This is a genomic window from Brachybacterium sp. AOP42-C2-15 (genome assembly GCF_052377065.1).
Classification (GTDB): Bacteria; Actinomycetota; Actinomycetes; order Actinomycetales; family Dermabacteraceae; genus Brachybacterium.
The window spans coordinates 1-55688 of sequence record NZ_JBQSWK010000017.1 but is presented as its reverse complement, the minus strand read 5'-3'; the positions used below and the strand labels follow the sequence as shown (position 1 = coordinate 55688).

Below are 55688 nucleotides of genomic sequence, written 5' to 3'. Positions count from 1 at the left end.
CGGAGAACACATCCAGCACGATCGCATCGAAGCGCCGATCCTTCATCGCGGCGAGCTGCTCGCGGGCATCCCCGATGACGATCTCGAGGTCGGTGCCCTGCGGGAGTGGAAGGGCCGTGGTGACGAGCGTGGGCAGCTCCCGCTCGATCTCGATCACGAGCTGAGCGGATCCGGGACGGGTGGCCTGGACATAGCGCACCAGCGTCAGCGCTCCACCGCCGAGATGTGCGACCCGCAGGGGCTTTCGGCGCGGCCACGCCTCGTCGAGCACATTGGCCATGCGTCGCAGGTACTCGTGCACGATGTGTGTCGGATCCTCGAGGTCGACATGGGACTGCTCGACTCCGCCGATCTGCAGCGCCCAGCCGCCGGAGACCTCGTCCTTGACGATCCATGCCGGCTGATCGGAGAAGCTCAGCTGGGCACTGCGCTGCGCGCCGGGAAGGAAATCACTGGTGGTCATGGAGCCATTGTCCGCGATGCCGCGGTCCCTCCCTTCCCAGCTCGGCTCTCCCAGCCGCCGCAATCCTCCCAGCCGCCACAATGGAGACATGCACACCCTCGAACTCGGCGACCGCTCCTTCTCCGTCTCCCGTGCGACCGCATCCGAGGTGCCGGAGCTGGTCGCGCTCCTGGCGGACGACGTACTCGGTCAGGAACGGGAAGGTGCAGACCTCGCACCCTATGAGCGGGCTTTTGCGCGTATCGACGGTGACGAGAACCAGCTCCTGGTCGCTGTGAGGGATGACGCCGCTGTTCTGGTCGCGACGATGCAGCTCACGCTGGTGCCCTCCCTGTCTCGCGGTGGAGCCACCCGGCTGCAGATCGAGGCGGTCCGGGTTGCCACTGCGACGCGGGGGAACGGTCTCGGCACCGCACTGTTCGACTGGGCCCACCGTTGGGGTCGTGAGAACGGGGCACGGCTCGCGCAGCTGACTACGGATGCGGCTCGTGCCGACGCGCACCGCTTCTACGACCGGCTCGACTACCTGCCGAGCCACGTGGGATACAAGCTCCCGCTGTGATGCCGTGTCGTCGGTGTCGGATCAGCGCTGCGGCCCCGAGTGCACATGGACGTGCAGGTGCTTCGAATCCTGATAGCTGCCGAGGTTCGTGAGCACTGCCGCGGCGCCATAGTCGCGTTCCACCTGGCGTGCCACCTGCTGGACCACCTCGAGCAGGGCCCGCAGATCGTCCTCATCTGCGGCGCCCGCCGAGGTGAACGAGGCGATGTGCCGCCGTGGCACCACCACCACGTGCACCTGCCAGAAGGGGCGGGTGTGGTGGAAGGCCAGTACGCGCTCATCGAGATGGACCACCTCGAGCGCTGCGGGATCCGGGATTGCGACGTCGCAGTAGAAATCGGTGCCGGTGTACGCGGGTGGCGGGATCGAAGGCTCCATATGCCCAGTATGTTCGGCCGGTTGCGTCGTCAGCACTACCTCCTCTACGCCTGCTTGTGACAGCATGTAGCGCGACTTATGAGTAAGGGTCCGCCCGCACTCTTCGGCGCAGCCAGCATGTGCCGAGAACCGACCGCCACCGGAGGATCATGTCCACCCCAGCCGCCGAGGCTCCCGTCGCCGACGAGACCGCCCCGAAGGACCGCTTCCCGCACGTCTACGTCATCCTCGTCCTGTTCGCGCTGCTCGCAGCGGTGCTGAGCTGGATCGTCCCGGCCGGTATGTACGACCGCGTCCCCGGCCCGAACGGCCGTGAAGTAGTCGACCCCGACAGCTTCTCCTTCATCGAGCAGTCCCCAGTCACGGCGATCGAGCTGCTCACCGCCATCCCGCGCGGGCTCGTCGACGCCGGGGCCATCGTGTTCTTCGTCTTCACCATCGGCGGCATGTTCGAGGTGGTGCGCCGCACAGGACTGATCGACGTCGCCCTCGCCGGCATCGCACGCCTCTTCGCCGGCCGCGGAGTCGTCGTCATCCCCGTGCTGATGGTCATCTTCTCCCTGATCGCGAGCTTCATCGGGGTGCCCGAGCTGTCGCTGGTATATATCCCGGCGATCCTCCCGCTGATCCTGAGCCTGGGCTATGACCGGGTAGTGGCCGCCGCCGTCGCGCTGCTCGGCACCGGCGCCGGCTTCGCCGCCGGGTTCCTCAACCCGATCAACACCGGGCTCGGCCAGCAGATCGCCGGGCTCGAACCCTTCTCCGGCATCGGCCTGCGCATCGCGCTGTACCTCGCCTATCTCGCCACCGCGATCGGATACATCATCTGGTACGCCCGCCGGGTCGCCGCGGATCCGACCCGCTCCGTCCTCCATGGCCACGTCGACACCACCGTGCGCGAACGGGACAAGCTCGACCTCGCCGCGACCCCGACCTTCACCGGTCGGCAGAAGGCCGCGGGCATCGCCCTTCTGCTGCTCGCCGGGCTGCTGGTGTGGGGCATCCTCACCCAGGGCTGGTTCTTCCCTGAGTTCGCGGGCATGTTCATCCTGATCGCGATCGTCGTGGGACTGGTCGCGGGGATGAAGACCAAGGACATGGCCGAAGCCTTCGACCAGGGCCTGCGAGACGTCCTCGCCGGGGCGATCATCGTCGGCATCGCCCGCGGCGTCGCGATCGTCCTCGAGGACGGCAACATCCTGGACACCATTGTGTTCGGGCTGGGGGAGTCCGTCGGCTTCCTGCCGCCGGTGCTCTTCGTGGTCGGGATGTTCCTGGTCCAGGCCGTGTTCAACCTGATCGTCCCCTCCGGCTCCGGCCAGGCGCTGGTGACCCTGCCTGTGCTCGCGCCGCTGTCGGACCTGCTGGGCGTGACTCGGCAGAGCGCCGTGCTCGCCTACCAGACCGGCGACGGCATGACGAACCTGATCTATCCCACCTCCGGGTACTTCATGGCCGCGCTCGCCGTAGGCCGGATCCCGTGGAACCGCTGGGTGCGCTTCTACGCCCCGCTGCTGGGGATCTGGGTGCTGATCTCGATCGGATTCCTGATCTTCGCGCAGCTGACCGGCTGGAGCTGACTCCGCCTCGGGCGGGGCGTCCCCGAGTCGTAGGCTCGTCGGGATCGCACTACTGACGGAGGACGCATCATGACGGGCACCATGCCGGAGAACACCGACCTCACCACCGTCGTCTCCGCGCTGCGCGACGAGCTGGCAGAGCTCGAGGACGAGCGGATCCGCGCGGTCAATGCCCGGCGCGGCGACGACCACGCCGTGAACCTCACCAAGCTCCGTGCGATCGCCAAGCGGCTCAAGGCGCAGCCCGAGCTCGCCCGCGCGCTGTGGGACGCGCCGGCCGAGGACTCCACGCCCAAGCTGCTCGCGCTCCTCATCTCCCGCCCGAAGCAGTACACCCGGGAGGACCTGGACCGGATGCTCCGGGAGGCAGGGACCCCCAAGGTCCACGACTGGCTCGTCAGCTACCTCGTGAAGAAGAGCCCGCATTGCGAAGCGTTGCGGGAGGCATGGTTCGCCGATGCCGACCCCGTGGTGGCGAGCGCTGGCTGGGCGCTGACCAGCGACAGGGTGGTGAAGAAGCCTGAGGGTATCGACCAGTCGGCGCTGCTCGACCAGATCGAGGCCGAGATGGCGGCGGCGCCGGAGCGGCTTCAGTGGGCGATGAACGAATGCCTCGCGCAGATCGGGATCACGAATCCCGAGCTGCGTGCACGGGCACGGGACATCGGGGAGCGTCTGGAAGTGCTCAAGGACTATTCGACCCCGCCGAACTGCACCTCACCGTTCGCGCCGCTCTGGATCGACGAGATGGTCCGCCGGGGCAGCGCCCGCTGAGAAGCTCGTCCTCCACTCGGTGTCCACGTCGACGGACTCCTCGATGTCCTCATCGTCCTCCTCTGTCCATGCGGAGTCCTCGTCGCTCGCAGTGGGGTTCTCCAGGCCCTTGACGACCATCGAGGACGGCAGTGAGACCACCTCGTCACTGGGCACCCGGAACAGCCGGTCTGCGACCAGCACATGGCGGCGCTGGGCGAGGCGGGACCGGGCACCGCAGAACAGATAGGTTGCGAGGACCGGGAGCGCGCACACAACGGGTGCGAGGAAGAGGCCGTAGGACCCGTCGGGCGCCCGGACGAGGTAGAGGAAGACCGTCAGGAAGCCGTCCATCATGAGCACGGCGCCAGCACCGGCCTTCAGCCTTTCCCAGCTGGTCATGATCCCTGCGAACGGGGACTTGGCGGGGATGCCGAGCTGTCTGCTCTCCTGATCGCCCGCCGCCCATCGCAGCACTGCTCGCGTGGTGGTCCGCTCCCTTCACAGCACCGCCAGGTGGGCGGGGATATACACGGCGATCAAGGCGATCGGGGCGAGCAGCAGGATCTCCGCGTCGGGGAGGAAGATGACCTCGGGCGGGAGGAGGTACGGGTCGCGGTTGGGGTCCCCTGTGAAGAAGGAGACGAGTATCCATCCCGCCGCACCGAGGACGCACACGAAGAAGAGGTGCTGCAGCCACGTCGCAGCCTGGACCGACGCCCGGTACCCGGGGACATCCTGATCGGGCAGGGCCTTCGTGCATTCAAGGCCGCGGCGCTTCAGATCCTCATCGTCCTGCGCGCTCGCCGGGACTGCGGAGAAACGCAGCAGGGCCTCAGCGGCTCCCTTCTGATCCGCCGCGCGGAAGAAGGCGACGGCCTCGGGGTCGCCGATCCGCACGAAGGCGAGCGCGTCCCGAGCGACGGGAGTGGAGGTCTGGTCGGGAGAGTCCGTGCTGTGTAGAGATGCCACTCGAGAACCCTATGCGCGTCTCCTCAGGGCGCCGACGTACGGCTGTTCTGACCGTACGCGGCGGTGCTGCTATTCGATCCTGGCAGCGACCTCGACGATCAGTGCTTTGTGATCACTGCCGGCGACCGTCTCGAACTGCGGCACACTGCCGCGCACCCTGCTGGAGACCAGCGCGTGATCGATGCGGGCGAACGACGGGGCCCACGTGCCCGTGGGCCAGGTGGGATGCCAGCCCAGTCCTTCGCCCTGTCCCCTCGCCGCGAGGTCGTACAGGTCGCCGCCTCCGGTCAGCTCCCGCATCGTGTGGTGCTGGTCGATCGCGTTGAAATCGCCGACCAGCAGCAGGTTCTCCTCGAGGTACGGCTCGGCGAGGTCCTTGACCACCGCGCCGTCGCGGGCCCAGGCGTCGGCGCCCATCTGCGGCGGCGCGGTGTGGATCACCCCGAGATGCCAGTCCGTGCCCTCGACGGTGGTGGTCGCGATCAGGTTCTCGAAGGCGGTCCCCTCGGCCCGGGCGACGAGCTCGAGCGGGGTGCGGGACAGGAGCATCGTGCCGCTCGCGTCGGTGTCGGCGGTGCCGACATGATGCGGGAACTCCTCCAGCAGGCCCGCCGCCGCGAGCGCCTCCTCGAACCCAGGGGTGTACTCCTGCAGAGCGAGCACGTCGACGTCACTGGTGATCAGCTCGGAGACCTCCTCGATGTCCGCCTGGCCGAACTGCAGATTCAGCGAGAGCACCGTGAGGGTGTTGCCGACCGCGATAGGGATGTCGGACCGCTCCTCCTCCGGCAGCAGCGGCCAGGCGAAGACCACCATCGCGGCGATCAGGACGGCGGCCCCGAGCGGCCGCCACCGGCCGCGCAGCACCAGCAGCAGCCCCAGGCAGCCCACCAGCACAGGGATCCACAGCAGCGGGATGAAGGACGAGATCGCGATGACGTAGTGATGCCAGGTGTGCAGCTCGGGGACCAGCCGCAGCACCAGGAGCACTGCCGAGGCGAGCACCCCCACCACCAGCAGCGCCCATCCCAGGATCGATACCCCCGCACGCCTCATGCGGCGGAGTCTACGGGGACGGCGTGCTGCCCGGACGCGCACCGAAGGACCCTGGATCCACGGGCCGCTTGGCTCGCGGCAGGCCTTCCACCACGAGCAGGTACGACTCGGTGACCAGCTCCCGGACCAGCTCGGCGTCGAGAGTCCCGCCCGGCTCGAGCGTGATCCAGTGCCGTTTGTTCATGTGATAGCCCGGCGTGATGTCCGAGTGGCTCTGCCGCAGCGCCTCGGAGTCCCGAGGATCCGCTTTGAGGACCACGATCGGCTCCCCGCGCACCTCGGTGAGCAGCAGGAACATCCCGCCCACGACCTTGAAGACTTCGTATTCCGGGCCGAAGGGATGGGTCGCCTCCGCAGCCGGGAGCTCCTCGGCGCGAGCATGGACGATCTCCTGCAGGGCGTCACCGTCCATGGTCCTCCTCCCCCTTCTCGGTCTCAGCAGCACGGTAGCTGCCGCCCTGAACCTGTCGGGTCACCCGGCTGACAGCCCCGACCAGATCGTGCAGTCCTGGGTCCTCAATAGGGAAGTGGCCGCATTCGCGCAGCATGACGAGTTCTGCCGGGGCGGCGATCCGGCTGAGCCAGCGTGTGCTGATCTCCACCGGTGTCCAGGCGTCCTTCGCCGGATGGGCGAGAGTCACCGGGGTGGTCATCCGTTCCGGCGGGGTGTGGCGGTAGGTGAGGTATGAGGTGAGGAATCCGAGCGGGACCTCGGCGGCTCCTCCGCGGGGGTCGGAGGCGCACAACCGCGACAGGTCGGGGCTGCGACTCATCTTCGAGAGAGCGGCGATCCAGGACATCGGGACCCGCCGTCCCGCGAAGCGTTCCGGGAGAAGCCGTGCCAGAGGGCCGCCGAGCATGCCGAGCGGGCTGAAACGCGTGATAACGGCCCGCGCACGCGGGTCGCGCGGGTCGAGCAGGGACGTGGCGACCACGGCCGCAGCGCGACCGGTGCGGGCGGCGACCTCGTAGGCGAGCATGCCGCCGATGCTGGCGCCCAGCAGCACGAGCGGCCGCCCGTCATCCTCCAAGGCCACGACGTCGCAGAGCAGGGAGACCCAATCCTGATAGCGGACCGCGCTCGAATCCGGGGACCGCGTCTCGCCGTAGAGGGGAAGATCAACCGCGGCCAGCTCCACCTCATCTGCTGGCAGGAGTGAGGCGATCGGCCAGAGCGCTGCGCTGTGGGCCCCGGCTCCGTGGATGAGCAGCACCCGCACGGGAGCATCGGGATTCTGGCGACGCGGCACATGGACGTCGTGCCTGCGCCAGCTCCACCACGTGCTCGTGGGCTTCAGCTCGACTCGATCCCGCCAGGAAGCGGGGAGGAAGTCGGCGTAGTCGGAGACGCCGGTTGAAGTCATGCCGCCACGGTACTGGTCGAGGGGGATCCGAGCTGTGCCGTGCTGCGAGCGCGACAGGAGCGCGCAGAAAGTGCCCTGCACCACATCCTTGCCGCATGGGAATGAACCTGGCCAGGACGAAGTTGAGTCTAGTGTGCTCAAGTTCAGTGATCCTTGGATTGACAACGTCGATCCAGAGTTTTCTACTTGAGCGAGTACAGCTCAAGTCTTGCCGCCGGCCCCGACGGTCGGCAGTGCACGAACCCGTTGCGGCGCACCCGTCGCAGAAAGGCAGGCTCCCATGTCCCGTGTCGTCGGAATCGACCTCGGTACCACTAACTCCGCCGTCGCCGTGCTTGAGGGTGGCCAGCCCACCATCATCGCGAACGCCGAGGGCTCCCGCACCACCCCGTCGGTCGTGGCCTTCTCCAAGCAGGGCGACGTCCTCGTCGGCGAGGTCGCCAAGCGCCAGGCCGTCACCAACGTCGATCGCACGATCGCCTCCGTCAAGCGCCACATGGGCACCGACTGGAGCCAGGAGATCGACGAGAAGAAGTACACCGCGCAGGAGATCTCCGCCCGAATCCTCGGCAAGCTGAAGAAGGACGCCGAGTCCTACCTGGGCGAGGCCGTGACCGATGCGGTCATCACCGTCCCCGCGTACTTCTCGGACTCCGAGCGTCAGGCCACCAAGGACGCCGGCACCATCGCGGGCCTGAACGTCCTGCGCATCATCAACGAGCCCACCGCTGCGGCTCTCGCCTATGGCCTGGAGAAGGGCAAGGACGACGAGCAGATCCTGGTCTTCGACCTCGGCGGCGGCACCTTCGACGTGTCCCTGCTCGAGGTGAGCAAGGACGAGGAGGGCTCGACCATCCAGGTCCAGGCCACCGCCGGCGACAACCGCCTCGGCGGCGACGACTGGGACCAGAAGGTCGTGGACTGGCTGGTCTCGCAGGTCAAGAACAAGGACGGGGTGGACCTGTCCAAGGACAAGATCGCCCTGCAGCGCCTGAAGGAAGCCGCTGAGCAGGCCAAGAAGGAGCTCAGCGCCTCGACCTCCACCAGCATCTCGCTGCAGTACCTGTCGATGACCGAGAACGGTCCGCTGCACCTGGACGAGAAGCTCACCCGGGCCCAGTTCGAGGACATGACCTCGGACCTGCTCGAGCGCACCAAGGCACCCTTCCACCAGGTCATCAAGGATGCGGGCGTCTCCGTCTCCGACATCGACCACGTGGTCCTCGTCGGCGGCTCCACCCGCATGCCGGCCGTCACCGAGGTCGTCAAGGCCCTCACCGGTGGCAAGGAGCCCAACAAGTCCGTGAACCCTGACGAGGTCGTCGCCGTCGGCGCCGCGCTCCAGGCCGCGGTCATCAAGGGTGAGCGCAAGGACGTCCTGCTCATGGACGTCACCCCGCTCTCCCTCGGCATCGAGACCAAGGGCGGCGTGATGACCAAGCTCATCGAGCGCAACGCGGCCATCCCCACCAAGACCTCCGAGGTCTTCTCCACCGCCGAGGACAACCAGCCCTCCGTGGCGATCCAGGTGTTCCAGGGCGAGCGTCAGTTCACCCGGGACAACAAGCTGCTCGGCACCTTCGAGCTGACCGGCATCGCCCCCGCGCCGCGCGGCATCCCGCAGGTCGAGGTCAGCTTCGACATCGACTCCAACGGCATCGTGCATGTGACCGCCAAGGATCGCGGCACCGGCAATGAGCAGTCCATCCAGATCACCGGCGGCTCCGCCCTGTCCGATGAGGACATCGACCGCATGGTGAAGGACGCCGAGGAGCACGCCGCCGAGGACGAGGAGCGCCGCAAGAACGCCGACGCCCGCAACACCCTCGAGCAGCTCGTCTACCAGGGCGAGAAGCTGCTCAAGGACAACGCGGACAAGATCCAGGACGGCGACAAGACAAAGGCCGAGGACGCCATCAAGGAGTCCAAGGACGTGCTGGCCAAGGAGGACTCCTCGACCGAGGACCTCGAGGCCAAGCGCGACTCCCTCAACGAGGCGCTGCAGGCCGTCGGCACCGCGATCTACTCGCAGGCCGAGGGTGCGGAAGGTGCCGAGGGCGCTTCCGAGGACGCTGCCGGTGCTGACGATGACGACGTGGTCGACGCCGAGATCGTGGACGAGGACGAGGAGAAGAAGTGATGACCGAGGGCCAGAGCACTCCTGAGGACCGCGAGCGGCCTGAGGGCGAGCCGAGGTTCTCCTTCACCGACAAGCGCAAGGTGAACCCCGAGGACGGCTCCGTCCGTCCCTCGGGGTCCACCCCCGCGGCGGAGGCGCAGGGCGGCACCGACCCGGTCGACCCCTTCGACGCCGAGGCTGCGGCGCTCTTCGAGCAGGCCGCCCAGGGCGGAGAGGACTCCTCACTCCCGGCCGACGCCGGCCGAGTCGCCGAGCTCGAGGGCCGGGTCACCGAGCTCTCCGAGCAGCTCAAGCGTGAGCAGGCGGAATACGTCAACTCGCGCCGGCGCATCGAGGGCGCGGCGGAGGTGAGCAAGGACGCGGCAGTGGCTCGCGTCCTCGGCTCGCTGATCGGCGTGCTGGACGACGTGGAGCTGGGCCGCCAGCACGGCGACATCGTCGAAGGCACCCCGTTCCACTCGATCGCCCAGAAGCTCGAGGAGGTCCTCGGTTCGCATGGCCTGAAGCGCTTCGGCGCCGTGGGGGAGCAGTTCGATCCGAACCTCCACGAGGCCCTCATGCACGAGGACGCCGATGACGTCGAGACCAACACCATCTCGATGGTCATGCAGCCCGGCTACTCGATGCACGAGAGGATCCTGCGACCGGCCCGGGTCGGCACCCGGGGCCCCGCCTGACCCTCCCCACCCCTGAGGCGGTGCGGCGCCCGCCGGTCATCACGACCGGCGGGCCCCGCACCTCCCTCTCCGTATCGCACACAGCACCAACCCCCTCACCATCCCCGCTCTCGGAAGGAGACGCACATGTCCCAACAGGACTGGCTCGACAAGGACTTCTACGCGGTCCTCGGCGTCTCCAAGGACGCGAGCGCCCAGGACATCAAGAAGGCCTACCGCACCCAGGCCCGCAAGTACCACCCCGACCACCACCCCGACGACGCCAAAGCTGAAGAGAAGTTCAAGAGCATCGGCGAGGCCTACTCGGTCCTCAACGATGAGGAGCAGCGCCAGCAGTACGACGCGATCCGAGCCATGGGCGCCGGTGGCGCACGCTTCTCCGCCGGCCAGGGCGGTCCCGGCGGGGCCGGATTCGAGGACATCTTCTCCTCGATGTTCGGCGGCGGCGGCCACCCCGGCGCTCGCCCCGCCCCCGGCGGCGGCGCCGGCAACCCCGACATCGATGATCTGCTGAAGATGTTCGGCGGCCAGGGCGGCGGCTTCGGCAACGGCGGTTTCGGCGGCGCCGGTCCCGCCGGCTTCTCGCCGAATCGCGCCCCGGCGAAGGGCTCCGACACCTCCGCCCGCACCCGGGTCAGCTTCCGCGATGCGGCGCTGGGCACCGATCTGCGCCTGACCGTCGACGGCAGGACCATCACCACGCGCATTCCCGCCGGCGTGCACGACGGGCAGAAGATCCGCCTGCGCGGCAAGGGCCGACCCGGCCCCGGCGGCGCGCCCGCCGGCGACCTGCTCCTGACCCTCGACGTCGAAGAGCACCCCGTCTGGAGCGCCGACGGCGTGAACCTGCGCATCACGGTGCCGATCTCCTTCGACGAGGCGGTGCTCGGCACCACCGTGGCGGTCCCGCTGCTCGACGGCGACACCGTCTCCGTGAAGGTCCCGCCCGGCACGCCCTCCGGTCGTACCCTGAGAGTGCGGGGCAAGGGACTGGTCACCAAGAAGAAGACCGGCGACCTCCACGTCACCGTGCAGGTCGCGGTCCCCACCCACGTCGACGGCGCGGCGAAGCAGGCCATCGAGGACCTGCGGGCAGCACTGGCCGACGAGGACCCCCGCGCCGGCCTCACCGAGGCCGCGGCCCGCTGAGCATCCACGTGCTGAGCACGCGCCTGCTGAGCACCCACCCTCTGAGCACCCGTCTGCTGAGCACGATGAGCTGAGAACGCACCCGCACGCTGCAGAGCTTCGGAAGGAGCATCCCGATGGCCTTCTCGCACCGCCTCGATGACCGCGCCCCGGTCTTCGTCATCTCGGTCGCGGCGGAGCTGTCCGAGATGCACCCGCAGACCCTGCGCCAGTACGACCGTCTCGGACTGGTCGTCCCGCAGCGTACCCGGGGACGCGGCCGCCGTTACAGCCCCCGCGATGTGGTCCGCCTCCAGGAGGTCCAGGCACTCTCCCAGGACCAGGGCATCAACCTCGCCGGCATCAAGCGGATTCTCGAGCTGCAGGACGAGGTCAGCGAGCTCGAGGGCAAGCTCGAGAGCGTTCGCGAGAAGCTCGGCGCGTTGACCCCCGCTCAGCGGCGCGTGTTCTCCGCCGATCGGGACGGTGAGATCAGCGCTCTGCGCCGCGGTGAACGTCCCCGGCGGCGCAGCAGCGGCAGCGCGCTGGTGGTGTGGCGGCCTACTCGCCGGTCCTGATCTCGCCACTTCTGATCGCGGAGGCGCTCCCGACTGCGGGAGTGCTCCCGACGGCGGGGGAGCTGGTGACTGCGGCGGTGCTGGGAGGAGTCAGCACCCCGGCGAGGTGGTAGATCTCCTCGAGCTGCAGCGCCACCTGGGCGAGGTCGACCCCCTCGGCGGCCTGGCGACCGGCAGCGGTGAGGTCCTCGAGCTCTCCGGCGAGCAGCGCGGAGAGCTTCCGGGCGACCTGACCCGCGAACTCGGGCCCGTCCCCGCAGACCTGGTGCGTGAGCACCCCGTCGGGCATCGCGTCGCGGTACAGCGGGATGCCGCGCACCAGGGTCGGGATCTCGGTGGCCAGCGCCTCCCAGAGCACGATCCCCTCGGTCTCCTCCTTGGTGAGGAAGGCGAAGACATCCGCCCCGGCGTAGGCCTCCCGCAGCCGGTCCGCGTTCACATAGCCGGGGAACAGCGCATTGGGCGGGGCACTCGCCAGTGCCCGCTGGACCTCGGCGGTGAGCAGGCGCGGGTCCGTGCGCCCGAACCAGACGAAGCTCACCTCAGGCAGCTGCCGGGCGACCTCCACCCAGTCCAGGATCCCCTTGCGCACCAGATGCATGCCGACGCTGATCACCACGGGGGCGTCGGGGGCGAGTCCGAGCCGGTCCCGCAGCTGCGCCCGGGCCGTCGGATCCGCCCGGAAGAAGCTGGTGTCCACACCGTTGGAGAGCACCCGGATCGGTGCCGAGATCCCGTACTTCGGGGCGGAGACGAGATCTCGCGAGTAGCCGCTGGGGGTGATCACCACGTCGCCGCGCCGGTACAGGTGCGCGATCCAGCGCCGGAACAGCGGGGCGAGCTGATTCGACCCGGTGAAGGAATCCCGGAAGTCATCCTCGGTGGAGTGGGCCCATACCAGCACCGGACGTCGCCACAGCCGTGCCCACCGCGCCAGCACCGGAGTGTCCGGGAAGGGGGTGTTCAGGTGCACCGCGTCGAAGGGGCGCAGGGGAGAGGTGACCACCTGATGGCCGAGCGTGCGCACCGCCGACTCCTGATGACGCATCGCCGCGCCGATGCCCGATTCCCGGGCCAGGCCCGTCAGCCCGCGCGGCATCAGCACCCGCAGCGGCTCGTCCGGATGCCGGACGCCGCGCGGCCCGCCACCGGGGAGCACGCCGTGCGCGAGCCGATCCAGCCGGCGCAGGGCGCGCTCCCGGAGAGGGGCGGGGCGCCGCAGGGCGCGAGATCTCATGAACATGTCGTGGCTCCGTTCACCAGGGCAGGAAGTGTCACCAGGGCAGGAAGCGTCACCAGGGCAGGAAGCGCATCACCAATGCGCTGACGCCGAGCCCATAGGCGATCAGAGCCCACGGCTTGCACAGCAGGATGATCCAGACATAGGTGCGCCACCGCATCTTGGTGGTCCCGGCGATGTAGCAGAGCAGATCGTCGGGGGCGATGGGCAGCGCGATCGCGGTGGCGAAGGCGCGCGTGAAATGGGGGCTGCGGGTCCAGCCGAGGAACTTCTCGACTGTGCGCGGGCGGAACAGCCGCTCGATCAGCGACAGTCCGACGTGCCGGGCGATGAGGAAGTTCAGCATCGAGCCGGCAGTGACCGCGGCGTAGTTGTAGAGCGTGCCCTCGACTGCACCGAACAGGACCGGGCCGGCGAGCACCAGCAGCCCGCCGGGCACGATCGGGAACACGACTGAGGCGACGGAGACCACCATGAAGACGATCGGTCCCCAGGCCCCCAGCGTGTCGATGAACGCCTGCAGATTCTCGAGCGACTGCAGCACTCCTGTCTGCAGCCCCCACCAGATCAGCCCGACGCTGAGGCCCAGCCCCAGCAGCGGGGAGAGCTGGGCGGCGATCCGCAGCGGATCCCGGCGCGGGCGAACCTGTGACGGGCGAACCTGCGACGGGCGCACCGGCAGCGGGCGAACCCGGGGCGGGGCCGTCCGCTCACGCACCGGCGCAGGCAGCGGGCGAACGGTCTGGACGATGGGGAGGCTGTCGGTGCTGGTGCTCATGCTGCGACCGACTCTCGGTGGTCGATCAGCGGGGGACGCTGCGCATTGACCTGCTCGTACACATTGAGCACGCTGCGCGCGAAATCCTGATCACCGAAGGTGGCATGGGCGTGCTCGAGCGCGGCCACGGACATCTGCTCGCGTCGCAGCGGATCATCGAGCAGGGCGCTCAGCTGGTCCGAGAACTGAGCGGCATCCTGGTACTGCCAGCCCGTGCGGCCATCGATGATCACGTTCGTGAGCGAGGGATCACGACGGGCGAGCAGTGGCAGCCCGACGGCCATCGCCTCGATGAAGGTCAGTCCCTGGGTCTCGCTGAGGGAGGCGCTGACGAACACGTCCCCCACGCGGTACCAGCGCTGGACCTCGGCCGGATCCACCACCCCGGTGAAACGGACCCGGTCCGAGATGCCGAGCGAGACGGCATGAGCCTCGAGCTCGGCCCGGTGGGGTCCATCGCCCACCATCACCAGCACGACGTCGGGGCGGTCCGCTGCAGCGACCATCTCGAGCACCTCGTCGAGGTTCTTCTCCTTGGCCAGGCGGGAGATCGAGATCAGGACCTTCTGCCCCTCCGCGATCCTCAGCTCCGCGCGCAGCGCGCGGATGTCCTCACGCTCCTGCTGGCTCTGTGCCGGGCGGAACTTGCGCAGGTCCAGGCCGGTCGGGATCACGTGCAGCGGGCGGTGCACGCCGTAGCCGCGGAGCAGCCCGGAGACCTTCTCGGTCGGCACGATCACGGCGTCGGTCCCTGCGAGCACCCGGCGGGAGAAGGTCTCGACGACCTTGCGGCCCATGGTGCGGCTGGGGGAGTAGTAGTGGGTGTAGTCCTCGTAGATGGTGTGGTATGTGTGCACCAGCGGCACCGAGAGGGTGCGGGCGATGCGACGGGCCCACACATACGTGGAGAACTCCGCCTGTGAATGGACGACATCAGGTCGCCACTGCAGGATGTCGCGCAGCACGCGGCGGCTCGAGGGCATGCCGATCCGCGCCCGGTCGTAGACCAGCGCCGCGGAGACCGAGCCGATGCGGTAGACGCCGGGCTCGTGATGGGGACGGATTCCCTGGGAGAGTGTCAGCACCCGCACGTCGAGGCCGAGCGCGACGAGCCCGCGCCGCAGCGTCTGGACGGAGGCGACCACGCCGTTGACCACGGGCTCCCACCAGTCGGTGGTGATCAGTACGCGCAGGGGGCGGCGCGGCTCGCTCATCGCTCGGGGACCGGGGCGCTTCGTCAGCATGTTCACGTCTTCAGCTTCCCACCCCGGCGTCGAGCGCGCGTCCGCCGTGCGGGGGAGACGTATCAGACCGAGGTCTGATACTTGACCTCCGTGGATGCTCTGCGATGTCGGCCCGTTCATGTTTTGAGCCTACGACCGGTCCCGATGCGGTGATACGGGGCGCGCCCGACCCGTCGCGGAGAGTTTCCCCCTAGTGTTTCCACTCGTTACCTGATAACGGGCTGTAAACGACGCAGAGCCGAGCTGCTGGGAGAAGATCGCGAAACGGGCACCCACATGCGGGTCCTGCGGAGCGATGTCCAGAGTCTCCACGGGCAGGGCGTGGACGGAGAACTGGTAGCGGTGCGGGGCCCCGGGCGGCGGCTCCGGGCCGTCATAGCCGTGGTTGCCGAAATCGTTCCGTGCCTGCTTCAGCGAGGAGTCCTCACGGGACACCCCGAGCGGCAGCGAGCTCTCCGACGCCGGAAGGTCCCACGCCACCCAGTGCCAGAAGCCGGAGCCCGTCGGGGCATCGGGGTCATAGCAGGTGATGGCGAAGGAACGGGTCCCCTCGGGAGCATCGCTCCAGCGGAGTTCGGGAGAGAGGTTCTCACCGCCGAGGCTCGCGACCAGTTGCTGCGGAGCCACCACCGAGCCGCTGGGGGTGGCGTTCGAGGTCAGAAGGAAAGTGGTCTCGGTCATACCCGCCAGACTAGGCAGGTCCGGTGGGGATGTCGACCACCTGCCCGTCCCCGCGAGCTGAAGGCTCAGATGCCGCCGGCCGACGGGTCAGAAACTGGAAGCCGCCGGCCGACGGGTCAGAAACTGGAAGCCGCCGGCCGACGGGTCAGAAACTGGAAGCCGCTGGCCGGAGGGTCAGGAAACCTGGGCCGCCGGCCGACGGATCAGAAACCGTGAGCCGAGGGACGGGGATAGTGCTGCAGGAACTTCTTGACCTGGTTCGCCATCGCGGTGAGGACGTAGAGGCGCCGCCTGCTGCCCTCGACCCCGTAGGCCAGGGGATGGACGGTGCCCTGCGTGCGGATCTGCTGGACCCGGTCCCGCAGGTCCGGGTCCACGATGTAGCGCCGCAGCAGCGGCCAGGGGACGATCGAGTAGAGGATCTCCTTGCGCGGCACCAGGCGCGTCAGTTCCCGCTCCTCGATGAGGTCTGCGACCACCGGCTCGGCGACATTCGCGCCGGCAGCGGTCATGTAGTAGTTGTTGCGGCCGATGCGGGGATTCACCTCGAAGAACTTGGCGACGCCATCGCGCGGGTCGATCTTCACATCGAAGTTCGCGTACCCGCGGTAGCCGCTGTGCTCGAGGAAGCGCACCGACTGCTCGAACACCTCGGGCAGGTCGGTGGTGAACATCGCCGCGGGGTTCCCGAGCGCACCCGGGGTGTGCTCCTCGAGCAGCACCTGAGCGCCTCCCAGCAGGGTGACCGCGCCCTGGGTATCGACATAGGCGGTGACCGAGAGCATCGCGGTGTCATCCCCCGGGATCATCTCCTGGAGCACGAAGCGGTCCCGGTACCCGGCGGCGGTGAGTCGGGAGATCAGGTCCTTCAGCTGGTGGACATCCTCGATCTCGAACACCTTCCGCTTCCCGGGGAAGGAGACCGCGTTGTACGCCGAGGATCGCGACGCCTTGGCCACCAGCGGCCAGCCCAGGTCCAGCTCGGGCAGCTCAGGAGCGGTCCCGGAGGCGAAGTCCAGCACCACCGTCCGGGGTGTGGGCACGTCGATCTCGGTGCACATCTTGGAGAATGTCGCCTTGTCCGCGACCGCATGCAGCACCTCATCGGCCAGCAGCGGCAGATGGAAGAGCTTGCCGAGCTCCTCGCGGTGGGCGGCGATCAGCGCCACCAGGAAGTCGGCATTGGCCAGCAGCACCGGGCGGGTGCCGGAGGGGCGCGAGGCCTTGTCCGCACCGACCTTGAGCAGCGCCTGGACCATGTCCTCCTCCGAAGCGGACATCCCCAGCTCGACCGTGCGCAGGATCGAGGAGTCCGCGACCGGCCCGGCGACCTTGCGGGTCACCACCGTGGAGACGGTGCCGTACTTCTCGTGGAAGGCGCGCGCGAGCGCATAGATGCCGATGTCACCACCGAGCAGCACCAGATCGACCTCAGCGCTCGGCAGAGCGGCATACGGGCGGGGCGGGGTGTCGGGCATCGGGGGAGGACCTTCCAGGGGGCTCGGACCGGAGCTCAGAATCCGGTGTCGGTGGGACGCGGGTAGACGGCGCGGTACTTGCGCACGAAGTTCAGTCCGGAGACGACCGAATAGGCACGCATCCACAGACCTTCCGGACCGTACCGGAAGGGGTTGCGCAGGTGGGTGCGCGCCACGCGGCGGACCCGCTCGGCCAGAGCGGGATCGCGCACATAACGCAGCACCAGGCGCAGCGGCAGGATCGTGTAGAGGACCGGAGCGGTCACCACCACCTGCTCGAGATCCCGGCCGTGCACACGGTCCTCGACCACGTGACGGGCCACGGACTCCCCGGCGGCGGTCACGTAGTAGTTGTTGCGGCCGATGCGCGGGTTGATCTCGAAGAAGCACTCCCGGCCGGTGCGCGGGTCGATCTTCACGTCGAAGTTCGCGAAGCCGACGTAGTCCACCGCGTCGAGGAAACGCTCGGCGGCGGTGGTCAGCGACGGGAAGTCCCCGGTGATCATCGCCGCGGGCCGGCCCAGCGCGTCGGGGGTGTGCTCACCCAGGAGCACCTGCGCGGCGCACAGCAGGGTGACCTCTCCGCGACTGCTGCGATATGCGGTGATCGAGCGCTGGGCGGTGTCATCGCCCTCGATCAGCTCCTGGAACAGGAAGCGCCCGGTGAAGCCCGACTCCCGCAGCCGACGCACCAGGTCCTGCTGCTCGGCGGCGGATTCCAGGAAGAACACCTTCTTCTTCCCCGGGAACTGCACGTGGTGATACTCGGCGGTGTTCGCTGCCTTGCCCACCACTGGGTAGGACCAGGGGAGCTCCTCCCCGCCGTTCCAGCCGGGCTCCGAGGTGCGGGAGAAGTCGACGATCACCGTCGGCACGGTGCCGATGCCGAGCTCCTCGCAGATCTCCGCGAACTCCGCCTTGTCAGCGAGGCGGGAGAGCAGCTGCGCATCGACCTGGGCGAGCAGGTAATGCTGCTCGAGATCCTCCCGGAAGCGATCGATGACATCGATCAGGGAGTCCGCATTGGTCAGCAGGAGCGCCGGCCTGCCGGCCGGCCGCTGCGAGGCGAGATCGATGAGCGCATCGCGCATGTCCTCATCGCTCGCGTCGGCGCCGAGGACCAGCAGGTCCGAGGTCACGGTGCGCTCGTTCATCGCCACGGGGACGCGCACCACCGTGGTGCAGCGCATCGCGTACTGCTGGTGGAACGCGATGGTGAGGTTCAGGGAGTTCAGCCCGGCCCCGAGCACGACGACGTCGAATCCGGGGTCGACCGAGGGGGAAGGACGCATGGAGGCGATCCTAGCGGCGCGATCACGCCCGACCGCGGAGGACGGCGTCCTCCGGCGGCCGGGCGTGATCCGTGCGACGTTCAGGAGGTGCGCAGCCACACCGCCGTATCCGCCGGGACCGTGCCCGGGGAGGTGGGGGCGGAGGCGACCAGGACCTCGGCCGAGGCGAGATCGCCTGCGACCGAGGAGGCCGGCAGCTCGACCTGAGCGTCGGTGGTGTTCACGAGGATCGTGACGTCACCGCGGATCACGCCGAGCACTCCGGCGGGGAGGTCCTCGGCGAAGACCACCGCGGCATCGGGACGGCCCAAGCCCAGCTCGCGACGCAGGTGCACCGCCGTGCGGTACATCTCGAGCGTCGAGCCCTCCACCCCGTCCTGGGCGTCGGCGGCCAGGGGACCGAAGGCCTCCGGCTGCGGCAGCCAGCTCTTCCCGGTGGGGGAGAAGCCGTAGCCCGGTGCGTCCTGCGTCCACGGCAGCGGCACGCGGCAGCCGTCGCGGCCGGGCACGCCGGCCCGCAGATGGGAGGGGTCCTCGCGCAGCTCGTCGGGGATGTCGCTGACCTCGGGCAGGCCCAGCTCCTCGCCCTGGTAGAGGTAGGCGGAGCCGGGCAGGGAGAGCATCAGCAGGGTCGCGGCGCGGGCGCGGCGCAGGCCGAGCTCCGCATCGGGGATTTCGTCGCGGCGCAGCCCCTCGCCGAACTCGTAGTCCGGGGCGAAGCCGTAGCGGCTCGCATGCCGGATCACGTCGTGGTTCGAGAGCACCCAGGTGGTGGGGGAGCCCACCGCATCGGCCAGCGCGAGCGGCTTCTCGATCGCCGCGCGCATCGTCTCCACCCCCCAGCGGGCCTGGAGGAAGCCGAAGTTGAAGGACTGGTGCGCCTTCTCGTCGCCGATGTACAGCGGCAGGCGGTGCTCGGGGATCCAGGCCTCGAGCACCATCATGCGGTCGCCCTCGTAGGAGTCGAGGATCGGGCGCCACTCGCGATAGATGTCCAGCACGCCGTCGTTGTCGAAGTAGATCGGCACCTCGCCTTCGGGGATGTCGATCAGCCCGGTGGAGTTGACCGTCGCATCCGGCAGTCCCTCGGGCTTGATCATGCCGTGGGCGACGTCCACGCGGAAGCCGTCGGCGCCGCGATCCAGCCAGAAGCGCAGCACGTCCTGGAACAGCTCGTGCACCCGCGGGTTCTCCCAGTTCCAGTCCGGCTGGCTGGTGTCGAAGATGTGCAGGTACCACTGGCCGGGCGTGCCGTCGGCCTCGGTGACGCGGGTCCAGGCGCGGCCGTGGAAGATCGAGGTCCAGTTGTTCGGCGGCAGCTCCCCGTCCTCGCCCTTGCCGTCGGCGAAGACGTACATGTCTCGCTCGGGCGAGCCGGGCCCGGCCGCGAGCGCCTGCTGGAACAGCACGTGCTGATCCGAGGAGTGGTTGGGGACGATGTCCACGATGACCTTCAGACCCAGCTCGTGGGCGCGAGCGATCATCTCGTCGGCGTCGGAGAGCGACCCGAAGCGGGGGTCGACGTCCTGGTAGTCCAAGACGTCGTAGCCGCCGTCCTTCTGCGGGGAGGTGTAGAAGGGCGAGAGCCAGATCGCGTCGACCCCGAGATCGCGCAGATAGGGCAGGCGGGCGGTCACGCCGGGCAGGTCGCCCATGCCGTCGCCGTCGGAATCGGCGAAGGAGCGGGGGTAGACCTGGTAGACGACGGCATCACGCCACCACTGCAGGTCCGGGGAGGTCTGCTGCTCGGCGGTGCGCGCAGCGAGGGAGGTCTGGGGGGTCATGGCGGTCCTTCCGGTGGAACAGGGGGTGATGCGACGCGCCGCACCGACTGGCCCGTGCCGACGGGCCAGGTGGGTGCGGCGAGGTTCGGTGGGCGGGCGGGTCAGCCCTTGACGGCGCCGGCGGTCGAGCCGCCGACGATGTATCGCTGCAGGAACTGGTACAGGATGATCACCGGGACCATGACCATGACCGAGCCGGCGGCGAAGACGCCCAGATTGTTGGAGCGATCCGAGGAGAACATGCCGTACATGCCCACGGCGAGGGTCTTCTTGGAGTCGTCGGTGAGGAAGATCGAGCCGATCAGGAACTCGCTCATCGAGCCGACCAGGGCCAACAGCAGCGTGGTCGCCAGGATCGGGGTCATCGAGGGGACCAGGATCTTGCGGAAGGCCTGCCAGTGGGTGGCGCCGTCGATGATCGCGGCCTCGTCCAGGGACTTCGGGATGGTGTCGAAGAAGCCCTTGATCAGCCAGACCTGGCCGAAGGCGCCCCCCATCAGCACCGCGATGTAGCCAGCGAGGGTGTTCAGGCCCAGCATCGGCACCGCGTCGCCGAGGTCCGAGATCATCGTGTACACCGCGATCATCGACAGGATCGCGGGGAACATCATGATCAGCAGGACTGCGAGCATGCCGCCGCGGCGGCCGCGGAAGCGGAAGCGGCTGAAGGCGTAGGCGGCCAGCAGCGAGAGGAACACCTGACCGGTGGCGACGACGCCGCACACGATGATGGTGTTCAGGTACCAGCGCAGGAAGTTCGCGCGCTCGCCGCTGAGCATCGCCGCGTAGTGATCGAAGGTGACGCCCTGGGTGGGGACCAGGCCGGCGGAGGTCAGCGAACCGCTCGGGTTCAGCGATGCGGAGATCACGAACAGGATCGGGAAGACGGCGAAGATGACCGCGAACACGCCGACGACGTGCCGCCAGCCGATCTCGGTGAACCAGCGACCGAAGGGCATGCGGTGCTTCGCGCCGACCTGCGGAGCAGAAGTGCTGACGGGCGGAACAGTGGTGGAGCTCATGATGGACCTCTCCCGCGGGCTCAGTTGACGTCTTCGAGGACGTTGGTGAATCGGAACTGGATGGCGGCCAGGACACCGGTGAGGATGAACAGGCACACGGAGACCGCGGAGGCGAAGCCGAAATCAGCTCCGGAGCCGCCGAAGGCGATGCGGTAGACCATCGAGATGAGGATGTCCGTGGAACCGCGACCAGAGCCGTCGGGGAACGGACCGCCGCCGGTGAGCAGCTCGATCGCGTTGAAGTTGTTGAAGTTGAAGGCGAAGGAGGAGACCAGCAGCGGGGCCACGGCCACCAGCAGCAGCGGAAGCACGATCTTCGAGGTGGCCTGCAGCGGAGACGCGCCATCCATCCGGGCGGCCTCTGTCAGCTCATCGGGGATCGCCTGCAGAGCGCCGGTGGAGACGATGAACATGTAGGGGAAGCCCATCCACAGGTTCGTCAGCAGCACCGCCGTCTGCGCGAGCGTCGGATCGCCGAACCAGTTCAGGTTCAGCCCGAGCGTCTGGTTGATCAGACCGAACTCCTGGTTGTAGAAGTTCGACCAGACCAGCAGGGAGATGAAGCCGGGGATCGCGTACGGCATGATCAGGATCGAGCGGTAGACGCGGCGGCCCTTGAGGCGCTGATCGTTGAGGATCAGAGCGAGGGCGAAACCGAGCGCGAAGGTCAGCAGCACCGAGCCGGCGGCGAACACCAGCGTCCACACGAAGGCGGAGACGAACTGGTTGGCCACGGTCGGGTTGGTGAACAGCCGCTCGTAGTTGGAGATGCCCACGCTCTGCAGCCAGCTCTGGGAGAAGGCCCGCTGGCCCTCGGAATCCACGAAGTACTCCTCGTCGCCTATCACGCCGACGGTGTACACCTCACCGGTCGCGGTGTCCGTGATGGCGTCCGCAGCCTCGTCGTACTGCAGCACCGTGGTTCCCACGAAGGCCTGGTTCACGCCCAGCGGGCGCACGGCGGTGGACTCGTCCACCGGTACGGCCAGCTCCATCAGCTCGTTGTAGATGGCGTTGACCTCGCCCGCGTTCAGCACGGTCATCCCGTCGACCTCGGTGACGCGGCCGTCGACGACGGTGACGTCCCCGGCGGGGACCTCCTCGAGCGCGTTCTCGGCGTCGCCGCTGAGCACGGTGCCGGCATCGGGGTCGACCAGGAAGAGCTCGTAGGGGCCCTCGGCCGCGGTGCCCGAGGTCGCCACCGTCATGGCGTAGCGCGGGGCGTCGGGGCTCTGCTGCACCGAGCTCGCGATGATCGAGCCGACCGCCTGCTCCTTGGTGCCGCGGGTGCCGTCGCCGTAGTTGGTGAAGGAGTAGCCGACCGTCAGGGCGATCGGCAGGATCAGGAAGACGGCGAGGAAGACCGAGCCCGGGAACAGGTACTTGCCCGGCACGAAGCGCTTGGTGGAGTAGAGGACGAATATCCCTGCTGCGGCGAGCAGGAGCACCGTCAGCCACATCCATGACTGCTGGGAGATCAGCACCGGGGCGATGAACACCGTCAGCGCGAGGGTGATGCCGAGCACCAGGACTCGGGTGACCACGGCCGGGACCGACGTGGACCGCGTCCGGTGCGCAGGGGCGTGCGTCGAGGTCATGAGGCGACTGTGCCTTTCAGGGGATCAGGGCGGAGTGCAGGGTGGCGGGAGGCGAGGACGCCGATCGATCGTGCCCGCCACGAGGGCGGCGGGCACGATCGATCGGCTCGGGGACGTCAGCCGATCGCGGTGGCGATCTCCTCGCCCGCCCCCTCCATGGTCGAGTGCGGGTCAGCGCCGCCGACGATGTTGGCCTGGGCGATGCCCAGCGGGCCCCAGATCGCGGCCATCGCGGGGATGGCCGGCATCGGATCGGCGGCCTCGGCGGCCTCGGCGAAGATCACCACGTGTTCGTCCGAGGCGGCGATCTCCTCGCGCAGCTCGAGGTTCACCGGGGGCAGAGGGTTCCCCTCGTACATGGCCTTGGCGACATCCGGGGAGGAGGCCACATCGGTCATGAACTGCTGGGCGAAGCCGGCATTGGCCGCGTTGGAGGCGACGTAGAAGGAGTTCACGCCGGCGAACGGCGCGGCATCCTCCATGCCCTCGAAGCCGGGGATGGGGGAGATGGTGAACTCGAAGCCCGCATCGCGCACGTCGGCCAGGGCCCACGGACCCGAGATCAGGTACGCGGACTTGCCCTCGGTGAACAGCGAGATGGAGTTGTCGCCGTTGATCGAGTTCTTCAGCACGCCCTGCTCGCCGAGCTCGGCGATCTTGTCCGCCGCGGCGAGGGAGCCCTCCTCGCCCACACCGAGGTCGGAGGGGTCGAGGCTTCCCTCGGAGTCCTTGCCGAACAGGTAGCCGCCGGCCGAGGTGTAGATGGGCTGCATGTGGTACGGGTCGCCCTCCTCGCCGATCGGCAGAGAGAGGATGTTCTCGGCGCCGCCGGCCTCCGCCGCGGAGATCAGCTCCTCGAAGGTGGAGGGGGCGGGGGTGTCGGTGAGGTCGTGGTTCGCGTAGAGCGCGAGGGTCTCGACCGCGTAGGGCACGCCGTAGGTCTGGCCGTCGTAGGTGACGGCCTCGATGCCGATCGGCGCGATGGTGTCGCCGACGTCCGAGGGCAGCTGCACCGGGGCGATGGAGCCGTTCTGGACCAGGTTCCCGATCCAGTCGTGGGCGCCCATGGTGACGTCCGGGCCGTTTCCGGCCTGGTTGGCGGTGATGAAGTTGTTCTGGAGCTCGTCACCGGGGACAACCTCGACGACGACCTCGATGCCGTTCTCCTCGCCCCACGCCGTGGCGGAGGGCTCGAGTGCGGGGGCCTTCTCCTCGTCGGCCCAGATCACCAGGCGGCCGGAGGAGTCGCCGCCGGCCTCGACGCTGCCACCGTCGGAGGCGCCGCCTCCGGTGGTGCCACCGGAGGACGAGTCGTCGCCGCATGCGGCGAGGACGGTCATGGAAGCTGCGAGGCCACCCAGTGCGAGGAAGCTCTTACGACGGATCTGCACGTCTTCTCCTTTGAATCGTGGTCGTTCTCGACCGTTGTCAGGTCTGTGCCTGATGGGAGCACCGTAGACCCTTAGGCCATCTGTGTGCAAGAATGTGCAAGATCTTGCAGATTACGATTGGGCCACGGTGAGGATGCCGGGGGTCCGGAGGGAGAGCGTGATGGCGCGGCTCATCGATATCGCGAAGGCTGCCGGCGTGAGCGAGGCGACCGTCTCCCGCGTGCTCAACGGGCGCTCCGGCGTGAACGAGGCGACCCGCAGGTCAGTGACGGAAGTGGCGCGCCGGATGGGGCGCGTTGTCGACGCTGGCCAGGTGGAGGACGGGCCGCTGGTCGGCGTGCTCGTCCCCGACCTCGACAACCAGGTCTTCACCTCCTGGGCCGAGCGGATCGAGGCGGAGCTGTTCGAGCGTGGCGCCTCCACACTGGTGGCGATGCGGGCGCGGACCGCCGAGCGTGAGCGAGAGATCTTGCAACGCTTTCTGCGCTGCGGCGTGGTCGGCATCATCGTGGTCTCCGGGCACCACGCCCAGGAGAGCGGCCCCCTGGACCACTACCGCGAGGTGACCGCCGCCGGGATCCCGCTGGTGCTCGTCAACGGCGTGCAGGAGGAGCTCGACGCGGCCTTCCTCTCGACGGACGACGGCCACGCGGTGCGCGCGGTGCTGAGCCACCTCCAGGAGCTCGGCCACGAGCGCGTGGGTCTGGCCGTGGGCGATGAGCACACCTGGCCGGTGCGCGAGAAGCTCCGCGCCTTCGAGGCGGTCACCGCTGACTGGGCGGAGCACCCCCAGCCGGTCTCCTTCACCGACTTCTCCTACGCGGGCGGCTATGAGGCGGCCCGAGATCTGGTCGAGCGTGGGGTCACGGCGATCGTCTGCGGCTCCGACGTGATGGCCGCCGGTGCCCTCGAAGGGGTGCGCTCCCAGGGCCTGAGCGTGCCCCGCGACGTCTCTGTGGTCGGCTACGACGACGTCTTTTGGGCCTCGCTGACCAACCCCCCGCTGACCACTGTGCGCCAGGCCGTCGGATCGCTCGCCCGGGCCGCCGTGCGCACCGCCCTCAGCGGCGGCGAGGACTCACGCCGCCCCACGCGCACCGAGGTGGTGGTGCGCCCGCAGCTGATCGTGCGCGGCTCCACGGCGGCCGCACCCGGCGGGGCCGCTAGAATGGAGCGGTGACCGCACCGAACACCACCCGCACCAGCTACGACACCGCCCAGAAGCGCAGCGACGAGATCTGGTCCACGATCGTCTCGGACCCCTCCGGCCTGCGCATGCTCACCGGCGACCGCCCCACAGGCGCGCTGCACATCGGCCATTACTTCGGCTCGCTGCGCAACCGCGTGCGACTGCAGGACGCAGGGGTGGAGACGTGGCTGATCGTCGCGGACTACCAGGTGATCACCGACCGTGAGGTCATCGGGGACATCAAGGGATCGGTCCGCGAGCTGCTGACCGACTACCTCGCGGCGGGCATCGACCCGGAGCGCTCCACGATCTTCACCCACTCCGCGGTGCCCGCGCTGAACCAGCTGATGCTGCCGTTCCTGTCGCTGGTGACCCAGCCCGAGCTCGAGCGGAACCCCACCGTCAAGACCGAGCTCGGCGCCGCCGGGAAGTCCGCCATGGGCGGGCTGCTGCTGACCTACCCGGTCCACCAGGCCGCCGACATCCTGTTCTGCCACGGCAACCTGGTCCCCGTGGGCCGGGACCAGCTGCCCCACATCGAGCAGACCAGGGTGATCGCCCGCCGCTTCAACGAGCGCTACGCCGGGGGCGAGGAGTTCTTCCCCGAGCCCGATGCGCTGCTCTCCGAGGCCCCGACCATTCTGGGCCTGGACGGCGAGCACAAGATGAGCAAGTCCCGCGGCAACACCGTGATGCTGCGCATGAGCGCCGACGAGACCCTCAAGAAGATCAAGAAGGCCAAGACCGACTCCGACCGGCAGATCACCTTCGACCCCGAGGGCCGCCCGGAGGTCGCGAACCTGCTGACCATCGCCGCGCAGTCCACCGGCCGCACCCCAGAGGACATCGCCGCGGAGATCGGTGACGCAGGCTCCGGCACCTTGAAGATCTTCACCGCAGAGGCGCTCAACGAACACCTCGCCCCGCTGCGCGCCCGCCGCGCCGAGCTCGAGCAGGATCCGGGCTACCTCTTCCAGGTGCTCCGCGCAGGCAACGAGAAGGCGAACGCCGCAGCGGAGGACACTTTGGCGAAGGTGCGGGAGTACATGGGGATGGTCTACTGAGCTGCATCTGAGCAACGCAGCGGGCGGGGCTCACCGCCCCGGCCGCTGCGGTCTCCTGGTCAGAAGCGGCTCGAGCTGCCTGCGCCGGAGAAGCCTCCCGAGGAGTAGCCCGAGGTGCTGCCTCCGCTCGAGGACGGCGGATTGCGGTGCGTCTCCAGAGCCGAGGTCGACTCGTGGTGCCAGCTTGAGTACCACAGCACGGGGCTGAGGCTCCAGAACTGATCACTTGCGGATCCGCCTGCGCTCCCGTGTTCTCGTCGATGGCGCCGCGCCCGCAGTGACGAGTACTCGTCATCTTCGGAGAAGTCGACGTCGTCGGCGGCCTCCCGCAGCACCTCGGCCTCCCCGTCGTCCTCGGCGATCTCGGCGATGTGCACGGTCTGGAGCCGCATCACCGCCGCCGAGAGCTCCCGGGTCAGGGTGTCCAGGCGCTCGAGCGCAGAGTCGGGATCGATCTGATCGGCCTCGAGCTGGGCGGTGAGGGTGTCGATCTCGCGGGCGACGTCCCCGCCGAGCTCCGTCAGCTCCGCGGCAGCCTGCCACTCCGCCTCCGACATCTCCTCCCGCTTCGCGAGAACCTCCTCGAGCCCTGAGAGGGAATCCTGCAGAGGGTCCAGCTCGCGCTGCCAGGCCGTACGCCAGTCACCTATCCGATGCAGCAGATCGGCTGCGGAGACGATGGCGTCATCGGTGTCATCCAGCCGGCTGACGGTGTTCTTGAAGTCCTTCGCGAGTCTGCGATGAGCCGAGGTGAATCCCCAGCTCCAACGGCGATGCTCCGGTGCGGGCAGCTCGGCGTGGAGCCTCCCCGCCTCCGTGAGCCCCCGCCCGTACTCCTCATGCTCCTCCAGCATGGCCTGTGCGTAGGGAGAGGCGGTGGGCATGGTGCGCGCCGCGGCATCGGTGAGCGCGCGCTTGGCCAGCACGCCCTGGTAGCGGGGGAGGGACTGATCGACGCGACGACGGGCCGCACGCCGCAGACCGACAAGGCTCACGACGGTCAGGACCGCGACGCCCAGCGCGATCGCGCCAGCGATGAGGGCGCCGGGCTTCTGCCACCAGGGCCGCTGCAGCAGGTCCGCGTACTCCTCGGCCCCGGCGAGCAGTGCTGCATTCCACTGGCCGTCCCGGGCATCCTCGGTCATCGACTCCTGCACCGCGTTGAACTCGTCCTCGCTGAGCTTCACGTCCTCACCGGCGTAGGTGCCCAGGAAGCGGCCCACCGGATCCACGGCGAGGATCACGGTCCCGTCGGCGAAGTGCTGACCGTCCGGGGAGAGCAGCTCCGGGGCCGAGGTCTGGGCATGGTCGCGCACGGTGTCGTTCAGCGCGGTGTCCTCGGAGGCGCTGTAGCCGTGCTCCGTGACGTCCAGGACCAGCACCACCAGGTCCACCTCGGTGCGGAAGTCGACCTCCGCCAGTTCGTCTTCGAGCGCAGCCTTCTGGACGGAGCCGGTGGTGTCCAGCACGGACACCGTGCTCGGTGGTACAGCGTGGGCCGGTGCCGGGACCAGGACGGAGAGCGCGAGCAGGAGCAGCGCGCACAGGGCGAGCACTCGTGGAATCGAGCGGACCCCAGCGGCCCCGGCGGCCGGGGTGCTCGCGTGCGGGACGGCGGGTACGGGCAAGAAGTCCATGGGGGCGAGCGTACGGAACGTAGGTGCTCGACCTCGTCCGACGTTGGTCGGCAGAAGCGGGGGACCTCGGTCCAGAACCTGAATGTGATCCGTGGATCTGATCCGGCGCCCGCCCGGCCACGGTCAGAACCTGCTCGAGCTCCCTGAACGGGACCGCCCGCCTGAGGACCGGCCCGCTCTGCGACCGGGGCGGGAGAATCCGGTGCGCACGCCCCTGCCGCGACCCGAGCGGAGCGAACCGGACCCTCCACGGTCCGCCTCCCGGGCACGCTGATCCGCAAGCGCGGCGTAGGACCCGCCATGCCAGAGCACGTACCACCGAACGGGGCTGATGCTCCAGAAGGTGTCCTGCTCGCCGCGGCCCGCAGCCTCTCGGGTATGGCGTCGCTCGCGCACTGAACGGTAGGGCACTGCCCCCAGCGCATCGGCACTGTCCCACAGCACGCCCTCCTCGTCGTGGTCATCGGCCAGACGGCTGATGCGCCTTGATCGGAGTTCGGCCACCTCGGCGCTCAGCTGCCGCGTGATCTCGTCGAGGCGATGCAGAGCGGCATCTGCCGTGATCTCCTCGGCGTCGAGGCGGGCGGTGAGATCGTCGAGCTCCTGCGCGATTCGCGGTCCGCGGTCCACCAGCGCCGCAGCTGCCTCGGCCTCAGCCCGCGGCATGCTCCGGGAGTGGAAGCAGTTGTCCTGCAGGGCCGCGAGCGAATCGTGCAGCGGCTCGAGCTCGTTCTCCCACTGCTCGCGCCATCCGCCTCGCAGGGTCAGCAGATCACTGGAGATCCTGACCTCGTCACCGAGTGCGTCGACCTGGGTGAGGGTCTGTGCATACTCCCTGCCGAGCTTCTGCTGCGCAGGCACCAGCCCCCAGAGCGCGCCTCGCTGCCCCGTGTCCGGGAGCTGATCGCGCAGCTGCTGGAGAGTCGTGATCCCGGCGGTGTACTCCTGATGCGCCCGGTGTGCGGAATACGCGTAGGCGGAGTCCTCGGGAAGCTCGCGTGCCGCACGGTCGGTGAGGGTGCGGGCGCTCAGCACCTGGGCATGGCGGTTATCGGCCTCATCCACGTCCTCCAGAATTCCGCGACGGAGGCGGAGCAGGTGCGTCAAGCCAGCGCCTCCGGCAAGGATCAGGACCGCGGCCAGGAGCATTCCGCCGGCCCCGCGCCACCAGGGGCGGCTCAGACGGTCGGCATAGGTCTCCGCTCCCGCGAGCAGCGCCTGCTCCCACTTCCCGGCTCGGGCGTCCTTGCGCATGGCCTGCTGCACGTCGGCAGGGCCTCCGCCGCGCAGTTCCACGTCCTGTCCGGCATAGACGCCGACAAAGCGATTCGTCGTGTCGAGGGCGAGGATCACGGTGCCCTCGGCATAGCCGACCCCATTGGAATGGAGCAGCTCCGGGGCCGTGTCCCCAGCGTAGGCCCGTACCGCGCTGTCAAGTGACCCGTCAGAGGACGGCGAGAAGCCGAGCTCCGCAACGTCCAGCACCAGCACCACCAGATGCACTTCGGTGCGGAAGTCCACCGTTGCGAGCTCAGCCTCGAGCGCGTCGGGATCCACCTCTCCGCTGAGATCTGTGACCGTCACGGTGCGGGGAGGCGCGGCCTGCGCGATGGCGGCGCCCCCGGTCATGAGGAGCGCCAGTGACAGCACGAGGGCGATGGAGAACGCCATGAGGACAGTTCGCCACTGCGCGATCCAGTGACCGGCAGCAGGCGCAAGAACAGCGACAGCGGTGGGCTGTAAGGGAGGCGCGGAAGGCATGGCCCGAGCGTAGATGACGGTCGCTCTACCCGCTCTACCCGCTCTACCCGCTCTACCCGCTCTACTTGCTCCACCTGGCCGCTCCGCCTGCTCGTTCCGCACGGCGTCGGGCACCAGAACCCCGATGTCGTGCACCAGAACCGCCTACACCGTTATGATCGGGGCAAGATCACCTTAGGGCTCGCCCGTGCGGGCCACGCAACGTCAAGGAGCAGCATGCCCATCTATGAGAACGTCTCCGAACTCGTCGGCCGCACTCCGCTGGTGAAGCTGAACCGTCTGGGAGACGAGGTCAAAGCAGTCATTGTCGCCAAGCTCGAGTTCTACAACCCCGCCAGCTCGGTCAAGGACCGCATCGGTGTCGCCATGATCGACGCCGCGGAGAAGTCTGGCCAGCTGCAGCCCGGCGGCACCATCGTCGAGGCCACCAGCGGCAACACCGGCATCGCCCTGGCCATGATCGGCAGCTCGCGCGGCTACAAGGTCATCCTCACGATGCCCGAGTCGATGTCCAAGGAGCGGCGCATGCTGCTGCGCGCCTACGGAGCCGAGCTGATCCTCACCGAGGCGCCCAAGGGCATGAAGGGCGCGGTCGAGAAGGCCGAGGAGATCGCTGCCGAGACCGGCGCGGTCCAGGTCCGCCAGTTCGACAACCCCGCCAACGTCGAGGTCCACCGCCGCACCACCGCGGAGGAGATCTGGAACGACACCGACGGCACCGTCGACGCCGTGGTCGCCGGCATCGGCACCGGCGGCACCATCAGCGGCGTCGGCCAGGTGCTCAAGGAGCGCAAGCCCGAGGTGAAGATCTTCGCCGTCGAGCCCGAGGAGTCCGCTATCCTCAACGGCGGCCAGCCCGGCCCCCACAAGATCCAGGGCCTCGGCGCGAACTTCGTGCCCAGCATCCTGGACCGTGAGATCTACGACGAGGTTATCGACATCGACGCGGAGACCTCCATGGCCCGCGCCCGCTCCGTGGCCCGCACCGAGGGCCTGCTGGTGGGTATCTCCTCCGGTGCCGCCATCGAAGCGGCCGTCCGCGTCGGCTCCCGCGAGGAGTTCGCCGGGAAGACCATCGTCGTGGTGGTGCCCTCCTTCGGCGAGCGCTACCTCTCCACTCCGCTGTACGCCGAGCTCGCGGACTGAACGCGGACACGATCATGGCGAAGAGCCCGCTGGATCGGGTGATGAACGTCGTCGCGAGCGTCCGAGAGGACCTCGCGGCGGCGCATCGCCGTGACCCCGCCGCGACCGATGACCTGTCGATCATGCTGACCTCACCGGGGCTGCACGCGATCTGGACCCATCGGCTCGCGCATCGCCTCTGGGCCCGTGGTGCGAAACTGCCCGCGCTGGTCCTCTCCCAGGGGGCTCGCTCGCTGACCGGGGTGGAGATCCATCCCGGCGCGACGATCGGGCGCCGTTTCTTCATCGACCACGGGATGGGCGTGGTGGTGGGGGAGACCGCCGAAGTGGGTGACGACGTCATGCTCTACCACGGGGTCACCCTCGGAGGCCGGTCGATGGAGCGCGTCAAGCGCCACCCCACGGTCGGCAACGGTGTGACCATCGGTGCCGGCGCCCGGGTGCTCGGTCCGGTGGTCATCGGCGAGGCCGCCCAGATCGGGGCCAACGCGGTGGTCGTCAAGGACGTCCCCGCCCAGGCCACCGCCATCGGCATCCCGGCGACAGTACGCACCGGGGCCGCCCACCCCGAGGAGCAGATGGACCCCGCGATCTGGATCTGAGGCCCGATCTGCTCGGGCTCGGAACCTGTCAGCTCAGGTGCCTCGGATCAGATCCGGGTGCCTCAGATCAGATGCGGCGCGCCTCAGATCGGACCCGAGTTCCTCAGACGGAGAACGGGTCCAGGAAGGACGTCCCGCCCACCTGATGCCGGCGACGCTCCCAGTCCGGCAGCACCTCATGGGCGTCCTCGGCGAGGACATGGTCGAAGAGCGTGCTGGAGCCGACCGGCGGGTCGATGTCGATCAGCACCGTCGTCGCGCCGTGCGCCGCTGCCAGCGGTGCCAGCTGCGCGGAGGGGAACACGACCCCGCTGGTCCCGACGACGACGAACAGATCGGCGCGCTTCGCCAGCCGCATCGCGAGCTCGAGAGCGCCCTGCGGGAGCTGCTCGTCGAAGAGCACGACATCGGGCCGCGGCGGAGCCCCGCACTGAGGGCAGGTCGCGGGCACGCCGTGGTCCGTGGGTCGGGAGCCGTCCCCGGGCTTCAGCAGCGTCCTCCAGGTGCAGTGCTCGTTCAGGCACACTGCGCGCAGGGCGCTGCCGTGCAGCTCGGCGACCACCTCGCTGCCCGCAGCTTGATGCAGGCCGTCGATGTTCTGTGTGATCACCGGGGCACCCAGGCGGGCGATCGCTCGATGCCCGGGCGTGGGGCCGTGCTCGAGCGCGATCCGCGCCATCCGCCCCCACACCCGCCACAGCTGGGGCAGCGAGCCCGGGAGCAGCTCGGCGTGCATCGCCTGCTCAGTCTCGGGTTCGAGCGCCCAGAGGCCGTTCGGCCCCCGGAACGTGCCGAGCCCCGTGCGGGCGCTGATCCCGGAGCCGGTGAGGAAGACGATCTCCTGATGCTCAGGCCCGGGCGCGAAGCGGCCGGCTGCGCTCACCACTCCTCGTGCTCGCGGGAGTCCCAGGCGGCGTCCTCTCCCAGATCGAGGGTGGCCAGCAGGGTGCGGTCCTCGTCATCGAGCCGGATCGCGTCGAGGGTCGCGTTGGCCTGCTGACGCTCGGGATTCTGCGACTTGGGGATCACCACGATGTCCTGATCGATCGCCCAGCGCAGCGAGACCTGTGAGGGCTCGACACCATGCTTGGTCGCGACCTTCTGCAGCGCGAACTGCGCGGAGAGCCCGTCGCGGCCGCCCAGCGGCCCCCAGGCCTGTGTGACGATGCCGTGCTCGCGGTGGAAGGCGACCGCTTCCGTGCGGGCCAGGGCGGGGGAGAGCTGGATCTGATTCACCTCGGGAGTCACCCCGGTGGCGTCGATCAGCTCCTGCAGCTGCTCCGGGCGGAAGTTCGAGACCCCGATGTGCAGGGCCTTCCCCTCCTCCTTCAGGTCGATCAGGGTGCGCCAGGTGTCCAGGGCCAGCCCGCGGGAGGGGTTCGGCCAATGGATGAGCACCAGCGCGGCACGCTCGAGACCCAGTCGGCGCAGCGAGCCGAGGTATCCCTCGCGGGCTGCCTCGCGGCCCTGGTCCCCGCCGGCGATCTTGGTGGTCACCAGCGCTTCGTCGGGGTCGACGCCGCTGTCCCGCAGCCCCTGCCCGACGGCGGCCTCGTTGCCGTACTGGGCCGCCGAATCGATGAGGCGGTATCCCGAGCGCAGCGCCGAGCCGATCGCGCGGGCACCCTCGACACCCTTCATGCTGGAGGTGCCGAACCCGATCAGCGGGAACGCGGTGCCGTCGGCGAGAGTCGTGGTGGGGATGGACAGCGCGGAAGCGGTCACAGGTTCCTCCTGAGGCAAGAGCAGATGCGGACCCCGCCAGCGTAGCCATCGCCAGGCGGGATGTGCACACCGGGTCGCCGGGAGAGGGTGGTGCGCACACCGCGGCAACCGGCCGGTGTGCCGTGCTCTGCTAACGTGCTCGCACCGCCGACAGGACGTGCGCTCACTGCAGAGGGCACTCAGGTGACGAACCGAGGAGTTCATATGGCAGTGTCAGCAGAGCTCCCGATCGGGGTGCACGACGAGATCTCGCCGCTGCGCCGCGTGATCGTGCACGAGCCGGGCGCCGAGCTCGAACGACTGACCCCCGACTCCCGCGAAGGGCTGCTGTTCGACGAGGTGCTCTGGCTCGACCGGGCCCGGGCCCAGCATCGGCAGTTCAGTGACCTGCTGCGCGGGGAGGGCGTCGAGGTGCTCGAGCTGACCCGACTGCTCACCGACCTGCTGGACGATCCCGCCCTGCGCCGGGAGCTGCTGCATCGCGCCCTGGACCCGGCGGTGCTCGGGGACATCGCCGTGCAGGACCTCCACGAAGCCCTCGCCGACCTCGCGCCCGGGCCGCTGATCGAGGTGCTCATCGGGGGCATCACCGTCGGCGAGCTCGACGCCCTCGGGGTGAGCCCCCGTTCGATCGCCCTGCACCGAGCGGGGAAGGAGCACCTGGTCCTGGACCCGCTGCCCAACCACATGTTCACCCGAGATTCCTCTGCCTGGATCGGGGACGTCGTCTCCGTCAGCCCGATGCGCCATCCCGCCAGGCGCCGCGAGAGCCTGCACCTGGAGCTGATCTACCGCCATCATCCGCAGTTCGCAGGCGCCGCCGCACCCCGGCGCATCGTCGGCCGGGACGGCGCCGGCGCAGCGACGGCCGAGGGAGGCGACGTGATGATGCTGTCGCCGCAGGTAGTCGCCGTCGGCATGTCCGAGCGCACCAGCGCGGTCGGCGTTGAACGGCTCGCGGCGGATCTGCTGGCCGACGGGTCGGTGGAACGGGTGGTCGCGGTCGCCCTGCCGCACCGCCGTTCGATGATGCATCTGGACACCGTCACGACCGTCGTGGACGAGGAGTCAATGCTGCGCTTCGGTTCGCTCGAGCCGCTGGAGACCTTCGAGATCGAGCGCCCGGGGGAGCGGCTGGTCTCGAGGGCCAGGCCGGCCGACGAGATGGACCAGGTGCTCGCGCGCGGACTCGGCGTCCCCTCGCTGCGGGTGCTCACCCCGCCGCTGGACGCCTACGCCGCCGCGCGTGAGCAATGGGACGACGGCTGCAACGTGCTTGCCCTCGCTCCGGGAAAGGTGGTCGCCTACGAGCGTGCCGCGGCCACCAACGAGTACCTTCGCGGCCAGGGGGTCGAGGTGCTCGAGTTCGCCGGGGACGAGCTGGGACGCGGGCGTGGCGGTCCGCGCTGCATGAGCTGCCCGGTCGCCCGCGACTGAGCCCGCAGCGCCGAGCCGGGAACCTCAGCGCCGAGCCGGGAACCGCAGCGCCGAGCCGGGAACCTCAGCGCCGAGCCGGGAACCTCAGCAGCGAGCCGGGAAGCTCAGCGGCGCGTTGGGGGCGGCGGGTCGGCCGCGGTCTGCAAGGGCTGGGCGTACTCCGGCAGCGGCACGCTCAGCGCACGCTCGAGAAGCAGCTGCTGGGCACCGAACTCCTCGAGCCCCTTGCGCACGGTGAAGCCGAGCTTGCGCAGCAGCTCCACGCTGCGCTTGTTGCGGGTCTGGCTGATGGCGATGACGTGTTCGTCCTCGAGCTCCTGGCGGGCCCAGTCCAGCAGGGCGATGCAGGACTCCGCCGCGAAGCCCTGACCCGTCCACTCCGGCAGCAGCGCATAGGAGATCTCGAGCTCGCCGCGGTCGTAACCGAGCGAGATCGATCCGATCATGGTGTCGTCCTCGGCGAGCGCGAGCGCCCAGCGTCCCCAGGTCAGCCCCAGTGGTGACAGCTCCAATGCCTGTCGCGAGGCGTAGTCGACCGCTCCGCCGAGGTACTCCCGGGTGACGGGATCGGTCATCAGGCGGATCAGCGCTGCGCGATCAGCGTCGCCTGGTGGCCGGATCACCAGCCGTGGGCTGTGGATCCGTACCGGCCACTCTGTCGTGCCTTCCGTTGTCACGCACCCCACGGTACTAGGTACTCGGGACAGGTCGAGGGTCGTTGGGCCCCTGGCCCGAACTCGTGCCGGACCCATGGACCGATCCACGAACCGATCCACGAATCGATCTACGGACCGATCCACGGCCCGCTCTCAGGCTGAATCTCGCGCCGGATCCGCGGCCCGATGCCCGGCGACCGAAGTGCCTGCACCTGCGTCGCGGTGGCCGCGCGGGCGGTATGGTGAGCCTGCGACACAGCGACGTGGCGCACTGGTCGGTGCGGCATGTGCTGTGCCCGGCAGATTCGGTGCCGCCCGTGCCGCGAGAGTGCCGCGTGAGGCAGATCAGGACGCAGACGGTGGGAGCGCAAGCCTCCCCGGGACGAGTAAGGAGCACCATGGCTGAGCAGGACCTGCGCAGCACCGCCCTCGAGGCGGTCCACGAGTCGCTCGGTGCGACGTTCACGGATTTCGCGGGCTGGCGCATGCCGGTCCGGTACAACTCGGACCTTGCCGAGCACAAGGCCGTGCGGGAGAGCGCCGGTCTCTTCGACCTCAGCCATATGGGCGAGATCCATCTGCGCGGGCCCCAGGCCGCTGAGGCCCTGGACCATGCGCTCGCCGGGAAGATGTCGGCGATGTCGGTGGGGCGCGCGAAGTATTCGCTGCTGCTGACCGAAGACGGCGGTGTGATCGACGACGTCATCACCTACCGTTTCTCCGACGAGCACTTCCTGGTGGTCGCCAACGCCTCCAACGCCGAGGTCGACGCCGCCGAGCTGCTCGCCCGGGCGGAGGGCTTCGACGTCGAGGTCGACGACGACTCCTCCCGGACCTCGCTGATCGCCGTCCAGGGCCCCCAGAGCGAGCAGATCCTGCTGGATGCGCTGCTCGGCGCGGACAGCGGGGTTGAAGGACTCTCGGCCGAGGACCTCACCGAGATGAAGAACTATCGCTTCGCCGAAGCCACCTATCGCGGGGAGTCGATGCTGATCGCCCGCACCGGATACACCGGCGAGGACGGCTTCGAGCTCTACATCCCGAACGACCAGGCCGCGGAGCTGTGGAAGCTGCTCACCGCCGTCGGCGGGGACCGCCTCACCCCCTGTGGCCTCGCCTGCCGCGACACCCTGCGCCTCGAGGCCGGGATGCCGCTGTACGGCAACGAGCTCGGCCGGGACCTGTACCCCGCGCAGTCGGGCATGGCGCGCGTCGTCGCCCTGAAGTCGAAGGAGGACTTCGTCGGCCGCGCGGGGATCGAGGCGGCGGATCTGACCGACCGTCCGGTCCTGGTGGGCCTGGTCGCGGAGGGCCGCCGTGCCGCACGCGCCGGCGCGCAGGTGCGCGACGCGGAGGGACGAGACGTCGGGGCGATCACCTCCGGTGCGCTGTCCCCGACCCTCGGCCACCCCATCGCGATGGGCTTCGTGCGCACCAGCGTCGCCGAGGCTGGCACCGAGCTGATCGTCGATGTCCGCGGCAAGGACCTTCCGGTCCGTGTCGTCGAGATGCCCTTCTACCGTCGCGACTGAGCTGCGACTGAACAGCGACTGGTCTTCCGCCGGGACCGACCTTCCGCCGGGACCGATCTCATGCCGGGCCGACCTCCCGCCGGCCCTGCTGCTCTTGAACCCACCCGAGTTTCCCCCCAACCCCTCTCCGGAAGGACTGATCCCATGTCCGCAGAACTCCTCTACAGCAAGGACCACGAGTGGGTCCGCGTCGAGTCCGATGGCGTGGCCGTCATCGGCGTGACCGACTACGCCGCCGAGCAGCTCGGCGACGTGGTCTACGTCGACCTGCCCGAGGTGGACGGCGAGATCACCGCCGGCACCGAGATGGGCGAGATCGAATCGACCAAATCCGTCTCTGACCTGTTCTCCCCGATCAGCGGCACGGTCACCGAGATCAACGACGCCGTCGTGGACACGCCCGAGCTGGTCAACTCCTCGCCCTTCGACGAGGGCTGGCTGATCAAGGCCAGCTACGAGGCGCTGCCCGACGATCTGCTGAGCGCCGAGGACTACAAGGCATTCACCGAGGCCTGAGCGTCGCGGAGGCGGCGGCCGCTGGGCAGCCGCCTCCTGCCGGTGCCGCGCACCGCTGCGCGGACGGCTCCATCCATCCAGAACCGCACGCAACATCCAGGGGCACTCCTTCATGACCGCATCGCCTGCGCATGCTCACGACTCCTTCGTCCGCCGCCACGTCGGCACCGATCCCGACGCGCAGCGTCACATGCTCGAGGTCCTGGGCTATGAGTCCCTCGACGAGATGCTGACCGCTGCGGTGCCGAGCACGATCCTGCTGGACCAGTCCGAGGGCCCCCGGAGCGTCAGCTCCGTGGTCCCCGCCGGCGTCACCGAGCCCGCCGCACTGGTCGAGCTGCAGGCTCTCGCCGACCGCAACACGGTCCACCGCTCGCTGATCGGGCTGGGCTACTACGACACCCACACCCCCGCCGTGATCCAGCGCAACGTGCTGGAGAACCCTGCCTGGTACACCGCCTACACCCCGTACCAGCCCGAGATCTCACAGGGCCGCCTCGAGGCGCTGCTGACCTTCCAGACCATGATCTGCGATCTGACCGGGATGGACCTCTCCAACGCCTCCACCCTCGATGAGGCGACCTCCGCCGCCGAGGCGATGCTGCTCGCCCGCCGCCACGTCAAGCGCAACGGCAACGTCTTCCTGGTCGACGCCGACACCCTCCCCGCCACCAAGGCGGTGCTCCAGGGCCGTGCCGACGGGCTCGGCATCGAGCTGCGCGAGGTCGACTTCGCCCGCGAAGGAGCCCCCGAGGGCGAGTACTTCGGCGCCTTCCTCCAGTACCCGGGCGCCTCCGGCCGGGTATGGGACCCCCGCGACGTCATCGCCGAGGTGAAGTCCACCAAGGCGATCGCGATCGTCTCCGCCGATCTGCTGGCCCTGACCATGCTCGCCTCCCCGGGCTCGCTCGGGGCGGACGTCACCGTCGGCACCTCCCAGCGCTTCGGCATCCCGCTCGGCTTCGGCGGCCCGCACGCCGGTTTCGTCGCCGTGCGCAAGGGCCTCGAGCGCCAGCTGCCGGGACGCCTCGTGGGCGTCTCGAAGGACGCCGACGGCAACCCCGCCTACCGGCTCTCCCTGCAGACCCGCGAGCAGCACATCCGCCGCGAGAAGGCCACCAGCGCGATCACCACCGCGCAGGTGCTGCTGGCCGTGATGGCCGCAATGTATGCCGTCTATCACGGCCCCGAGGGACTGACCCGCATCGGCCGCACCGTCGCCGACCGCACCGCAGTCCTCGCGGACCTGCTGCGCCGCAGCGGCTTCGAGCTCGTCGGAGACAGCTTCTTCGACACCCTCGAGGTGCGGGCCACCGGTATCGCGGGCGCTGTGGCGGAGTCCCTGAAGGACGCCGGCTTCCTCGTGCACACCGTGGGCGATGACCTCGTGCACCTCTCGCTCGACGAGACCACCACCGTCGCGGACCTCGAGGCGATCGCCGCCGCCTTCGCCCCCCATGCGCCGACCCCCGGTCAGGAGCTCGCCGAGGTCGACTCCGGCAACGGCTGGGACGGCCTGGTGCGCGAGGACCCCTTCCTCCAGCACCCGGTGTTCTCCTCCTTCCGCTCCGAGACCGCGATGATGCGCTACCTGCGCCGCCTCGCGGACCGTGACTTCGCCCTGGACCGGGGGATGATTCCGCTGGGCTCGTGCACCATGAAGCTCAACGCCGCCACCGAGATGGCCGGCATCACCTGGGCGGGCTTCAACGCCCTGCACCCCTTCGCTCCCCGCGAGGACGTGACCGGCTACCTCGAGCTGATCACCCAGCTCGAGACCTGGCTCGCGGACCTCACCGGCTACGACACCGTCTCCCTGCAGCCCAACGCCGGCTCGCAGGGCGAGTTCGCGGGCCTGCTCGCGATCCGTGCCTACCACGCCTCGCGCGGCGAGAGCAGCCGTGAGGTGTGCCTGGTGCCGAGCTCCGCGCACGGCACCAACGCCGCCTCCGCCGTCATCGCCGGCCTGCGCGTGGTGGTCGTCGCCTCCGATGCCCGCGGCAACATCGATCTCGATGACCTCAAGCAGAAGATCAAGGATCACGGCGACGAGCTCGCCGCGATCATGATCACCTACCCCTCCACCCACGGTGTCTACGAGGAGGAGGTGCGCACCGTCTGCGAGCTGGTCCACGACGCCGGCGGTCAGGTCTACGTCGACGGCGCGAACCTCAACGCCCTGCTGCAGGTGGCGCGCCCCGGCGAGTTCGGCGGGGACGTCTCCCACCTGAACCTGCACAAGACCTTCTGCATCCCTCACGGCGGCGGCGGCCCCGGGGTCGGGCCGGTCGCGGCGAAGGCGCACCTGGCGCCCTTCCTGCCCGGCCATCCCGCCATGCAGCAGATCGAGCACCCGGTGGTCGGTCAGGGCGAGCAGCCCCATGGCGGTGCCCCGGTCTCCCAGGCGCCCTACGGGTCCCCCTCGATCCTGCCGATCACCTGGACCTATATCCGGCTGATGGGCCCGGACGGGCTGCGCCACGCGACGGCCTCGGCGGTGCTTGCGGCGAACTACATGGCGCGCCGCCTCTCCGAGTCCTACGAGATCCTCTACACCGGGGAGAACGGTCTGGTGGCCCACGAGTGCATCGTGGACCTGCGCCCGTTCACCGCTCGCACCGGGATCTCCGTGGACGACGTCGCCAAGCGGCTCATCGACTACGGCTTCCATGCTCCGACCATGTCCTTCCCCGTGGCGGGCACGCTGATGGTGGAGCCGACGGAGTCCGAGGACCTCGCCGAGATCGACCGCTTCGTCGACGCGATGCTGATGATCGCGAAGGAGGCCGAGGAGGTCCTGGCCGGTACCTGGCCCGCCGAGGACAACCCGTTGGTCAACGCCCCGCACACCGCGGCGTCGGTCGTCACGGGGGAGTGGACCCACCCGTACTCCCGCGAGGTCGCCGTCTACCCCGGCAGCTGGACCGCGCTCGAGGACGACTCCGTCCACGACAGCGCCCAGATGCGGATCCAGTCGAAGTACTGGCCGCCGGTGCGCCGCGTCGAGCAGGCCTACGGCGACCGCAACCTGGTCCCGACCTGGCCGCGTGACTGAGCCGGGCCCGACTTGGCCGCGTGACTGAGCCGGGCCTGGCCTGGCTGCGTGACTGAGCCCGGGCCGGACCGCCCGGTGGGCCCCGCCGATATGAACAGCTGTGACGCCCCGGTTTCCGACCGGGGCGTCATTGCTCCTAGGCTCTGTGCATGACCGAGATCCTCACCACCCATGCCGGCTCCCTCCCTCGCAGCCCCGAGCTGATCGCGGCCAATGCGCAACGCCCCGTCGGCGCCGACGGACTGACCCCCGAACCCACCGCCGAGTTCCGCGAGGTGCTGCGCCAGGCTGTGGTGGACGTGGTGGCGAAGCAGCGCGAGATCGGCATCGCGATCCCCAACGACGGCGAGTACGGGCACCTGATGGGCTCGGCCGTGAACTACGGCTCCTGGTGGTCGTACATCTTCGACCGCGTCAGCGGTCTGGAGCTGACCGGCAGCGACCACTTCTCCGCCGAACCGGTCCGCTCGAGCCCGGGCGACGTGCGCCTGACCACCTTCCCCGATCGTCGCGACTGGACCACCTTCGCCGAGGCATACCAGGATCCGAGCTCCGGCATCACCGTCGGCGCGCAGACCACGTTCCCCGCGGCCACCGGCCCGGTCTCGTTCTCCGACGTCGGCCGCGAGCTCGTCGACCAGGACGCCAGGAACATCCGGGCGGCGCTCAAGGCCGCTGGGTACGAGCACGGCTTCCTCAACTCCCTCTCGCCGGGCTCCGGCAGCCGCATCGTCGATGATCACTACGGCGACGAGGACGCCTTCCTCGACGCCTGGGTCGACGTGATGCGCCCCGAATACGAGGCGATCGCCGCCGCCGGACTCACCGTGCAGGTCGACGACCCGTCGATCGCCGAGAACTGGGACCAGATCAACCCCGAGCCGAGCGTCGAGGACTACCTCACCTTCACCCGCAAGCGAGTCGACGCGGTGAACCGCGCCCTGGTGAACGTGCCCACCGAGCAGACCCGTTTCCATCTCTGCTGGGGCTCCTGGCACGGCCCGCACACCACCGACATCGAGTTCCGCCACATCGCCCCGCTGCTGCTGGAGATCGACGCGAAGTACTACAGTTTCGAGGCGGCGAACGTGCGCCATGAGCACGAGTGGACCGTGTGGCAGGACCTCGAGCTGCCCGCCGACAAGGTGCTCGTGCCCGGCATCGTCTCGCACGCCACCAACGTGGTCGAGCACCCCGAACTGGTCGCGCAGCGTCTCGAGCGCTTCGCGAAGATCGTCGGCCCCGAGCGCGTGATCGGCTCGACCGACTGCGGTCTCGGCGGGCGCATCCATCCGCAGATCGCCTGGGCGAAGCTCGAGTCGCTGGTGGAGGGCGCGAAGCTCGCCTCGCAGCGTCTCTGACCCGGATCGCGCCAGCGGTCGCACCCGGCCCCATCTGGCGGCCGCCCCCTGCCCCCGTCGGGCGGCTGCCCTCTGCACGATCGGGCGGCGGCCGCCCGCATGATCAGGCCGCGGCCGCTGCTCCACCGGGCGGCGGCCACTGTTCCACCGGGCTTTCGGCCGCAGACGTGGACCAAGTGTTCATGCGGACCAAGTGTTCATCCAGATGTCACGCGTCCATCGCGCGGAGGACCAGCACCAGGAGCATCATCGATGGCGTGAGGATTCTCTTCGTCTCCGAATCATTCCTTCCGCACATGAACGGGGTCACGGGCTCCGTGCTCCGCGTCGTGGACCACTTCGCCGCCACGGGTGACGATCTCGGGATCATCGCCCCTCAGTGGCCGGGAGCGGACAAGCACCTGCGCACCGCCTGCGGTCGACGGGTGAGGGTGCGCCGCGTCGCCTCGGCCCCGATGCCCGGCTATTCGGAGGTGCGGATCGCCGCCACCAGTGCCGCTGCGCTGCGGCGGCGGATCGACGAGTTCCAGCCCGATGTCATCCACCTCGCTTCACCGATGATCCTCGGCGGCCGGGCCGTGGTCGCCGCCCAGAAGGCAGGCGTGCCCACCGTCGCCGTCTATCAGACCGACATCCCCGGATACACCGCCCGGTACGGGATGCCGTTCCTGGAGAACGCCACCTGGCAGCTGCTGCGCGACGTCCACAACCGCGCGACCGTGAACCTCGCCCCCTCGACCGCGACCCGGGACCAGCTCCTCCAGCACGGCATCGAACGGGTGGACCTCTGGCGGCGCGGCGTGGACACCACCCTGTTCTCGCCGGAGCTGAGCAGCCCGTCGCTGCGGGCGAGATATGCACGGCCGGACGAGAAGCTCGTGATCTACGTGGGCCGGCTCGCGGCCGAGAAGCAGGTCCAGGATCTCAAGGTCATCCATGACATGCCCGGCGTGCGACTGCTGATCGTGGGGGAGGGGCCCGAGGGGGAGTCGCTGCGCCGGCTCATGCCCCGGGCGCGCTTCGCCGGATTCCGCACCGGCACCGACCTCGCCGCCCACCTCGCCAGCGCCGACCTGTTCATCCACCCCGGTGAGCTCGAGACCTTCGGCCAGACCCTCCAGGAGGCCATGGCCTCCGGCCTGCCGGTGATCGCCCCGCGGCGCGGAGGGCCGGTGGACCTCGTCGCCCCCAGCCGCACCGGCTGGCTCTATTCCCCGGGCATGCTCGACGAGCTGAGAGAGCACGCGAGCGATCTGCTCTTCGACGATGCGAAACGCCAGGCCTTCGGCCGAGCGGCCGAGGAGTCCGTGCGCAAGCGGACCTGGCCGGTGCTCGCCGAGCAGCTGCGCGGCTACTACCTGCAGGCGATCGAGCAGCACCGACAGGTCGACGCCCTGCTCTGATCCCGGCTTCCCTCGGCTCCGTCCCGTCCCCCGTCACAAACCTGCTGTCACATTCCGCCACATAGTTCGCCCGCGATGCCGCCGGCGCGATGAACTGGGTCCAGTCGTCGACCGACGGCCCGGAACATCGCTCCTCTGCGGAAGGGACAACATCATGGCGCAGCGCACTCGTCGCCCGCTCATCGGCGTGACCGCGGGGACCCGCACGATGATGTCCGGCGCCTGGGCGGGCCATGATGCCGTGGCGGTCAACGAGCAGTACGTGCGTGCCCTGCGGGAAGCCGGTGCGCGACCCGTGATCATCGCCCCGCAGGACGAATGGAGCGACGAAGAGATCGCCGAGCTGGACGGCCTCGTTCTCACCGGCGGCACCGATCTCGATCCCACCGCCTGGGGCGAGGAGTCGCTCGCCACCGACATGACCCCAGACCCGGAGCGGGACGCCTTCGAGACGGCGCTGTACCGTGCCGCCCGACGCAATGACGTGCCGGTGCTCGGGATCTGCCGTGGCCTGCAGGTCATCGTCATCGCCGAGGGCGGGGAGCTCCACCGTCACCTGCCGACGGACCTGCCCGCCCATCCCACGACAGGTCTCGAGCCCAACCGCGTCGAGGCGCAGCTCGATGCGGCCAGCGACCTCGCCCTCGCGCTCGGCACCCGCGCCGAGGTCACTGCCTTCCACCACCAGGGGATCCGCACCGTCCGCGGCGATCTGCGGATCGTGGCCCGCCACGACAGCGGCCTGGCCCTCGCGGTCGAGGCGGAGCACGGATCGAGCGTGCTCGGCGTGCAGTGGCACCCCGAGATCGACGGCGAGGCGGGGCGCAGCATCTTCGAGAGCCTGCTCACGGCGATCCGCCACCGCGACACGGCCACGGTCACACCCTCCCTGGTCTAAGATGGGCAACGGTCGTCCGAGCCCCGTGTCGGACGCAGAGATCGGTGACACAGAGGAAGAGGCAGCATGAGCAACCAGCATGTCGCGGACGCGACCGATGCGCAGACGCATCAGGACGAGAACGTGACCTCGAAGGGCAACAACATCGTCCTATCGGTGGTGCTCTTCATCGTGCTCTTCGGGCTGTTCGCCGCCGGGCTCTACATGATGTCGATGATGCCGATGACCGAGCCCTCGGTCGGCCTCTTCGTCGGCGGCCTCGCGCTGTGCATGGTCGCGCTGTACGGCACCTTCGATCTGGTGCCGCGCTTCCTCTCCTGAGCTCCCCTGAAATTCCTCGTGCCCGGCGCCTCACGGCGGCCGGGCACGAGTCATTTCTGGCGGGAATCGCCGGCAGGGATGCTGTTCGAGGCGCGCCGCTCAGGCTATGGGGTGCGTCGTCTCCAGTCGCACGATCGATTCCAACGCCACCACGATCATGTCCTCGAAGGTCTCCTGACGTTCCTGCGCGCTCGTCTCCTCCCCGGTGAGGAGGTGATCCGAGACGGTGCAGAGAGCGAGCGCGCGGCGAGAGAACTGCGCGGCGAGGGTGTACAGAGCAGCAGCCTCCATCTCCACCCCGAGCACCCCGTATCCCGCCAGGATGCGGGTGGTCTCCGGATCAGGTGAGTAGAACTGGTCGGCGGAGTAGAGTCCGCCGGCGACCAGCGGCAGCATGCGGTCCTCGGCGATCTCGGCCGCAATCCGGGCCAGCGTGAAATCCGCGGCCGGAGCGAAGGAGACATAGCGGAAGCGCGGCACGTTCATCGCGGAATCCGTCGAGGCGGCCACGCCCAGGATCACGTCCCTCACGTTCACCGCCCCCGAGAGCGCGCCGCAGGTGCCGACTCGGATGATGGTCTGCACGTCGTAGTCGTCGAAGAGCTCCTGGGCATAGATCGCCATCGACGGCTGGCCCATGCCGGAACCCTGCGCGGAGACCCGGATCCCGCGGTAGGTGCCGGTGAAGCCCAGCATCCCCCGCACGTCGTTGTACTGGACGGGATCCTCGAGGAAGGTCTCGGCGATCCAGCGGGCGCGATAAGGATCCCCGGGCATCAGGACGTACGGGGCGATCTGGCCGGGGGAGGCACCGATGTGTGTCGACATGTTGCCAGCGTACGGCGCGGGTACGGCCCGGTGACGGAACGCAGAGCGGAACGCAGAGAAGGGCACGGTATGCCGGAAGCGGTGACCTGATCGCCACCCGTGGTGTGTTCCGGCGCGGTATGGCGCAGAATAGATGACCGTGAACGCTCACGATCCTCTGCTCGCCGCCTCTGCGCGCCCCGCCGTGCCGGCGTCGGTGCGACGAGCCCGCTGGGCCGTCTCCCTGATCTTCTTCCTCAACGGCGCTTCCTTCTGCGCGATCCTGCCCCGGTACCCGGAACTGGTGGAATCGATCGGGCTGAGCAACACCGCCTTCGGCCTCGCCATCGGCATCGGCCCTCTCGGTGGATTGCTGGCTGGCCTGTTCGCCGCCCGCCTGATGTCCCGCTTCGGCTCCGCCCGGGTGAGCGTGGTGCTGCAGGTGCTCGCATCTGTCTCGCATCTGGCGGTCTACGTCTCCGGGTCCTGGCTCTGGCTGACCTGCTCGCTGCTGCTGGCGACAGCAGCCGATGCGATCACGGACATCGCGATGAACGCCCATGGCATGCGGGTCGAGCGGCGCTATCGCCGCTCGATCATGAACAGCTACCACGGCTGGTGGTCGCTCGGAGCGGTGGTCGGCGGCCTGCTCGGCGCCGCCTGCGCACAGCTCGGCCTGCCGCTGTGGATCCAGGGAATCATCGGCATGATCGTGTTCGGCCTCCTCGCTGCCGCCTCGCTGCGCTTCATGCTGCCGGGCCCGGACAGCACCGAGCGCACGCCGGTCGCCTCCCCGTCGGCGTCCTCCGCCACAGAGGTTCCCGATGCGGCACCGACCGGCTTCCGCCTGGCCGGGATGAGCTTGCGAGCGCTCGGCCTGGTGACTGCACTGGGCATGGTCCTGGTGTTCGCGGGCTCCACCGAAGACGCCGGCAGCACCTGGGGTGCTCTGTTCATGCAGGACACGTTCGCGGCCACGCCCTTCCTGGCAGGTATGGCGTTCGTGGCCCTGCAGGGGGCGCAGACGATCGGCCGCTTCACCGGCGATGCCGTGGTGGACCGCCTGGGGGACCGGACGACCGCGCGGCTCGGTGGTGTGATCGCCATGGTGGGGATGAGCTTCGCCCTGCTGCTGCCCTCGCCGGTGACCGCGGTGATCGGCTTCGCCGCAGCAGGGTGGGGCGTGGCGACCCTCTTCCCCGCTGCCTATCGCGCTGCGGATGACCTTCCCGGGGTGCCCCATGGAGTCGGGATCACCGTGGTCGGCTGGTTCGCCCGCCTGGGATTCTTCCTCACCCCGCCATTGATCGGGGTGCTCGCCGACGCGATGACCCTGCGCTATGCCCTGTGGATGGTCCCGCTCTACGCCGTCGGGATCCTGCTGTTCTCCAGGGTGCTCAGCACTCGGAGCGTGAAGGCGGGTCACTGACGCTGATCGGCAGGGCAGGGCAGGGCGGGGCAGGGCAGACTAGAGCGCCGAGCCGGGCCCTCGGGACGCACGCGCACCCGGGACGCCCACATCGGGGCACGCGCGCCGGGCCGCACCCGCAGCCCCGCCGCGCCCGCCCTCGGTCAGAAGCGGCTGCTGTCCCCGGCACCTTCGCGGGCGATCACCAGGTCTCCGCCCGAGAGATCCACGACCGTGGTCGGCTCGATCCCGACCTCCCCGGAGTCGATGATCGCGTCCACCTGCTCGCCGAGAAGATCCTGGACCACCCAGGCCTCAGAGGGCGGATCCTCCTGCCCAGGCAGCAGCAGCGTCGAGGAGGCGATCGGCTCGCCGAGCGCCTCCACCAGCGCATGGGCCACGCGATGGTCCGGGATCCGCACCCCGACCGTGTGCTTCTTCGGATGGGCGAGCCTGCGCGGCACTTCTTTCGTGGCGGGGAGGATGAAGGTGTAGGCCCCCGGGGTCGCGTTCTTGACCAGCCGGAAGACCGGGTTCGAGACCAGCACGAACTGACCCAGCTGCGCGAAGTCTGCGCAGACCAGCGTGAAGTGATGATCCTTCCCCACCTGTCGGATCCGTCGGATCCGATCGAGCGCCTCGACATTGCCGAGGGTGCAGCCCAGGGCGTAGCAGGAATCGGTGGGATAGGCGATCAAGCCGCCTTCCTGCAGCACCGAGACCGCCTGCTCTATGAGCCGGGGCTGAGGATCCTCGGGATGGATGTCGAGATACTTCGCGGAGCGACGTGACCTGGCCATGCCCGATGGTACGCCGGGGCCTGACCGCACGTCGATCACGCTCGCAACCTTGTCGATCTGCCTCGCAGCGTTGTCGACCAGGCTCGCAGTCCTGTCGATCCGCTTCGCAGCCCGTCGAACAGGGCCGGGCACCGGCTGGGGCCGGTCGGCGCCGTGATTCAGGCGACGACGACGAACTCACGGCCGATCCATTTGGTGCGCCGCAGCCGCACCACGGCGTTCACGGGCAACGGTCCCTTGATATGGGGGTAACCGCGACCTTTGCCGTCCACATCCGCTTCGATGTCCACCGCGATGCCGGCGGCCTCCACTCGAGCCACGTCGATCTCCAGGATCACGAGATCCGAGGGACGATCCGGATAGACCCGCTTGGCGACCTTCGAGACCTGCTCCGGCCAGGACGCGTGCAGGAACCCTTCCTCGGCCAGGTCGCGGCCGCGGGTCGCGCGGGTGTAGGAGCCTGACCGAACGGCTGCCTCCCAGGTGGGCAGTTCGGTGATGTGCCAGATCAGGGGCGGAGGCATGACCGGCAGTGTACCGTGACCGGCATGGATGAGACCTCCGCCGGACCTGGCGCGGTGCGCCTGGTCCACGATGATGACCGTGACCGTTATGAGGCACTCGACGGCGATGAGCTGGTCGCTGTCCTCGCCTATGGCGACGAGGATCTGCCACCGGGTGCCGGAGACGGCCTCGGGGTACAGGTGCGGGATCTCCGCTCGACCGTCGTCGCTCCCGAGCGCTCGGGTCAGGGCATCGGCTCCGCGATCGTGCGCTACGCCCTGGACGATATCCGCGGCCAAGGGCTGAATATCCGCCCCACGTGCTGGTTCGTCAAGGGATGGATCGACCGCCACCCCGACTATGCCGACCTGCTGGAGAACCCGGCCCCCGTTCGCGACCAGGAGGGCCGATGACATACCGGATCCTGACCGTTTGCACGGGCAACATCTGTCGCTCGCCGATGGCCGAGTACGCCCTGCGCGAGGCCCTGGACCAGGCCGGCCTCGGCGACCGCGCCGAGGTCGCCTCCGTGGGCACCACCGGGTGGGAGGTGGGAAATCCGATCGATCCGCGGGCCGGCGACCTGCTGCGCCGTCATGGCATCGATGCGGTCAGCCATCGCGCACGCCAGCTTGATGAGCAGGAGCTGCACCGCGCCGACCTCGTGCTCGCTCTCGACCATGACCATGTCGGGCCGCTCCAGCGCGTGCTCGGTCGCGAGCAGGCCGACAGGACGGTCCGGATGGTGCGGGACTTCGCGCCGGCTCCGGTCGAGGACACGGGCATCCGTGACCCCTGGTACGGCGACGAGAGCGACTTCGAGATCACCTGGGAGCAGATCGACGAGGCGCTGGGCGGCATCATCGACCATGTCAGCGCCCAGCTCGATGCCGGCGCGCGCTCGGTCGACTCTCGGGAGCAGCGATGAATGCCGCGGAGCCGCGCGGCGCGCTCGAGACGGCCGCCGCCCTGCGCAGCGGAGAGCTCGACGTCCTCGAGCTCGCCGAACGGACTCTCGAGGCGGCCCGCGGCGTCGGTGCCGAGACCGGCGCGTTCGCCCACCTGCTCGAGGACCTCACCCGGGAACAGGCTCGGACCGTCTCCGAGCGGCTCGCCGACGCGCGTCGCAGCGGTCGAGAAGCGGACCTCGCCGCTCAGCTGCCGCTGCTCGGGGTGCCGCTGCCGATCAAGGACCTGACCCAGGTCGCCGGCGCCCCCTTCGAGGCCGGCAGCGCCGCCCTCGCGGGCAACATCGCGACCGTGACCGACGGCGTGGCACAGAAGATCCTCGATGCCGGCACCCTCACCATCGGCAAGACCACGACGCCGGAGTTCGGCATGCCCTGCTACACCGAGCCGGCGACCGGCGCGCCCGCCCGGACCCCCTGGGATCTGCGCCGCACCGCCGGCGGTTCGAGCGGGGGAGCGGCCGCTGCGGTCGCCTCCGGCGTGGTGCCCCTCGCGCATGGCTCCGACGGCGGGGGATCCGTCCGGATCCCTGCGGCGTGCTGCGGCATCGTGGGCGTGAAGCCCTCCCGCGGCGTGGTCTCACCCGGGCCGTACGGCAGCGAAGGGATGGGCCTGGGCACCGACGGTGTGCTCGCGCGCAGCGTGCGGGATGCGGCCGCCGGGCTGGACCTCATCGCCGGGCCGCGCACGGGAGACTTCACCCCCTCGCGCGCCTCAGAACGCTCCTACCTCGCCCGCCTCGAGGAGGACTCCCAGGCTCTGGCCCCGCTGCGGATCGCCGTGCTGCGGGAGCCGCTGGCCGCGGAGACCGAGGTGCATCCGGCCGCTCTGCGGGGACTCGAGCGTGCCCTCGAGGTCCTGCACGGGCTCGGCCATGAGACCGTCGAGATCCGAGCCCCATTCACCCCTGAGGACTGGAAGTCCTTCATGCCGCTGTGGTCCGTCGGGGCGGCGTCGATTCCCTTGACCTCTGCGCAGGAGGGGAAGCTGCTCGAGCTGACCCGCTGGCTGCGCGAACGCGGCCGCAGCTACAGCGGCGTGGATCTGGCGCTGGCGTTCTCCGGGGTCCAGTCGCTCTCCCGGCGCACTCTGGAGGAGTTCGCTCCGTTCGATCTGGTCATCACCCCCACTCTGGCCGCACCCCCCGCCTTCCCTGCAGAGCTCCAGCTCTCCGACGGCGAGGCGGACTTCTTCGCCCAGTGCGCGTTCACCCCGTGGACCAGCACCTGGAACATGCTCGGCACCGCCGCCGTCTCGGTCCCGATCCATCGGGAGATGATCGACGGCGGAGAGCTGCCCTTCGGCGTGCAGCTGGCAGCCACTCGGCCGGGCGACGAGCCGCTCCTGCTCGCGGTCGCCGCGCAGCTCGAGGCTCACGACCCGTGGCCGCTGGTGCGCGTGCCGCAGCACGCATGAGCACTCCCACGGAAGGGGCTGGGTCGCTGGAAGGAGCCGGGCCGCAGACCGTCCGACTCGACGTCTGGCTGTGGAGCGCCCGCCTGATGCCCACCCGTTCGGCGGCGACCGCGGCGTGCCGCGGCGGTCATGTGCGGCGCAACGGTGAACCGGCCAAGGCGGCCCAGAAGATCGTGGTCGGGGATGAGCTGAGGGTGCGCTCCCCGGGGCGTGAGCGGGTCGTAGTCATCACCCGGATCCTCACCAAGCGGGTGGGTGCCCCGATCGCTCGCACCGTCTATGAGGACCACAGCCCGGAGCCGCCGCCGCAGCTCGCTGCCGCCCCGCCCCGGAGGGAGCGCGGTACCGGCAGGCCCACCAAACGGGAGCGTCGACAGTTCGACCGGTTGCGAGGACGTGACTCCACAGGCGGCGACGACGAGCACGACCCCCGGCACTGAAAGCTCCGGACCTGAGATCCGGTCGTGAGGCCCGGTCCTGAGCCCCAGTGAGCACGCGGCTTGAGCACAGGGCTTCCGCATGACGAGGGCCCCGCGTCGATGACGCGGGGCCCTGGTGGCTCCCGTCCGGTGCGCGAGCGCCCGGTTCAGATCAGCGTGCGGAGGAGAGCAGCTCGTGGCGGTTGGAGGTCAGCCGGCTGAGCAGGTTCCGCTCGATCTCGACGACCTTGGGATTCGCGCCGTCGGCGAGCAGCCGCTGACGGATCGAAGCGAGGTCGGCGCTCTCCCGGATGAACCGCTTCATCACCGGTTTGGCACCGATCTGCTCCGCCCAGCGCTTGCCCTCGCGCCGTCCCTTCCAGGTCGCGAGCATGTCGACTTCCTCGTGGGTGAGCCAGCCCTGGTTGGCGTAGTCACCCAGACGGACTCGGGTCAGCCTGGATTCATCCCAGATCAACGCCACGATCGTGATCAGCCATATCAGTGAGAGCAGCGCCTTGGCGCCGTACATCAGCAGCAGGATCGGGATCCCGCCGCCGAGACCGGCGAAGAAGTTCCATGCCGCATGGATCAGCATCCCGGGGATCAGCGCGGGGATGAACACCAGGAAGCCCATGATGGTGCCCCACTTGCGCGCCACGAAGCCGACGATGATGCCCGTGAGCGAGGTGTAGATCGCGTGGCCGAAGATGTTCATCACCCCGCGCAGGATGAACATGAACAGCACGCCCCCGGCGCCCATGCTCTCCAGCCCGCGGGTGTAGTAGATGATGTTCTCGGTGAAGGCGAAGCCGCCGCCGATCAGGGCGCCGTAGATCAGGCCGTCCAGCGGCCCGTTGAAGTAGCGGCGTGCGAGCACCATCAGCAGCAGCAGTCCGAGGCCCTTGGTGGTCTCCTCGACCAGCGGCGCGCTGATCACCGGGCCAGCAAAGGCCACCGCTGCTTCGCTGCCGGTGACCAGGAAGACCAGCAGCGAGTTCAGCGTGTTCAGGATGTAGCTGAGACCGGCGGCGATCGCTGCTCCCCAGAACACCGCGATGATCAGCAGGGGCAGCGGCTGGGGATCCCAGCGGTCCGCCAGGAACATGATCCCCGCGATGACGAGCAGGGAGATCCCTGCGAGGAAGGCCGTGACCGGCCACCAGATCGGGCTCGAGCTCGCAGTCATCACGAACTCGAGGAAGAACCAGCCCAGGACCACCAGCACGAAGAAGCCGAGCACCACCAGCGCGAGCCACACCATGATGCTCACAGCCGGCAGCCGGGTGGCGTTCTGCGCGACCTCCTGCACCCGACGGGTCTGGGTGGACCAGGCCGACTGCGGCTGGGCCTGGTCGGGTCGTTGGATCTGCGCAGGAGCGAAACGGGCAGCGGTGAGGCCCGACGCCGGCCGCACCGAAGTGTCATAGGCGCGCGGGTTGCCGTAGTCGATATAGCGCGGCTGCGACTGGAACGACGGAGATCCGGGCGCGGAGTTCGTGGCACCGGGGCGCGGGCGCCCGTTGGGCATGTACTGGCCGCCAGGCTGCTGGTAGGGGGGCTGGGACATGAGGGCCTCTGTTTTCGCGGCAGGGGTGTCAGGTATCGCTGTGCGGCTCGTGGTCGACGTCGGTTCCCCTGGACGGACGAGTCACGGTGCCAGTGCGATGCTACAGGTGTGTGATCCCATTCTCGCGGAGAGGCCCGGGCTGTGGAAGGCCGTTGTGGATGACGACTGGCGGATGCCCGGAGGGTCCTCCGTCCGAAGTTCCTTGAGTGACGAAAGTTCTTAGAGTTGAGCGGAATAGACTCAACTTGGTTGACGTTGATCTGATCGAACGCCTCATACGACCGAAGCGCCCAGGAGAGGAGCATCGTGGAATTCCAGTTCACCACCCGCTCGCAGGAAGCTGTCACCGCGGCTGCGGAGAAGGCTGTCGAGCTCGGCAACCCGCAGATCAGCTCGATGCACCTGTTGTGGGCCCTGGCCGACCAGGACAACGGCATCGGCCGTGCCGCCCTGGACGCAGCCGGCGCCGATCCGCTCGAGGTGGTCCGGCGCGCCGCGCAGGCGATCGACTCGCTGCCGCGAACCAGCGGAGGCTCTTCGCCCACCTTCGTCGGCACCGGATTCGATGCGCTCGAGGCGGCCCGGCGCGAGGCGGACACCGCCCGCCGCACCTACCTGTCCACCGAGCATCTGATGATCGGCATCGCTCTCGGCAAGGACGCCGCCGCGCGGCTGCTCGCCGCCGCCGGAGCGACCCCTCAAGCACTTCGCGATGCCGTCACCCAGCTGACCCCAGGAGATGATCGAATGAACCAGATGGATTCGCAGAACCCCGAGGGCACCTTCAAGAGCCTCGAGAAGTTCGGGGTGGACCTCACCGAGCTCGCCCGCGAGGGTCGGCTGGATCCGGTGATCGGCCGAGACACCGAGATCCGCCGCGTCGTGCAGGTGCTCTCGCGCCGCACCAAGAACAACCCGGTGCTGATCGGCGAGCCCGGCGTCGGCAAAACCGCCGTGGTCGAGGGTCTGGCCCAGCGCATCGTCGCGGGCGATGTCCCTGACTCCCTGCGCGGGAAGCGGCTGGTCTCGCTGGACCTCTCCTCGATGGTCGCGGGGTCGAAGTACCGCGGTGAGTTCGAGGAGCGCATGAAGGCGGTCCTGGACGAGATCCGCACCAGCAACGGTCAGATCGTCACCTTCATCGACGAGCTCCATACGGTGGTCGGCGCGGGCGGCTCCGGCGACGGCTCGATGGATGCCGGCAACATGCTCAAGCCGATGCTGGCCCGCGGCGAGCTGCGGATGGTCGGGGCGACCACCCTGGACGAGTACCGCGAGAACATCGAGAAGGACCCCGCGCTCGAGCGGCGCTTCCAGCAGGTGTTCGTGGGGGAGCCGAGCGTCGAGGACACCGTGACGATCCTGCGCGGGCTCAAGGACAAGTACGAGGCGCACCACAAGGTCACCATCACCGACTCTGCCCTGGTGGCCGCAGCGACCCTCTCCTCGCGCTACATCTCGGGCCGGCAGCTGCCGGACAAGGCCATCGACCTGGTCGACGAGGCCGCCTCCCGCCAGCGGATGGAGCTGGACTCCTCCCCGGAGGAGCTGGACATCCTGCGCCGTCAGGTGGACCGGCTGAAGATGGAGGAGCTCGCGCTCTCCGGCAGCGAGGATCCCGGAAGCATCGCCAGGCTCGAATCCGTGCGCTCCCAGCTCGCCGACCGCACCGAGCAGATGGAGGAGCTCTCGGCACGCTGGGAGCGGGAGAAGGCCGGTCTGAACCTGGTCGGCGACCTCAAGGCACAGCTCGAGCAGCTGCGCATGCAGGCCGATCGGGCTCAGCGCGAAGGCGACCTCACCGCTGCCTCGAAGATCCTCTACGGCGACATCCCGGCGCTCAAGGATCAGCTGCGTGAGGCAGAGGAGCAGGAGGCAGGCATCGCCGGCGAGCAGGAACGGCCGATGGTCGCCGACCACGTGAGCCCCGATGACATCGCCGATGTCGTCTCCGCCTGGACCGGAATCCCTGCCGGTCGCCTGTTGCAGGGCGAGACCGAGAAGCTCCTGCAGATGGAGGAGATCATCGGTCAGCGGCTGATCGGACAGGCCCGTGCCGTCGGCGAGGTCTCGGATGCGGTGCGCCGAGCGCGCGCCGGCATCTCCGACCCTGACCGTCCCACCGGCTCCTTCCTCTTCCTGGGGCCCACGGGGGTGGGCAAGACCGAGCTCGCCAAGGCGCTCGCGGAGTTCCTCTTCGATGATGAGCGGGCGATGATCCGCATCGACATGTCGGAGTACTCCGAGAAGCACACCGTGGCGCGGCTGATGGGTGCCCCTCCGGGCTATGTCGGCTACGACGAGGGCGGCCAGCTCACCGAGGCCGTTCGCCGCAGGCCGTACTCGGTGGTGCTGCTCGATGAGATCGAGAAGGCCCACCCCGATGTGTTCGACGTGCTGCTGCAGGTTCTCGACGACGGCCGGCTCACCGACGGCCAGGGACGGACCGTGGACTTCCGCTCCACGATCATGATCCTCACCTCGAACCTGGGCGCCCATGCGCTCCAGGACCAGCTGCTCGACGAGAAGGAGAAGCACGAACGGGTGATGCAGGTGGTGCGGGCCTCCTTCAAGCCGGAGTTCCTCAACCGCCTGGACGACATCGTCATGTTCGACGCCCTGGATCGCGAGCAGCTCACCAGCATCGTCACCCTGCAGATCCAGGAGGTCGCCGCACGGCTGCGGGACCGTCGCATCTCCCTCGAGGTGGACGAGGCCGCAACCCGCTGGCTCGCTGCGGAGGGCTTCGACCCGATGTACGGGGCGCGACCCCTCAAGCGCCTGGTGCAGAAGGAGATCGGCGACGGGCTGGCCCGGCTGATCCTGAAGGGCGAGGTGCACGACGGTCAGCGTGTAGAGGTCGGCGTGCGTGAGGATGAAGCCGGGTTGGATCTTGCTATTGCCGAAGATCTCACGGCCGAAGTCAGCGGCTCCGAGGTGAATGCGAGCGGGGCTTCAGCCGCAGGGGGTTGATCGGATAGTCGCCTGGGCGGTGTCATTCTGTACAAAGAAGACACCGCCCAATGGCGTCCGGCAGAATTCACGGGGCGCAACCGACTTCGTGTGATCAGTTCCCAAACAACGCGTCGGCGGCTGCGGTCATATGCTGGGATGCGAAGGTTTCAGGTGCGAGGAGCATGTGCGCGCCAACAGCTCCGGCACCTGTTCCAGAGGTGATGATGTTGCGCCCTGTGCTTCCCTCCGCCATGCCGAGTTCGTCCGATACTTTCGACCCAATGGATTCGCCGAGTCGTGCGGTGTGAGTATCGCTGGCGAAGTTGCCGCTCGTCTCCATCCATGATCGATTACCTGGCAGCTGTCCATCGGTAAAGT

52 protein-coding genes (1 of these 52 running past the window's edge) are annotated in these 55688 nt (G+C 69.0%); 25 read left to right on the top strand and 27 right to left on the bottom strand.

The genetic code is table 11. The annotated features are described in order from the left end of the window. On the bottom strand, window positions 1-463 hold the 5' portion of the coding sequence (locus tag ACT3SQ_RS11075) for a spermidine synthase (RefSeq protein ID WP_441446127.1). It extends 377 nt beyond the left edge of the window; only the first 463 of its 840 coding nucleotides appear in the window; it begins with the start codon at window positions 461-463; its stop codon lies off the left edge, out of view. An 88-nt stretch (window positions 464-551) separates the two neighbouring features. Here ACT3SQ_RS11075 and ACT3SQ_RS11070 point away from each other — a divergent pair, with 88 nt between their 5' ends. After that, window positions 552-1025: a GNAT family N-acetyltransferase gene (locus tag ACT3SQ_RS11070; protein WP_441446128.1), complete on the top strand. Its 474-nt coding sequence runs from the start codon at window positions 552-554 to the stop codon at window positions 1023-1025. 21 nt (window positions 1026-1046) lie between these two features. Here ACT3SQ_RS11070 and ACT3SQ_RS11065 read toward each other — a convergent pair whose 3' ends face one another. Continuing rightward, window positions 1047-1403, bottom strand: a complete 357-nt coding sequence (locus tag ACT3SQ_RS11065; RefSeq protein ID WP_441446129.1) for an HIT family protein — start codon at window positions 1401-1403, stop codon at window positions 1047-1049. Between the two features lie 149 nt (window positions 1404-1552). On the opposite strand from ACT3SQ_RS11065, the gene ACT3SQ_RS11060 reads away from it, so the two are divergent. Further along, window positions 1553-2983: a YfcC family protein gene (locus tag ACT3SQ_RS11060; RefSeq protein ID WP_441446130.1), complete on the top strand. Its 1431-nt coding sequence runs from the start codon at window positions 1553-1555 to the stop codon at window positions 2981-2983. A 69-nt stretch (window positions 2984-3052) separates the two neighbouring features. Continuing rightward, entirely contained in the window at window positions 3053-3757 is a 705-nt protein-coding gene (locus tag ACT3SQ_RS11055) for a DNA alkylation repair protein (RefSeq protein WP_441446131.1), read from the top strand. On the opposite strand, the gene ACT3SQ_RS11050 is transcribed toward ACT3SQ_RS11055, so the two are convergent. The 5 genes from ACT3SQ_RS11050 to ACT3SQ_RS11030 form a co-directional block, all read right to left on the bottom strand. Further along, a complete protein-coding gene (locus ACT3SQ_RS11050) occupies window positions 3701-4138 on the bottom strand; it encodes a hypothetical protein (RefSeq protein WP_441446132.1) in 438 nt (145 codons plus the stop codon). The genes ACT3SQ_RS11055 and ACT3SQ_RS11050 overlap by 57 nt on opposite strands. A gap of 99 nt (window positions 4139-4237) precedes the next feature. Continuing rightward, window positions 4238-4708, bottom strand: coding sequence for a hypothetical protein (locus tag ACT3SQ_RS11045; RefSeq protein ID WP_441446133.1), 471 nt, complete (start codon window positions 4706-4708; stop codon window positions 4238-4240). Between the two features lie 69 nt (window positions 4709-4777). Next, window positions 4778-5764, bottom strand: a complete 987-nt coding sequence (locus ACT3SQ_RS11040) for an endonuclease/exonuclease/phosphatase family protein (protein ID WP_441446134.1) — start codon at window positions 5762-5764, stop codon at window positions 4778-4780. Window positions 5765-5774: 10 nt separating this feature from the next. After that, window positions 5775-6176: an MmcQ/YjbR family DNA-binding protein gene (locus ACT3SQ_RS11035; protein WP_441446135.1), complete on the bottom strand. Its 402-nt coding sequence runs from the start codon at window positions 6174-6176 to the stop codon at window positions 5775-5777. Continuing rightward, window positions 6166-7128, bottom strand: coding sequence for an alpha/beta fold hydrolase (locus ACT3SQ_RS11030; RefSeq protein ID WP_441446136.1), 963 nt, complete (start codon window positions 7126-7128; stop codon window positions 6166-6168). The genes ACT3SQ_RS11035 and ACT3SQ_RS11030 overlap by 11 nt, the downstream gene beginning before the upstream one ends. A 280-nt stretch (window positions 7129-7408) precedes the next feature. Here ACT3SQ_RS11030 and dnaK point away from each other — a divergent pair, with 280 nt between their 5' ends. From dnaK to ACT3SQ_RS11010, 4 genes are all read left to right on the top strand, one after another. Beyond that, a complete protein-coding gene (dnaK, locus tag ACT3SQ_RS11025) occupies window positions 7409-9268 on the top strand; it encodes a molecular chaperone DnaK (protein ID WP_442331733.1) in 1860 nt (619 codons plus the stop codon). Next, window positions 9268-9945, top strand: coding sequence for a nucleotide exchange factor GrpE (locus tag ACT3SQ_RS11020; protein ID WP_441446303.1), 678 nt, complete (start codon window positions 9268-9270; stop codon window positions 9943-9945). The genes dnaK and ACT3SQ_RS11020 overlap by 1 nt, the downstream gene beginning before the upstream one ends. Window positions 9946-10071: 126 nt before the next feature. Then, entirely contained in the window at window positions 10072-11094 is a 1023-nt protein-coding gene (locus ACT3SQ_RS11015) for a DnaJ C-terminal domain-containing protein (protein WP_441446304.1), read from the top strand. A gap of 116 nt (window positions 11095-11210) precedes the next feature. Continuing rightward, window positions 11211-11651, top strand: a complete 441-nt coding sequence (locus ACT3SQ_RS11010; protein WP_441446305.1) for a heat shock protein transcriptional repressor HspR — start codon at window positions 11211-11213, stop codon at window positions 11649-11651. Here the strand turns inward: ACT3SQ_RS11010 and ACT3SQ_RS11005 are convergent. The 10 genes from ACT3SQ_RS11005 to ACT3SQ_RS10960 form a co-directional block, all read right to left on the bottom strand. Then, window positions 11635-12894, bottom strand: a complete 1260-nt coding sequence (locus ACT3SQ_RS11005; protein WP_441446306.1) for a glycosyltransferase — start codon at window positions 12892-12894, stop codon at window positions 11635-11637. The genes ACT3SQ_RS11010 and ACT3SQ_RS11005 overlap by 17 nt on opposite strands. A 49-nt stretch (window positions 12895-12943) precedes the next feature. Further along, a complete protein-coding gene (locus ACT3SQ_RS11000) occupies window positions 12944-13669 on the bottom strand; it encodes a TVP38/TMEM64 family protein (RefSeq protein ID WP_442331734.1) in 726 nt (241 codons plus the stop codon). Then, window positions 13666-14913, bottom strand: a complete 1248-nt coding sequence (locus ACT3SQ_RS10995; RefSeq protein ID WP_441444397.1) for a glycosyltransferase family 4 protein — start codon at window positions 14911-14913, stop codon at window positions 13666-13668. The genes ACT3SQ_RS11000 and ACT3SQ_RS10995 overlap by 4 nt, the downstream gene beginning before the upstream one ends. A 129-nt stretch (window positions 14914-15042) precedes the next feature. Further along, window positions 15043-15594: a YbhB/YbcL family Raf kinase inhibitor-like protein gene (locus ACT3SQ_RS10990; RefSeq protein WP_444601133.1), complete on the bottom strand. Its 552-nt coding sequence runs from the start codon at window positions 15592-15594 to the stop codon at window positions 15043-15045. 203 nt (window positions 15595-15797) lie between these two features. After that, window positions 15798-17072, bottom strand: a complete 1275-nt coding sequence (locus tag ACT3SQ_RS10985; protein ID WP_444502571.1) for a carboxylate--amine ligase — start codon at window positions 17070-17072, stop codon at window positions 15798-15800. 35 nt (window positions 17073-17107) lie between these two features. Next, window positions 17108-18364 carry a carboxylate--amine ligase gene (locus ACT3SQ_RS10980; protein ID WP_441444344.1) on the bottom strand — a complete coding sequence of 419 codons (1257 nt, stop codon included), beginning with the start codon at window positions 18362-18364 and terminating at the stop codon, window positions 17108-17110. 80 nt (window positions 18365-18444) lie between these two features. After that, window positions 18445-20148, bottom strand: coding sequence for a glycoside hydrolase family 13 protein (locus ACT3SQ_RS10975; protein WP_441444345.1), 1704 nt, complete (start codon window positions 20146-20148; stop codon window positions 18445-18447). A 101-nt stretch (window positions 20149-20249) separates the two neighbouring features. Continuing rightward, window positions 20250-21170, bottom strand: a complete 921-nt coding sequence (locus ACT3SQ_RS10970) for a sugar ABC transporter permease (RefSeq protein ID WP_441444346.1) — start codon at window positions 21168-21170, stop codon at window positions 20250-20252. 20 nt (window positions 21171-21190) lie between these two features. Next, window positions 21191-22768, bottom strand: a complete 1578-nt coding sequence (locus ACT3SQ_RS10965) for an ABC transporter permease subunit (protein ID WP_442331735.1) — start codon at window positions 22766-22768, stop codon at window positions 21191-21193. A 116-nt stretch (window positions 22769-22884) separates the two neighbouring features. Then, window positions 22885-24159, bottom strand: coding sequence for a sugar ABC transporter substrate-binding protein (locus ACT3SQ_RS10960; protein WP_441444348.1), 1275 nt, complete (start codon window positions 24157-24159; stop codon window positions 22885-22887). A gap of 160 nt (window positions 24160-24319) precedes the next feature. On the opposite strand from ACT3SQ_RS10960, the gene ACT3SQ_RS10955 reads away from it, so the two are divergent. Together ACT3SQ_RS10955 and trpS are read left to right on the top strand one after the other, a co-directional pair. Beyond that, window positions 24320-25339, top strand: a complete 1020-nt coding sequence (locus ACT3SQ_RS10955; RefSeq protein ID WP_441444349.1) for a LacI family DNA-binding transcriptional regulator — start codon at window positions 24320-24322, stop codon at window positions 25337-25339. Beyond that, entirely contained in the window at window positions 25336-26412 is a 1077-nt protein-coding gene (gene trpS / locus ACT3SQ_RS10950) for a tryptophan--tRNA ligase (protein ID WP_441444350.1), read from the top strand. The genes ACT3SQ_RS10955 and trpS overlap by 4 nt, the downstream gene beginning before the upstream one ends. A 59-nt stretch (window positions 26413-26471) precedes the next feature. On the opposite strand, the gene ACT3SQ_RS10945 is transcribed toward trpS, so the two are convergent. Both ACT3SQ_RS10945 and ACT3SQ_RS10940 read right to left on the bottom strand, forming a co-directional pair. After that, window positions 26472-28049, bottom strand: coding sequence for a DUF5129 domain-containing protein (locus tag ACT3SQ_RS10945; RefSeq protein ID WP_441444351.1), 1578 nt, complete (start codon window positions 28047-28049; stop codon window positions 26472-26474). A gap of 123 nt (window positions 28050-28172) precedes the next feature. Continuing rightward, on the bottom strand, window positions 28173-29810 hold the full coding sequence (locus ACT3SQ_RS10940; RefSeq protein WP_345078071.1) for a DUF5129 domain-containing protein: 1638 nt from the start codon (window positions 29808-29810) through the stop codon (window positions 28173-28175). A gap of 216 nt (window positions 29811-30026) precedes the next feature. Here ACT3SQ_RS10940 and cysK point away from each other — a divergent pair, with 216 nt between their 5' ends. Next, window positions 30027-30956 carry a cysteine synthase A gene (gene cysK, locus ACT3SQ_RS10935; protein WP_441444352.1) on the top strand — a complete coding sequence of 310 codons (930 nt, stop codon included), beginning with the start codon at window positions 30027-30029 and terminating at the stop codon, window positions 30954-30956. A 14-nt stretch (window positions 30957-30970) separates the two neighbouring features. Next, window positions 30971-31558, top strand: coding sequence for a serine O-acetyltransferase EpsC (gene epsC / locus ACT3SQ_RS10930; protein ID WP_441444353.1), 588 nt, complete (start codon window positions 30971-30973; stop codon window positions 31556-31558). A gap of 103 nt (window positions 31559-31661) precedes the next feature. On the opposite strand, the gene ACT3SQ_RS10925 is transcribed toward epsC, so the two are convergent. Further along, window positions 31662-32441: an SIR2 family NAD-dependent protein deacylase gene (locus ACT3SQ_RS10925; RefSeq protein WP_441444354.1), complete on the bottom strand. Its 780-nt coding sequence runs from the start codon at window positions 32439-32441 to the stop codon at window positions 31662-31664. Further along, window positions 32438-33283, bottom strand: a complete 846-nt coding sequence (locus tag ACT3SQ_RS10920) for an aldo/keto reductase (RefSeq protein WP_441444355.1) — start codon at window positions 33281-33283, stop codon at window positions 32438-32440. Before ACT3SQ_RS10920 ends, ACT3SQ_RS10925 begins: the two co-directional genes overlap by 4 nt. Window positions 33284-33487: 204 nt before the next feature. Here ACT3SQ_RS10920 and ACT3SQ_RS10915 point away from each other — a divergent pair, with 204 nt between their 5' ends. Further along, on the top strand, window positions 33488-34720 hold the full coding sequence (locus ACT3SQ_RS10915) for an arginine deiminase (RefSeq protein ID WP_444601132.1): 1233 nt from the start codon (window positions 33488-33490) through the stop codon (window positions 34718-34720). Window positions 34721-34824: 104 nt separating this feature from the next. Here the strand turns inward: ACT3SQ_RS10915 and ACT3SQ_RS10910 are convergent, their stop codons facing one another. Then, window positions 34825-35397 carry a GNAT family N-acetyltransferase gene (locus ACT3SQ_RS10910; RefSeq protein ID WP_441444357.1) on the bottom strand — a complete coding sequence of 191 codons (573 nt, stop codon included), beginning with the start codon at window positions 35395-35397 and terminating at the stop codon, window positions 34825-34827. A gap of 377 nt (window positions 35398-35774) precedes the next feature. Between ACT3SQ_RS10910 and gcvT the strand changes: the two genes are divergently transcribed. From gcvT to ACT3SQ_RS10875, 7 genes are all read left to right on the top strand, one after another. Then, window positions 35775-36908, top strand: coding sequence for a glycine cleavage system aminomethyltransferase GcvT (gcvT, locus tag ACT3SQ_RS10905; protein WP_441444358.1), 1134 nt, complete (start codon window positions 35775-35777; stop codon window positions 36906-36908). A gap of 144 nt (window positions 36909-37052) precedes the next feature. Further along, window positions 37053-37424, top strand: a complete 372-nt coding sequence (gcvH, locus tag ACT3SQ_RS10900) for a glycine cleavage system protein GcvH (RefSeq protein WP_441444359.1) — start codon at window positions 37053-37055, stop codon at window positions 37422-37424. Between the two features lie 112 nt (window positions 37425-37536). Further along, window positions 37537-40479: an aminomethyl-transferring glycine dehydrogenase gene (gene gcvP, locus ACT3SQ_RS10895; protein WP_441444360.1), complete on the top strand. Its 2943-nt coding sequence runs from the start codon at window positions 37537-37539 to the stop codon at window positions 40477-40479. A 149-nt stretch (window positions 40480-40628) separates the two neighbouring features. After that, window positions 40629-41840: a cobalamin-independent methionine synthase II family protein gene (locus ACT3SQ_RS10890; protein WP_441444361.1), complete on the top strand. Its 1212-nt coding sequence runs from the start codon at window positions 40629-40631 to the stop codon at window positions 41838-41840. Window positions 41841-42097: 257 nt separating this feature from the next. Further along, the gene (locus ACT3SQ_RS10885; protein ID WP_441444362.1) at window positions 42098-43243 is read left to right on the top strand and encodes a glycosyltransferase family 4 protein; all 1146 of its coding nucleotides are present in this window, start codon (window positions 42098-42100) and stop codon (window positions 43241-43243) included. Between the two features lie 154 nt (window positions 43244-43397). Next, the gene (locus ACT3SQ_RS10880) at window positions 43398-44141 is read left to right on the top strand and encodes a gamma-glutamyl-gamma-aminobutyrate hydrolase family protein (RefSeq protein ID WP_441444363.1); all 744 of its coding nucleotides are present in this window, start codon (window positions 43398-43400) and stop codon (window positions 44139-44141) included. Between the two features lie 66 nt (window positions 44142-44207). Continuing rightward, window positions 44208-44462, top strand: coding sequence for a hypothetical protein (locus ACT3SQ_RS10875; protein WP_441444364.1), 255 nt, complete (start codon window positions 44208-44210; stop codon window positions 44460-44462). A 99-nt stretch (window positions 44463-44561) separates the two neighbouring features. On the opposite strand, the gene deoD is transcribed toward ACT3SQ_RS10875, so the two are convergent. Then, a complete protein-coding gene (gene deoD, locus ACT3SQ_RS10870; RefSeq protein WP_441444365.1) occupies window positions 44562-45290 on the bottom strand; it encodes a purine-nucleoside phosphorylase in 729 nt (242 codons plus the stop codon). 139 nt (window positions 45291-45429) lie between these two features. On the opposite strand from deoD, the gene ACT3SQ_RS10865 reads away from it, so the two are divergent. Then, the gene (locus ACT3SQ_RS10865) at window positions 45430-46698 is read left to right on the top strand and encodes an MFS transporter (protein ID WP_442331737.1); all 1269 of its coding nucleotides are present in this window, start codon (window positions 45430-45432) and stop codon (window positions 46696-46698) included. A gap of 143 nt (window positions 46699-46841) precedes the next feature. Here ACT3SQ_RS10865 and ACT3SQ_RS10860 read toward each other — a convergent pair whose 3' ends face one another. Both ACT3SQ_RS10860 and ACT3SQ_RS10855 read right to left on the bottom strand, forming a co-directional pair. Beyond that, window positions 46842-47477 carry an L-threonylcarbamoyladenylate synthase gene (locus ACT3SQ_RS10860; RefSeq protein WP_441444367.1) on the bottom strand — a complete coding sequence of 212 codons (636 nt, stop codon included), beginning with the start codon at window positions 47475-47477 and terminating at the stop codon, window positions 46842-46844. A gap of 158 nt (window positions 47478-47635) precedes the next feature. After that, window positions 47636-48001: a DUF952 domain-containing protein gene (locus ACT3SQ_RS10855; RefSeq protein ID WP_441444368.1), complete on the bottom strand. Its 366-nt coding sequence runs from the start codon at window positions 47999-48001 to the stop codon at window positions 47636-47638. 24 nt (window positions 48002-48025) lie between these two features. Here ACT3SQ_RS10855 and ACT3SQ_RS10850 point away from each other — a divergent pair, with 24 nt between their 5' ends. The 4 genes from ACT3SQ_RS10850 to ACT3SQ_RS10835 are packed head-to-tail and all read left to right on the top strand — an operon-like array spanning window position 48026 to window position 50806. Further along, window positions 48026-48394 carry a GNAT family N-acetyltransferase gene (locus ACT3SQ_RS10850; RefSeq protein WP_441444369.1) on the top strand — a complete coding sequence of 123 codons (369 nt, stop codon included), beginning with the start codon at window positions 48026-48028 and terminating at the stop codon, window positions 48392-48394. Further along, a complete protein-coding gene (locus ACT3SQ_RS10845; RefSeq protein ID WP_441444370.1) occupies window positions 48391-48909 on the top strand; it encodes a low molecular weight protein-tyrosine-phosphatase in 519 nt (172 codons plus the stop codon). Before ACT3SQ_RS10850 ends, ACT3SQ_RS10845 begins: the two co-directional genes overlap by 4 nt. Beyond that, window positions 48906-50366, top strand: coding sequence for an amidase (locus ACT3SQ_RS10840; protein ID WP_441444371.1), 1461 nt, complete (start codon window positions 48906-48908; stop codon window positions 50364-50366). The genes ACT3SQ_RS10845 and ACT3SQ_RS10840 overlap by 4 nt, the downstream gene beginning before the upstream one ends. Next, window positions 50363-50806 (top strand): RNA-binding S4 domain-containing protein, encoded by a 444-nt coding sequence (locus tag ACT3SQ_RS10835; protein ID WP_441444372.1) that lies wholly within the window; start codon window positions 50363-50365, stop codon window positions 50804-50806. The genes ACT3SQ_RS10840 and ACT3SQ_RS10835 overlap by 4 nt, the downstream gene beginning before the upstream one ends. Window positions 50807-50957: 151 nt before the next feature. Here ACT3SQ_RS10835 and ACT3SQ_RS10830 read toward each other — a convergent pair whose 3' ends face one another. Then, window positions 50958-52355, bottom strand: a complete 1398-nt coding sequence (locus tag ACT3SQ_RS10830; RefSeq protein ID WP_441444373.1) for a PrsW family intramembrane metalloprotease — start codon at window positions 52353-52355, stop codon at window positions 50958-50960. A gap of 306 nt (window positions 52356-52661) precedes the next feature. Between ACT3SQ_RS10830 and clpB the strand changes: the two genes are divergently transcribed. After that, on the top strand, window positions 52662-55328 hold the full coding sequence (clpB, locus tag ACT3SQ_RS10825; protein ID WP_441444374.1) for an ATP-dependent chaperone ClpB: 2667 nt from the start codon (window positions 52662-52664) through the stop codon (window positions 55326-55328). A gap of 94 nt (window positions 55329-55422) precedes the next feature. Here the strand turns inward: clpB and ACT3SQ_RS10820 are convergent. Next, window positions 55423-55688 (bottom strand): hypothetical protein (locus tag ACT3SQ_RS10820; protein WP_444601131.1); only part of this gene is annotated, 266 nt, incomplete at its 5' end.

Excerpts from the sequence above, each read along its gene's own strand:
- ACT3SQ_RS11070 (WP_441446128.1), top strand. The coding sequence starts at position 552 with ATGCACACCCTCGAACTCGGCGACCGCTCCTTCTCCGTCTCCCGTGCG.
- ACT3SQ_RS11065 (WP_441446129.1), bottom strand. The coding sequence starts at position 1,403 with ATGGAGCCTTCGATCCCGCCACCCGCGTACACCGGCACCGATTTCTAC.
- ACT3SQ_RS11060 (WP_441446130.1), top strand. The coding sequence starts at position 1,553 with ATGTCCACCCCAGCCGCCGAGGCTCCCGTCGCCGACGAGACCGCCCCG.
- ACT3SQ_RS11055 (WP_441446131.1), top strand. The coding sequence starts at position 3,053 with ATGACGGGCACCATGCCGGAGAACACCGACCTCACCACCGTCGTCTCC.
- ACT3SQ_RS11050 (WP_441446132.1), bottom strand. The coding sequence starts at position 4,138 with ATGACCAGCTGGGAAAGGCTGAAGGCCGGTGCTGGCGCCGTGCTCATG.
- ACT3SQ_RS11040 (WP_441446134.1), bottom strand. The coding sequence starts at position 5,764 with ATGAGGCGTGCGGGGGTATCGATCCTGGGATGGGCGCTGCTGGTGGTG.
- ACT3SQ_RS11035 (WP_441446135.1), bottom strand. The coding sequence starts at position 6,176 with ATGGACGGTGACGCCCTGCAGGAGATCGTCCATGCTCGCGCCGAGGAG.
- ACT3SQ_RS11030 (WP_441446136.1), bottom strand. The coding sequence starts at position 7,128 with ATGACTTCAACCGGCGTCTCCGACTACGCCGACTTCCTCCCCGCTTCC.
- dnaK (WP_442331733.1), top strand. The coding sequence starts at position 7,409 with ATGTCCCGTGTCGTCGGAATCGACCTCGGTACCACTAACTCCGCCGTC.
- ACT3SQ_RS11020 (WP_441446303.1), top strand. The coding sequence starts at position 9,268 with ATGACCGAGGGCCAGAGCACTCCTGAGGACCGCGAGCGGCCTGAGGGC.
- ACT3SQ_RS11015 (WP_441446304.1), top strand. The coding sequence starts at position 10,072 with ATGTCCCAACAGGACTGGCTCGACAAGGACTTCTACGCGGTCCTCGGC.
- ACT3SQ_RS11010 (WP_441446305.1), top strand. The coding sequence starts at position 11,211 with ATGGCCTTCTCGCACCGCCTCGATGACCGCGCCCCGGTCTTCGTCATC.
- ACT3SQ_RS11005 (WP_441446306.1), bottom strand. The coding sequence starts at position 12,894 with ATGTTCATGAGATCTCGCGCCCTGCGGCGCCCCGCCCCTCTCCGGGAG.
- ACT3SQ_RS11000 (WP_442331734.1), bottom strand. The coding sequence starts at position 13,669 with ATGAGCACCAGCACCGACAGCCTCCCCATCGTCCAGACCGTTCGCCCG.
- ACT3SQ_RS10995 (WP_441444397.1), bottom strand. The coding sequence starts at position 14,913 with ATGCTGACGAAGCGCCCCGGTCCCCGAGCGATGAGCGAGCCGCGCCGC.
- ACT3SQ_RS10990 (WP_444601133.1), bottom strand. The coding sequence starts at position 15,594 with ATGACCGAGACCACTTTCCTTCTGACCTCGAACGCCACCCCCAGCGGC.
- ACT3SQ_RS10985 (WP_444502571.1), bottom strand. The coding sequence starts at position 17,072 with ATGCCCGACACCCCGCCCCGCCCGTATGCCGCTCTGCCGAGCGCTGAG.
- ACT3SQ_RS10980 (WP_441444344.1), bottom strand. The coding sequence starts at position 18,364 with ATGCGTCCTTCCCCCTCGGTCGACCCCGGATTCGACGTCGTCGTGCTC.
- ACT3SQ_RS10975 (WP_441444345.1), bottom strand. The coding sequence starts at position 20,148 with ATGACCCCCCAGACCTCCCTCGCTGCGCGCACCGCCGAGCAGCAGACC.
- ACT3SQ_RS10970 (WP_441444346.1), bottom strand. The coding sequence starts at position 21,170 with ATGAGCTCCACCACTGTTCCGCCCGTCAGCACTTCTGCTCCGCAGGTC.
- ACT3SQ_RS10965 (WP_442331735.1), bottom strand. The coding sequence starts at position 22,768 with ATGACCTCGACGCACGCCCCTGCGCACCGGACGCGGTCCACGTCGGTC.
- ACT3SQ_RS10955 (WP_441444349.1), top strand. The coding sequence starts at position 24,320 with ATGGCGCGGCTCATCGATATCGCGAAGGCTGCCGGCGTGAGCGAGGCG.
- ACT3SQ_RS10945 (WP_441444351.1), bottom strand. The coding sequence starts at position 28,049 with ATGGACTTCTTGCCCGTACCCGCCGTCCCGCACGCGAGCACCCCGGCC.
- ACT3SQ_RS10940 (WP_345078071.1), bottom strand. The coding sequence starts at position 29,810 with ATGCCTTCCGCGCCTCCCTTACAGCCCACCGCTGTCGCTGTTCTTGCG.
- cysK (WP_441444352.1), top strand. The coding sequence starts at position 30,027 with ATGCCCATCTATGAGAACGTCTCCGAACTCGTCGGCCGCACTCCGCTG.
- epsC (WP_441444353.1), top strand. The coding sequence starts at position 30,971 with ATGGCGAAGAGCCCGCTGGATCGGGTGATGAACGTCGTCGCGAGCGTC.
- ACT3SQ_RS10915 (WP_444601132.1), top strand. The coding sequence starts at position 33,488 with ATGGCAGTGTCAGCAGAGCTCCCGATCGGGGTGCACGACGAGATCTCG.
- gcvT (WP_441444358.1), top strand. The coding sequence starts at position 35,775 with ATGGCTGAGCAGGACCTGCGCAGCACCGCCCTCGAGGCGGTCCACGAG.
- gcvH (WP_441444359.1), top strand. The coding sequence starts at position 37,053 with ATGTCCGCAGAACTCCTCTACAGCAAGGACCACGAGTGGGTCCGCGTC.
- gcvP (WP_441444360.1), top strand. The coding sequence starts at position 37,537 with ATGACCGCATCGCCTGCGCATGCTCACGACTCCTTCGTCCGCCGCCAC.
- ACT3SQ_RS10890 (WP_441444361.1), top strand. The coding sequence starts at position 40,629 with ATGACCGAGATCCTCACCACCCATGCCGGCTCCCTCCCTCGCAGCCCC.
- ACT3SQ_RS10880 (WP_441444363.1), top strand. The coding sequence starts at position 43,398 with ATGGCGCAGCGCACTCGTCGCCCGCTCATCGGCGTGACCGCGGGGACC.
- ACT3SQ_RS10875 (WP_441444364.1), top strand. The coding sequence starts at position 44,208 with ATGAGCAACCAGCATGTCGCGGACGCGACCGATGCGCAGACGCATCAG.
- deoD (WP_441444365.1), bottom strand. The coding sequence starts at position 45,290 with ATGTCGACACACATCGGTGCCTCCCCCGGCCAGATCGCCCCGTACGTC.
- ACT3SQ_RS10860 (WP_441444367.1), bottom strand. The coding sequence starts at position 47,477 with ATGGCCAGGTCACGTCGCTCCGCGAAGTATCTCGACATCCATCCCGAG.
- ACT3SQ_RS10855 (WP_441444368.1), bottom strand. The coding sequence starts at position 48,001 with ATGCCTCCGCCCCTGATCTGGCACATCACCGAACTGCCCACCTGGGAG.
- ACT3SQ_RS10850 (WP_441444369.1), top strand. The coding sequence starts at position 48,026 with ATGGATGAGACCTCCGCCGGACCTGGCGCGGTGCGCCTGGTCCACGAT.
- ACT3SQ_RS10845 (WP_441444370.1), top strand. The coding sequence starts at position 48,391 with ATGACATACCGGATCCTGACCGTTTGCACGGGCAACATCTGTCGCTCG.
- ACT3SQ_RS10840 (WP_441444371.1), top strand. The coding sequence starts at position 48,906 with ATGAATGCCGCGGAGCCGCGCGGCGCGCTCGAGACGGCCGCCGCCCTG.
- ACT3SQ_RS10835 (WP_441444372.1), top strand. The coding sequence starts at position 50,363 with ATGAGCACTCCCACGGAAGGGGCTGGGTCGCTGGAAGGAGCCGGGCCG.
- ACT3SQ_RS10830 (WP_441444373.1), bottom strand. The coding sequence starts at position 52,355 with ATGTCCCAGCCCCCCTACCAGCAGCCTGGCGGCCAGTACATGCCCAAC.